The 57,671-nt window shown below is 66.8% G+C and carries 49 protein-coding genes (1 of these 49 running past the window's edge); 30 read left to right on the top strand and 19 right to left on the bottom strand.

The window, feature by feature from the left end:
- A protein-coding gene (locus WC815_18065) for a hypothetical protein (GenBank protein MFA5910690.1) crosses the window boundary here: on the top strand, positions 1-2,169 show its 3' portion. The gene continues 1,110 nt to the left of window position 1, outside the view; only the last 2,169 of its 3,279 coding nucleotides appear in the window; the start codon falls outside the window, past its left edge; its stop codon occupies positions 2,167-2,169.
- Positions 2,170-2,383: 214 nt separating this feature from the next.
- Complete coding sequence (locus WC815_18060; GenBank protein ID MFA5910689.1) at positions 2,384-2,641, top strand: cytochrome c3 family protein; 258 nt, start codon at positions 2,384-2,386, stop codon at positions 2,639-2,641.
- Between the two features lie 9 nt (positions 2,642-2,650).
- On the opposite strand, the gene WC815_18055 is transcribed toward WC815_18060, so the two are convergent.
- Genes WC815_18055 through had form a run of 13 tightly spaced genes read right to left on the bottom strand, consistent with a single transcriptional unit; the run spans position 2,651 to position 15,450 of the window.
- The gene (locus tag WC815_18055; protein ID MFA5910688.1) at positions 2,651-4,714 is read right to left on the bottom strand and encodes a M3 family metallopeptidase; all 2,064 of its coding nucleotides are present in this window, start codon (positions 4,712-4,714) and stop codon (positions 2,651-2,653) included.
- Positions 4,715-4,719: 5 nt separating this feature from the next.
- Positions 4,720-5,700, bottom strand: coding sequence for a DUF1028 domain-containing protein (locus WC815_18050; protein ID MFA5910687.1), 981 nt, complete (start codon positions 5,698-5,700; stop codon positions 4,720-4,722).
- Positions 5,701-5,747: 47 nt separating this feature from the next.
- Positions 5,748-6,152 (bottom strand): Rrf2 family transcriptional regulator, encoded by a 405-nt coding sequence (locus WC815_18045; GenBank protein MFA5910686.1) that lies wholly within the window; start codon positions 6,150-6,152, stop codon positions 5,748-5,750.
- Complete coding sequence (locus tag WC815_18040; GenBank protein MFA5910685.1) at positions 6,149-6,622, bottom strand: GNAT family N-acetyltransferase; 474 nt, start codon at positions 6,620-6,622, stop codon at positions 6,149-6,151. Before WC815_18040 ends, WC815_18045 begins: the two co-directional genes overlap by 4 nt.
- 17 nt (positions 6,623-6,639) lie before the next feature.
- A complete protein-coding gene (locus WC815_18035) occupies positions 6,640-7,380 on the bottom strand; it encodes an SDR family NAD(P)-dependent oxidoreductase (protein ID MFA5910684.1) in 741 nt (246 codons plus the stop codon).
- Positions 7,377-8,222: a benzoyl-CoA reductase subunit D gene (bcrD, locus tag WC815_18030; GenBank protein MFA5910683.1), complete on the bottom strand. Its 846-nt coding sequence runs from the start codon at positions 8,220-8,222 to the stop codon at positions 7,377-7,379. Before bcrD ends, WC815_18035 begins: the two co-directional genes overlap by 4 nt.
- On the bottom strand, positions 8,219-9,529 hold the full coding sequence (locus WC815_18025) for a BadF/BadG/BcrA/BcrD ATPase family protein (protein MFA5910682.1): 1,311 nt from the start codon (positions 9,527-9,529) through the stop codon (positions 8,219-8,221). The genes bcrD and WC815_18025 overlap by 4 nt, the downstream gene beginning before the upstream one ends.
- Positions 9,526-10,821: a benzoyl-CoA reductase subunit B gene (gene bcrB, locus WC815_18020; GenBank protein ID MFA5910681.1), complete on the bottom strand. Its 1,296-nt coding sequence runs from the start codon at positions 10,819-10,821 to the stop codon at positions 9,526-9,528. The genes WC815_18025 and bcrB overlap by 4 nt, the downstream gene beginning before the upstream one ends.
- Positions 10,818-11,993 (bottom strand): benzoyl-CoA reductase subunit C, encoded by a 1,176-nt coding sequence (gene bcrC, locus WC815_18015; protein MFA5910680.1) that lies wholly within the window; start codon positions 11,991-11,993, stop codon positions 10,818-10,820. Before bcrC ends, bcrB begins: the two co-directional genes overlap by 4 nt.
- A complete protein-coding gene (locus tag WC815_18010) occupies positions 11,990-12,760 on the bottom strand; it encodes an enoyl-CoA hydratase-related protein (protein MFA5910679.1) in 771 nt (256 codons plus the stop codon). The genes bcrC and WC815_18010 overlap by 4 nt, the downstream gene beginning before the upstream one ends.
- Positions 12,761-12,762: 2 nt before the next feature.
- Positions 12,763-13,263, bottom strand: a complete 501-nt coding sequence (locus tag WC815_18005) for a GNAT family N-acetyltransferase (protein MFA5910678.1) — start codon at positions 13,261-13,263, stop codon at positions 12,763-12,765.
- Between the two features lie 23 nt (positions 13,264-13,286).
- Complete coding sequence (gene oah, locus WC815_18000) at positions 13,287-14,375, bottom strand: 6-oxocyclohex-1-ene-1-carbonyl-CoA hydratase (GenBank protein MFA5910677.1); 1,089 nt, start codon at positions 14,373-14,375, stop codon at positions 13,287-13,289.
- A gap of 1 nt (position 14,376) precedes the next feature.
- The gene (gene had, locus WC815_17995; protein ID MFA5910676.1) at positions 14,377-15,450 is read right to left on the bottom strand and encodes a 6-hydroxycyclohex-1-ene-1-carbonyl-CoA dehydrogenase; all 1,074 of its coding nucleotides are present in this window, start codon (positions 15,448-15,450) and stop codon (positions 14,377-14,379) included.
- Between the two features lie 204 nt (positions 15,451-15,654).
- Between had and WC815_17990 the strand changes: the two genes are divergently transcribed.
- Positions 15,655-16,923: a radical SAM protein gene (locus WC815_17990; GenBank protein MFA5910675.1), complete on the top strand. Its 1,269-nt coding sequence runs from the start codon at positions 15,655-15,657 to the stop codon at positions 16,921-16,923.
- 23 nt (positions 16,924-16,946) lie between these two features.
- Here WC815_17990 and WC815_17985 read toward each other — a convergent pair whose 3' ends face one another.
- Positions 16,947-17,816, bottom strand: a complete 870-nt coding sequence (locus tag WC815_17985) for an amidohydrolase family protein (GenBank protein ID MFA5910674.1) — start codon at positions 17,814-17,816, stop codon at positions 16,947-16,949.
- 200 nt (positions 17,817-18,016) lie between these two features.
- Between WC815_17985 and WC815_17980 the strand changes: the two genes are divergently transcribed.
- The 4 genes from WC815_17980 (at position 18,017) to WC815_17965 (ending at position 21,735) form a co-directional block, all read left to right on the top strand.
- Complete coding sequence (locus tag WC815_17980; protein MFA5910673.1) at positions 18,017-18,349, top strand: cytochrome c; 333 nt, start codon at positions 18,017-18,019, stop codon at positions 18,347-18,349.
- A gap of 98 nt (positions 18,350-18,447) precedes the next feature.
- On the top strand, positions 18,448-19,617 hold the full coding sequence (locus WC815_17975; GenBank protein MFA5910672.1) for a hypothetical protein: 1,170 nt from the start codon (positions 18,448-18,450) through the stop codon (positions 19,615-19,617).
- A 1-nt stretch (position 19,618) separates the two neighbouring features.
- Complete coding sequence (locus WC815_17970) at positions 19,619-20,107, top strand: Rieske (2Fe-2S) protein (GenBank protein ID MFA5910671.1); 489 nt, start codon at positions 19,619-19,621, stop codon at positions 20,105-20,107.
- Complete coding sequence (locus WC815_17965; protein ID MFA5910670.1) at positions 20,107-21,735, top strand: cytochrome b N-terminal domain-containing protein; 1,629 nt, start codon at positions 20,107-20,109, stop codon at positions 21,733-21,735. The genes WC815_17970 and WC815_17965 overlap by 1 nt, the downstream gene beginning before the upstream one ends.
- A gap of 46 nt (positions 21,736-21,781) precedes the next feature.
- On the opposite strand, the gene WC815_17960 is transcribed toward WC815_17965, so the two are convergent.
- The gene (locus tag WC815_17960) at positions 21,782-22,387 is read right to left on the bottom strand and encodes a sulfotransferase (protein ID MFA5910669.1); all 606 of its coding nucleotides are present in this window, start codon (positions 22,385-22,387) and stop codon (positions 21,782-21,784) included.
- Between the two features lie 50 nt (positions 22,388-22,437).
- On the opposite strand from WC815_17960, the gene WC815_17955 reads away from it, so the two are divergent.
- From WC815_17955 to WC815_17925, 7 genes are all read left to right on the top strand, one after another.
- Positions 22,438-24,528, top strand: coding sequence for an alkaline phosphatase family protein (locus WC815_17955; protein MFA5910668.1), 2,091 nt, complete (start codon positions 22,438-22,440; stop codon positions 24,526-24,528).
- A complete protein-coding gene (locus tag WC815_17950; protein ID MFA5910667.1) occupies positions 24,525-26,495 on the top strand; it encodes an alkaline phosphatase family protein in 1,971 nt (656 codons plus the stop codon). Before WC815_17955 ends, WC815_17950 begins: the two co-directional genes overlap by 4 nt.
- 1 nt (position 26,496) lies before the next feature.
- A complete protein-coding gene (locus tag WC815_17945) occupies positions 26,497-26,688 on the top strand; it encodes a hypothetical protein (protein MFA5910666.1) in 192 nt (63 codons plus the stop codon).
- The gene (locus WC815_17940) at positions 26,672-27,529 is read left to right on the top strand and encodes a hypothetical protein (protein MFA5910665.1); all 858 of its coding nucleotides are present in this window, start codon (positions 26,672-26,674) and stop codon (positions 27,527-27,529) included. The genes WC815_17945 and WC815_17940 overlap by 17 nt, the downstream gene beginning before the upstream one ends.
- Before the next feature lie 141 nt (positions 27,530-27,670).
- Positions 27,671-29,425 (top strand): amidohydrolase, encoded by a 1,755-nt coding sequence (locus tag WC815_17935; GenBank protein ID MFA5910664.1) that lies wholly within the window; start codon positions 27,671-27,673, stop codon positions 29,423-29,425.
- Positions 29,371-30,441 (top strand): nitronate monooxygenase, encoded by a 1,071-nt coding sequence (locus tag WC815_17930; GenBank protein MFA5910663.1) that lies wholly within the window; start codon positions 29,371-29,373, stop codon positions 30,439-30,441. Before WC815_17935 ends, WC815_17930 begins: the two co-directional genes overlap by 55 nt.
- The gene (locus WC815_17925) at positions 30,438-31,826 is read left to right on the top strand and encodes an amino acid permease (GenBank protein MFA5910662.1); all 1,389 of its coding nucleotides are present in this window, start codon (positions 30,438-30,440) and stop codon (positions 31,824-31,826) included. The genes WC815_17930 and WC815_17925 overlap by 4 nt, the downstream gene beginning before the upstream one ends.
- A gap of 180 nt (positions 31,827-32,006) precedes the next feature.
- On the opposite strand, the gene WC815_17920 is transcribed toward WC815_17925, so the two are convergent.
- On the bottom strand, positions 32,007-33,716 hold the full coding sequence (locus tag WC815_17920) for an amidohydrolase (GenBank protein ID MFA5910661.1): 1,710 nt from the start codon (positions 33,714-33,716) through the stop codon (positions 32,007-32,009).
- Between the two features lie 39 nt (positions 33,717-33,755).
- Positions 33,756-35,540 carry a CocE/NonD family hydrolase gene (locus WC815_17915; protein MFA5910660.1) on the bottom strand — a complete coding sequence of 595 codons (1,785 nt, stop codon included), beginning with the start codon at positions 35,538-35,540 and terminating at the stop codon, positions 33,756-33,758.
- A 56-nt stretch (positions 35,541-35,596) separates the two neighbouring features.
- Between WC815_17915 and WC815_17910 the strand changes: the two genes are divergently transcribed.
- From WC815_17910 to WC815_17900, 3 genes are read left to right on the top strand one after another with little or no spacing between them, the layout of a single operon-like run.
- A complete protein-coding gene (locus WC815_17910; protein MFA5910659.1) occupies positions 35,597-37,696 on the top strand; it encodes an aminotransferase class III-fold pyridoxal phosphate-dependent enzyme in 2,100 nt (699 codons plus the stop codon).
- Positions 37,697-37,709: 13 nt separating this feature from the next.
- Complete coding sequence (locus tag WC815_17905) at positions 37,710-39,293, top strand: amidohydrolase (GenBank protein MFA5910658.1); 1,584 nt, start codon at positions 37,710-37,712, stop codon at positions 39,291-39,293.
- A 6-nt stretch (positions 39,294-39,299) separates the two neighbouring features.
- A complete protein-coding gene (locus WC815_17900; GenBank protein MFA5910657.1) occupies positions 39,300-40,742 on the top strand; it encodes an NAD-dependent succinate-semialdehyde dehydrogenase in 1,443 nt (480 codons plus the stop codon).
- Positions 40,743-40,769: 27 nt separating this feature from the next.
- Here WC815_17900 and WC815_17895 read toward each other — a convergent pair whose 3' ends face one another.
- Together WC815_17895 and WC815_17890 are read right to left on the bottom strand one after the other, a co-directional pair.
- Entirely contained in the window at positions 40,770-42,101 is a 1,332-nt protein-coding gene (locus tag WC815_17895) for an aspartate aminotransferase family protein (GenBank protein ID MFA5910656.1), read from the bottom strand.
- Complete coding sequence (locus WC815_17890; protein MFA5910655.1) at positions 42,098-43,273, bottom strand: serine hydrolase; 1,176 nt, start codon at positions 43,271-43,273, stop codon at positions 42,098-42,100. Before WC815_17890 ends, WC815_17895 begins: the two co-directional genes overlap by 4 nt.
- A gap of 68 nt (positions 43,274-43,341) precedes the next feature.
- Between WC815_17890 and WC815_17885 the strand changes: the two genes are divergently transcribed.
- From WC815_17885 to WC815_17825, 13 genes are all read left to right on the top strand, one after another.
- Positions 43,342-45,240 carry an NAD(P)-binding protein gene (locus tag WC815_17885; GenBank protein ID MFA5910654.1) on the top strand — a complete coding sequence of 633 codons (1,899 nt, stop codon included), beginning with the start codon at positions 43,342-43,344 and terminating at the stop codon, positions 45,238-45,240.
- Positions 45,240-46,586, top strand: a complete 1,347-nt coding sequence (locus WC815_17880; protein ID MFA5910653.1) for an APC family permease — start codon at positions 45,240-45,242, stop codon at positions 46,584-46,586. The genes WC815_17885 and WC815_17880 overlap by 1 nt, the downstream gene beginning before the upstream one ends.
- Positions 46,587-46,706: 120 nt before the next feature.
- Positions 46,707-47,717 (top strand): integron integrase, encoded by a 1,011-nt coding sequence (locus tag WC815_17875; protein MFA5910652.1) that lies wholly within the window; start codon positions 46,707-46,709, stop codon positions 47,715-47,717.
- A 1,182-nt stretch (positions 47,718-48,899) separates the two neighbouring features.
- Positions 48,900-49,313 (top strand): hypothetical protein, encoded by a 414-nt coding sequence (locus WC815_17870; GenBank protein MFA5910651.1) that lies wholly within the window; start codon positions 48,900-48,902, stop codon positions 49,311-49,313.
- Between the two features lie 633 nt (positions 49,314-49,946).
- Entirely contained in the window at positions 49,947-50,582 is a 636-nt protein-coding gene (locus tag WC815_17865; protein ID MFA5910650.1) for a DUF5343 domain-containing protein, read from the top strand.
- A 209-nt stretch (positions 50,583-50,791) separates the two neighbouring features.
- Complete coding sequence (locus WC815_17860) at positions 50,792-51,094, top strand: hypothetical protein (GenBank protein MFA5910649.1); 303 nt, start codon at positions 50,792-50,794, stop codon at positions 51,092-51,094.
- Positions 51,095-51,210: 116 nt separating this feature from the next.
- A complete protein-coding gene (locus tag WC815_17855; protein ID MFA5910648.1) occupies positions 51,211-51,852 on the top strand; it encodes a GIY-YIG nuclease family protein in 642 nt (213 codons plus the stop codon).
- Positions 51,853-52,707: 855 nt separating this feature from the next.
- Positions 52,708-53,055 (top strand): hypothetical protein, encoded by a 348-nt coding sequence (locus WC815_17850; protein ID MFA5910647.1) that lies wholly within the window; start codon positions 52,708-52,710, stop codon positions 53,053-53,055.
- 133 nt (positions 53,056-53,188) lie between these two features.
- On the top strand, positions 53,189-53,926 hold the full coding sequence (locus WC815_17845; GenBank protein MFA5910646.1) for a hypothetical protein: 738 nt from the start codon (positions 53,189-53,191) through the stop codon (positions 53,924-53,926).
- A gap of 91 nt (positions 53,927-54,017) precedes the next feature.
- Positions 54,018-54,503 (top strand): hypothetical protein, encoded by a 486-nt coding sequence (locus tag WC815_17840; GenBank protein ID MFA5910645.1) that lies wholly within the window; start codon positions 54,018-54,020, stop codon positions 54,501-54,503.
- A gap of 118 nt (positions 54,504-54,621) precedes the next feature.
- Positions 54,622-55,449 carry a class I SAM-dependent methyltransferase gene (locus WC815_17835; protein MFA5910644.1) on the top strand — a complete coding sequence of 276 codons (828 nt, stop codon included), beginning with the start codon at positions 54,622-54,624 and terminating at the stop codon, positions 55,447-55,449.
- Positions 55,450-56,284: 835 nt separating this feature from the next.
- Positions 56,285-56,998 (top strand): 23S rRNA (adenine(2030)-N(6))-methyltransferase RlmJ, encoded by a 714-nt coding sequence (gene rlmJ, locus WC815_17830; protein MFA5910643.1) that lies wholly within the window; start codon positions 56,285-56,287, stop codon positions 56,996-56,998.
- A gap of 19 nt (positions 56,999-57,017) precedes the next feature.
- Positions 57,018-57,506, top strand: coding sequence for a hypothetical protein (locus WC815_17825; GenBank protein ID MFA5910642.1), 489 nt, complete (start codon positions 57,018-57,020; stop codon positions 57,504-57,506).
- Positions 57,507-57,671: the final 165 nt, after the last annotated feature.

The raw sequence follows: 57,671 nt of genomic DNA, 5'->3' as shown, positions 1-57,671 counted from the left end.
TTCCGCGCCGACGGCGCCGAGCGCATCCACGTCGACCATCACGCGCTGTGGGTCGACCCGCACGACCCGCGCCACCTGATCATCGGCAACGACGGCGGCGTCTCGATCTCGCACGATCGCTCGGCGAACTGGGTGTGGCTGCCGAACCTGCTCGGCGCGCAGGCGTATCACGTTGAGTTCGACATGCAGACGCCGTATCACGTGTGCGCCGGCCTCCAGGACAACAACACCTGGTGCGGGCCGAGCGCGGTGCGCACCAACAGCGGCATCATCAACGACCACTGGTACGTCGTCAGCGGCGGCGACGGCTTTCAGCCGCTGATGGATCCCACCGACTCACGTATCGTCTACGCGGAGTCGCAGGACGGCCGCATCAGCCGCACCGACCGGCAGACCAACGAGCGGCAGGCGGTGCGGCCCGAGCCGGCGGAGTCGAAGCCCGGCCAGCCCTCGCCGTATCGCTTCAACTGGGACACCGCCATGCAGCTGTCGCCGTTCGACCCCGCCACCATCTACGTCGGCGCCAACCTGGTGTTGAAGTCGTCGGATCGCGGCCGGTCGTATCAGCCGATCAGCCCGGACCTCACCACCAACACCGAACGCGATGCGCTGTCGATCATGGGCGTGGCGGGCAAGGACATCACCCTCGCCAAGCACGACGGCGTCGGTTCCTTCGGCAACATCGTCACGCTCGAAGAATCCGCGGCGCGCCAGGGCGTGGTGTGGGTCGGCAGTGACGACGGCGTGGTCAGCGTCACCCAGGACGCCGGCAAGACCTGGACCAACGTGACCGCGAAGATCCCGGGCGTGCCCAAGTGGACCTACGTCGCCGACGTGCTGCCGTCGCGCGTGGCGGCGGGCACCGCCTACGTGGCCTTCGATGGCCATCGCGGCGGCGACTACAACACGTATGTCTTCGTGACCGGCGACTACGGCGCGACGTGGCGCTCGCTCGCCGGCAACCTGCCCAAGGGCGAAGTTGCGCGCGGCCTGGCGGAGGATCGCAAGAACCCCGACGTGCTCTACCTCGGCACCGAAACCGGCCTGTGGGTGTCGCTCAATCGCGGCGCCGCGTGGACGCGGATCAAGGCCAACCTGCCGACCATGCCGATCTACGAGATCAAGCAGCATCCGCGCGACAACGACCTGATCCTGGCGAGCCACGCACGCGGCGTCTGGATCCTGGACGACGTGTCGCCGATCCAACAGTGGGCGAAGTCGGAAGGCGCGGACGCGTTTGTGTTCGACAGCGAGCCGGCCACGATCATGAACGTGGCCAACGACCAGATGAAGGGCTTCGAGGGTGATCGGCTGTTCCTCGGCCAGAATCCCGTGGCCGGCGCGACGCTGGCGTATCGCCTGAAGGCGGACGCGAAAGACGTGAAGTTGGTCATCAAGGATGCGCGCGGCGCCGTGGTCCGCGAGCTCACCGGAACCGACACACGCGATCGCAGCAAGGCGGGCCTCAACCTGCTGAAGTGGGATCTCCGCGTCCAGCCCCTGCGTCCGCTGCCCCCGCCTCCGGGCGCGCCCGCGGCCGGCCCAGGCGGCGGTGGTGGCGGTGGCGGATTTGGCGGCGGCGGTGTGAACGGTCCGTACGTGCTGCCGGGCACCTACAAGGCGACGCTGAACGTGAACGGCCGCGACGCGCAGACCATTGACGTGAGCGTGAAGGGCGATCCGCAGATCCAGATCACCGACGCGGATCGCAAGATGTGGTTCGACACCGCCAAGGACCTCCACGACCTGCAGGCCAAGGCGAACGACGTCGCCGAGATGGTGCAGAACGCGTTCGCGCAGGTGGGCGTGTTGCAGCAGCAGACCCGCGGCGCCACGCTGTCGCCCAACGTGAAGCAGCAGCTCGACGCGGTGGTGAAAGAGTTCGAGGCGGTGCGCCGCCGGCTGGGCCTCGGCCAGCAAGGCGGCGGTGGCGGTGGTGGCAACACCGAGAACGTGCGCGGCCGCATCGGCCAGTTGAAGGGTGGCGTGATGGCGGCGACTGCGATGCCGACCAATACGCAGCTGATGCAAATCCGCGAGGTGAAGGCGCAGTTGCCGGGCCTGATCGATCAGGCCAACGCGGCGGTGGCGAAGGTGCCGGGCCTGGTGAAAGACATGGTGGGCGCCGGTGCGCTGTTCCCGGCGATCAAGCCGGTACCGAAGGGCTAGGGCGGGGTCGGTTCCGACTTGACGCAAACCGCGAACAGGCATGAAGTGGAATAGAAAGGGGTGAGGTATGCGAATGCCCTCAGCGTTCCTGTTCATACTGGCGATCGGCCTTTTCGGTTCGACCTCGCTTGCCGCACAAACCAAGGGAGGTGTTGCCACACCAATCAAGGGGAGTGTTTCCGCACCAACCAAGGTGGGTGCGGAGAAGTGCAAGGTGTGTCACAAGGTCCAATACGATTCGTGGCTCAAGTCCGAGCACGCGGAGGACAAGAGGGCCGAGTGCGAGACCTGCCACGGTCCCGGGTCGGGGTACATAACCTTGGCCGTGATGAAGGATCCGGCGAAGGCGAAGGCGGCGGGCCTCATTGCCAAACCGGACAAGGCGACGTGCGTGACCTGCCACAAGAAGGGCGTCAAGGACGAGGACCTGATCAAGGTGCACGCCCACAAGGTGGTCAAGCCAACGAAGTGACGCCGCGCCTCAGGGCGCCGCAGGCGCCGGGGTGGCCTGGTTCAACCAGGCCACCCACGCCGCCGGGCTGAACGGCCGCCCCAGGAAGTCGCGCACGAGGTCTGCCGCCGGCTTGGCGCCGCCCTGCGCGAGCACGGTGTCGCGGAAGCGGCGGGCCGGCCCCGCCGCCAGCAGGTCGCGCTGGTCGAAGCCACTGAACAGGTCTTTTGCAATCACCAGCGACCACATGTAGGTGTAGTACGACGCCGTGTAGTTCGGGTTCGACAACTGCGTGAACGTTCCCGGAAAGTGACTGCCCTCGGGGTAGGTCGTCGGCAGGTACTTCTCCATCAGGTCCTTGTAGATCGCCATCGCGTCGGCGCTCTTCGGATCGCGACTGTGCAGCGACAGGCTCAGCCCTGCGAACACCATCTGCTGGCGCGTGTCGTAACCGCGTCCCAGTTCGTTGGCGCGGCGCATCTGGCTCACCAGCGTGGCGGGAATCGGCGCGTTGGTCTGGTAGTGCGTCGCAAACGTGGCGAGCGTCGCGGGATCCGAGACCCACTCTTCCATCATCTGTGACGGCGCCTCGATGAAGTCGCGCTCGACCACTCGCGTGAGGCCGATCCACCGCTGCCGTCCAGATGACACCGCGTGGATCAGATGGCCGAACTCGTGGAAGAACGTCGTCACCTGGTCGTAGGTCATCAAGCCGGGATCGCCGGGTTCGCCACCGGGGAAGCGGCAGATCAACACCACCTCGGGAAGCTGCTGGCCGCGGATGCCCGCGCGCGCCGTGGCGGCAGTGGCGCCGCCGCCGCCCTTGCCGGGCCGCGGGTGCATGTCGAGGTAGATGCGGGCGACGAGGCGGCCGCCGTCGAAGACCTCGTACGGCTCAACCGATGGATGCCACACGGGAAGCCCAGGAGCCGGCCGGAACTCGAGGCCGAACAGCTTGCCACTGACGGCGAACACGCCGGCCCGCACGCGTTCGTAAGAGAAGTACGGGCGCATGGCCTGCGAGTCGAAGTTGAAGCTCGATTGCCGCACCAGCTCGGTGTAGTAACGGCGCTGCCAGGCGTCGACGGTCGTCGCGCCCGGCTGATCCTGTTTCTTGCGATCGAGAATCAGCTGGTAGTCGGCGTTCGCCTTCGTCGCCGAGGCGGAGACAATGCGATCGATGAACGCGGCGGCGTTCTGCGGCGTGGCCGCCATGCGGTTGGAGAGGTCGAACGACGCCCAGTCCTTGAAGCCGAGCGTGCGGGCCAGCTCGGCCCTGGTCTCGACCATGCGCTGCAGCACGGCCAGGTTGGCCGGGTAGGCGATGTTGTTTGATTCGATCAGCATGCGGCGGCGCAGGTCGTCGCTTTTCGCATACAGCATTACCGGCTGCAGATCCGATGCGCTCGTCGTCAACTTGATCGTGCCGTCCGGCGCCGGCTTGTGAGCGGCAATGAAATCCGGCGGCAGCCCCGCCAGTTCGGCGGCACTCGCCACGGTCAGCGTGCGACCGCCTTCGCGCACGTTGCGATCGAACTCCTGCCGCAGCGTGACCAGCAGGTCGCGCAGCTCGTTGATCTTCGCGCGCGTGGCCGCGTCCTTGTCCACGCCCTCACGGCGGTAGTCGTCCAACTCGAGCGTGAGGTAACGCTTCAGGTCGGCCGGTGCGCCCGTGGTCCGAATGCCCGCCAGTGCGCCATAGGCAGCCGGGTTCAGCGCCAGTTCGGTTTCGAAGCCCTCGGCCGCCTGGTTCAGCGTCTCGGCCGCCGTGCGCATCGCCGCCTCGGGGTGGAGCTGCCGGACGATGGACGCCAGCTCCCTGGCGGCGCCGATGTGCACCTGGATGTCGTCGTACATCCGGAGCGTCTGTTCCGCGCTGCGCTTGCCTGTTGCCGCTGTCAGTCGATCGAGCCCTTCGCGCGCGGCCGCGAGCCGGCCATTCACCAGTCGTGCGAGCGACTCCGGGTCGGTGACGCCCGTGTAGAACGGGGCGTTGCTGGCGGGGTCGATGGCCGCCGTCTGGGCGTGCGTGCCCTGGCCAGCGGTGGCGATCAAGCCGAACAGGACGAGCGCAACAGACGAAGGGAGCTTCATGGCGTCTACTGCGGGGTCAAGACGGCGGCGACGAATGCCTTGTCTTCGAGGATCTTCGCGAACGCGGGCGTCCGCGAGGCCTGTCCTTCCCACAGCGTCTTGAACTGCGCCGGCAGCGTCAGCTGCCTGGCGCGCGTGAAGGCCGCGGTCGCGCGCTCGCGCTGGCCGGCGAGATAGGCGATGAATCCCGCCCTCACGTGGGTGGCCGGATCGAGCGGCTGATAGCCCACGAGTTTGTCGGCCGAGGCCAGGGCCTTCGCGAAGTCGCTGGCGGCCATCGCCCGCGTCACGGCGCCGCCGTGGTTGATGGTCATCTGCAGGTTCATCAGCCGTCGCAGTTCGCCCAGGGGATCCTGGTGGTCGTCCACGTTCACGAACACGTAGCGATCGTTGTTGGTGTTGCGGCCGCCGGCCTTGCGCACCACCAGGATCGACGCCGACTGGCGTCCGCGGCTGTCGCCGCCGGCCGCATCGCCGGCCTTAAGTGCGGCATACAACTTTTCCGCGAGCTCGTCGTTGGTCGCATCGAACGCGCGTCCCATGGCTTCCACCACGTGCGGGCCGACCAGGATGTTGCCCTGCGCCGACCAGGTCTTGCCCTTGACGTGGCCCCGCCACTGTTGCGCGGCGTCGCCGGTGAACACGGCGATGTTGCCCTTGGCGTCAACGATGGCGATCTGCCGGCCGTCTTTGCCGGGGAACGTGTCTTCGGTGAACAGCCGATCCATCACCTGCTGCGCGGTGAGGCCCTGCTTGAGGAGCTCCAACGCGCGCGGACCGTAGCCGACGTTGACGCTGGCCTGGGTGGCCACGGCGCCGACGCCGGCATCCGCCCACGGCACGACCGCGCCGACGGCGAAGTAGCGCGAGGCCACCGCGATGCCGAGATCGCCGGTGACCGGATCGATGGCGACAATCGAGAAGGTCGCGCTGGCCGGCAGGGCCGGAACGAGGAGCAGGGCGACGAAGAGGATGAGGGTGCGCATGGCTGCCGCCATTGTATACAGCAGCCCGGCACCCGCGCCTCAGCCGGCTACTTCACGAGCGTGTCGAGGGTGACCGACGCCAGCGTGGCGCGCGTCCCCTCGTCCACTTCGTCAAAGAGGCGCCGCAAGGTGACGGTGTGGGGCGCGCCCGACCCGTCGTCGGCGCGCGCGTGCAACAAATCGTGACCGGGTGGGCGCAACGGCTCGAACACCGTCACGACATCGAGGACCGTGATCTCGGACCGCGGCCGCGCGAGGCGGTAGCCGCCACCGATGCCACGCGTGCCCACGGCCAGGCCCGCCCGCACCAGCTGCTGAAAGACCTTGGCGAGCGCCGTGGGCGGAATGTGGTGCGGCCCGGCGACCTGCCCGACGGTGACCGGCTGGTCGTCGGCCCGTGCCATCTCGAGCGTGGCGTACAGCGCGTAGCGCGAGAACTTGCTCAGCGTCATCGGGTGGCCGCGACCTCGAGATCGAGGCAGACCCGCTGGGCCATCACGAAGCCTTCGCGGCGGAAGAAGCCGAGCAGCTCCGTGTTCTCCCAACCCACCTCGGTCCTCAGCACGCCGATGCCCAGCCCGACGAGGTTCGTGCGCAGCTGGTCCAGCAGCGCCGTGGCCACGTGCAGGCCGCGGAAGGCGGGGTGGACGTCGATGACGTCCATCACCGCGACGCGCTCGGTGACGCCGAATTCGCCGTAGAAGACGCGCGCCAGCAGGAAGCCGACGAACGCGCCTTTCACTTCGGCGGCGAGGGACACCGTGATGCCGGTGTCGGACAGCGCCTGCTTGAGTTTCAGCTTGAAGAACTCCTCGCGGCGCCGGCCAACGTTCTTGGCATCGAGCAGGATGACGGCGTCCAGATCCGCTGAGTTCAGGTTGCGAACGACGACGTCGAGGGCCAGGGGATCGAGCGTGTCCATGAGGAGTCTCCTGAAGGTTAGCCGATGAGCTGTCCACCGTCGACGCGCAGCACCTGGCCGGTGATGTGCCGGCTGAGCGGCGAGCACAGGAACAGCACGGGTCCCGCCACGTCGCCGGGCGTGCCGACCCGCCCGAGCACGGTCTCGTCGAGCGCCCGCTGGCGGAACTCGGGTCCGAGCGCGGCCGTCATCGCCGAGTCGATCCAGCCTGGCGCCACCACGTTGACGCGGATGCCGTGCCGGCCCAGCTCCCGTGCCGCCGTCTTGGCGAGCCCGATCAGCCCGGCCTTGCTGGCGGTGTAGTTGGCCTGTCCGGCCTTGCCGCGTTCCGCGTTGATCGAGGCGACCAGCACGATGGCCCCGCCTCCGGCCTCGCGAAGCGGCGCGATCGCCCCGCGGACGAGATGAAAGGCCGAACCGAGATTGGTCTCGATCACCTCGGACCATTCCACGTCGGTCATGCGCGCAAGCGAGCGGTCGCGCGTGATGCCCGCGCAGTGCACCACGATGTCGAGACGGCCCTCGGTGTTCACCACCTGCTCCAGGGCGGCGGCGACCTCGGCGCCGTTGGTCATGTCGCACGGGATCGAATCGGTGCCCGGCGGGCCGGGCCGGTCGGCGCGATCGAAGGTGATCACGCGGGCCCCCGCCTCGTCAAGCTGCGCGGCGACGGCGGTGCCAATGCCGCCGCCACCGCCGGTGACGATCGCGACCCGTCCCTCGAGGGACAGGGCGACGTGGTGCGCCAGCTGGTTCATGCGGCGCTCCTGCCCAGCAGGCCGCCGCGCTCGGCCAGGCGGCGCGCGCGGAAGGCGCCCCACAGCGCCGCGCCGATGGCGCCGGCCAGCATCGACTGCGGATGGCTGCGGATGTCAACGGCCGCCTTCTGGGTGGACGCGGCGTCGGCGAGCGCGGCCAGCAGCCCTTCGTCCGCGGCGAGGCCGCCGGTGATCAGCACCACGTCCTGGATCCCGGCCGACACGACCAGCTTCAAGTAGCGGCCGGCCATCGACTGGTGGATGCCGCGCAGGATGTTGGGAATGGTGATGCCGCGCGACACCATGTTGATGACGTCGGTCTCCGCCAGCACGGCGCAGATCGAGGAGCATGGCTCAGGCTGGTCGCCGGTCTTCGACAACCGTCCGATCTCTTCGAGCGTGACGCCGAGATAGCGCGCGATGTTCTCGAGAAACTGCCCGGACCCCGACGCGCATTGGCTGGTCATCCGGTAGCCAAGCACCTTGGCCCGCTCGTCCATGCGCACCGCCCGGGCGTGCAGCGCGCCGATGTCAACGACGCCGCGCGCGGCCGGCTCCAGGAACAGGCCGCCCCGGGCATGGGTGGTCATGCCGTAGAAGTGGCCGGTGCGAAAGGGCACCGACTCGCCCTCACCCGTGGTGGCCACGTACTCGACGGCCTCGCGCGCCACGCCCGCGCCGGCCAGGGCCGACTCGTAGGCGGTCTCGACCACGGCCAGCGAGTCGCGTTTGCGCACGCGCTCGGTGACGGCGCCAAGCAGGCGCTCCGCGCCCTGGCCATCGCTGTCCATGACGGCGACCTTGATGGCGGCCGATCCGACGTCGATTCCGGTGGTGATCATGCGGTTCTCCGGCACTCCCGGCTCCCGGCACTGCGCAGCGCGAACAGCGCCGCGCCGAGCGCGCCGGTGTAGATCGAGTCGTCCGAGATGTTCACCGTGCGGGCACCGTAGTTTTCATTTACCAGCTTGACCAGGGCCGCCACCGCCGCCTGGTTCCGGGCGACGCCCCCGGTGAAGGTGAATTCGTCCTTGACGCCGCCCGAGCGCGCCAGCAGCGACATCGCCCGCAGCACGATCGCCCGGTGCAGTCCGGCGAGAATGTCCTCGCGTTTCTCGCCAAGCGAGAGCCGCTCGCGCAGTTCCGCACCCGCAAAGACCGTGCACGTGGAGTTGATCCGCACCGGCGCCGACGACTGGATCGCGATCGGCCCCAGCTCGTGCAGGCCGAGGCTCATCTCGTCGGCGATGTAGCCGAGATAGCGGCCGCACCCGGCGGCGCAGCGATCGTTCATCTGGAACGACGTGACGATGCCCTGCTCGTCCACCTGGATGGCCTTGGTGTCTTGTCCGCCGATGTCCAGCACGGTCCTGGTGTGCGGGAACATCGCGTGGGCGCCCAGCCCATGGCACAGGATCTCGGAGCGGATGCGGCCCTCGGGGAACGGCAGGCGCTGGCGGCCGTAGCCGGTGCCGACGCTGCCGATCTGCTCGAGCGTGAGCGCCGACACGCGCGCGACCGCGGTCGTCAGCGCCGGGTCCGCGCCGGGCAGGCCGGCGAGGGCCACTGCCGCGTGCTGATCGAAATGCCCCGCCGCCTCGGCGGAGTTCTCGACGTCGAGAATGGCCTTGTCGAACAGGCCGGCCAGCAGGTCGAAGCTGACGCCGGTGGCGCGCGCCTCGTCCTCCGCCAGGGCGAGGTAGCGGCTGCCCGCCAGGTCGCGGAAGAAGTCGCTCTTGCGCCGCGCGCCTTCCGCGTAGAGCGCGTCGATCTCGCCGTGCATCCGCTCGACGATGCGATCGACGATGGCGGCGGCCGCCGGCGGCCTGGTGAGCAGGCGCGAGAGGAACCGGCGCAGCTCGGTGTCGAGCACGCGCAGCTGCGAGCGGTACTGCTCGGCGCGGAACTTCCGCTCGAGCGCGCCGATCAGTGTGGTCGCCTGCGAGGGATCACGCGCGATGCCGCGGAACTCGCCCGCGATCAGCGAGAAGCGGGTGTTGATCAGGGCTTCGCTGAGGGCGACCTGGCAGGCGACGTCGTAGTTGCTGCGCGAATTGGTGATGCCGCGGCCCAGCACCGTGCCGTCTTCGCCGAGCACCACCGCCTTGGTGGTGGTCGAGCCGAGGTCGATGCCGACGGTGTAGTTCACGACGCCACCCCGGGCCGCTTCTGCTCGATCATCTGGAAGTACGACTCGAGCCGGTTCTTGATGTTGGCCGCCGAGAAGTAGCGCGGGTCCACCAGGTCGCTCTCGATGAAGCCGCCCGGGCGGCCCGACCGCGCCTCCACCTCGCGCAGGATGTGCAGCTGCCCGGCGCTGAAGGAGTTGCAGCTCTTGACCGAGTTGATCAGGAAGCCGTCGGCGCGGTACTCCGACACGTATCGCGTCAGCAGGTCGATGCGGGTGGGCAGGCTCAGGTTGGTGTAGCAGCCCAGGCAGTAGTCGGCCAGCGTCTCGAGCGGGTGATCGGGATCGTGGCGGAACCCGAGGTCGTAGACGCCGCCCACCTTCGAATAGGTGGACGCCACCGCCACCGCGCCCTCATCGGCGAACATCTTCCAGAACTGCCGGAAGCTGGTCCAGTTGGGCGGGCCCTCGACGACCACGCGGAAGCGCTCGCGCTCCACCTCGCCCTCGGGCGTCACCGGTCCCTTGCCCTGGCGAATGCGCTCGGCGATTTCCTCCCGCAGCTCCCGGTAGTAGTCCACCGCGTCGGTGGTGCCTCGGAACGCGCTGAAGATGGGCCCCACGTAGTAGACCGCACCGAAATAGGCGTCGATGGGTGACGGCACGTTCTTCGCCGACTGCAGCACCCACACGAGATCATCCTCGGCCTGCGCCGATCGGGCCAAATGCTCGCGGAGGCGGTCCTCGTCGTACTTGCGGCCGGTCACCTCCTCCAGCTTCGGAATCACCACCTGCTTGAGCTGATCGACGACGTAGGTGCGCATGGCGTCGGTGATGCGGCCGTCGGCCTGGTAGGGTACGTGCAGCATGGCCACCGGGCAGTGATACTCCTCGCGCAGCAGCTCGAACCACTTCATGAACGTGAAGCAGCCGGTATAGGAGAGCAGCAGCAGGTCCGGACTCGGCAGGCGCTGGCCGGTGGGGCCGATGTTGCCCGACTTCATCATCCCGATGTCGCTCTTCACGTATGTGCAGACGTCCTCGGAGTGGCCGTGCTTCTCGGCGATGGCGATGTACTCCGCGGTCTTGCCGCGCATGGCCGATTGCAGGGCGTTGATCTCGGGCAGCACCGGCAGCACGTCGAAGCTGAGGAGGAGCTCGGTGAGGTTGCCCGGCACGAAGGTATAGGCCGTGCGCGCGCCGGTCTCGGGCGCGGCGGCCAGGCGGTCGAAGTGCCTGGCGATCATCGCCTTCTGCCGGACCTGGCTGTCGTCCTTCCGCGCGGGCGCCGCGGCCGTTGGTGCGGGGCTCATGCATTGCTCCAGAGCTTGATCGAATCCGCAAAGGTGCCCGCCTGCTCGCGGATCACCTGGAACTGGCCGCTGTTCTCGGCGTACTTGAACGCGGTCCAGGGCGCGCCGGCGCGCTCGGCCGCGCGCACCGCCATCGGCTGGTCGAGCAACGCGGGGTCGCAGAAGCTGGGTGCGCAGAAGAGCACACCCTCGGCGCTGCTCTCGGCGAGGCGCTGCTCGAGGTCGGCGCCCTTCACGCCGCCGGCGATGTAGCGCGTGGGACTGGCCACGGCGTCGGTCAGCAGGGCGTCGACCAGTCGCTGCAGCGGATCGCCGTCCACCGGGATGTCCGACCGGATGAAGCGGTGCACCTGCACGAAGTCGTCGTCCACGATGTAGCAGCCGGACCGCTCGAGCGTCTTGATCAGCGCCAGCGGCGGCTGCTCGCAGAACGAGCCGGCCACCAGCACGCGCGCCTGGTCCTGCGGCCGCCGCGACTCGTCGGCCGAGGTCAGCGCGAGGTAGCCGGCGAACATCGGCGTCGATTCCTCCACCGGCATCAGCAGGGCGGCGCGCAGCACCACGTAGAGCTCGTGAGTCGGCACCTTCCACGGCTCGCGCCGGCGCAGGGCATAGAGCTCGCGCACCAGCCGCCGGTTTTCGTTGTAGAGCGCGATCGACTCCCGCAACGCTTCGGCGGTGAGCGGGCGCGCACCGCGCTCCGCGAGCGCCGTGGCGAGGGCCTCGAGGTCGCGACGATAGAAGGCGCCGCCGATCCCGGGGTCGAAATTCTGCGGCACGTCGAAGTAGTGGACCAGCACGTGCGGGAAGAGCATCTGCCACATCCCCGAGAGGTTGCGGATGACGTCGCAGATGGCTGGAAAGATCAGGCCATCGAGGGCAGCGTAGCTGCCGTTGAGGCCGAGCTCGATCGTGCTGCGCGGCAGGTGGCAGATGTACGACTGGTAATAGGCGTCGCCCTTGATGATCTCGAGGTCGGGACGGCCGCCCATCAGGCCCACCGGGAGCACGCCCTGCGCGTGCAGCAGCTCGCGCGGCACGTAGATGGGGAGGAAGCCGACGGCGAGGCCGCCGGTGCGCGCCTTCCACGCGCGCACCGCATCGAGCGCCTGGTCGCGAAACAGCGTGCCGGCTGCCGAGACGAGGGCGGTGAGGCGGGGATCTTCGCTCATGCGTCCCTCCATGCCGCCGGCCGCCGCTCCATGAACGCCTTGAGGCCCTCGACCGCGTCGGCCGTGGACATCAGGCCGTCAAGGTAGAGGCGCTCGATGGCCGGCAGTTCGGTGGCGAGCCGGTTGCGGAGCGCCGCTCGCGATGCCCGCACCGCGTAGCGCAGGCTCGAGGCCGATTTCGGCAGCAGGTGCGTGCGGGCCCAGGCGATCGCGGCCTCGGCGGGGTCGGCGGCGATCTGGTCGACCAGCCGCATTGCCAGGGCCTCGTCGGCGGTGACCGAGCGGCCCGACAGGCAAAGGTCTTCGGCGGCGCCACGGCCGACGCGGTCGGCCAGCACCAGCGACGCCACCGGCGCGAACACGCCCAGCATGATCTCGGGCTGGCCCATCCGGGCATCGTGTGCGGCGACGATGTGATGGCACAACGAGACCAGCTCGAGGCCGCCGCCGAGGCACTGGCCGCGGACCGCGGCCAGCACCGGGACGCCGCTGTCGATCATCGCGAGCAGCGCGCCATGGAACGCCTCCAGCATCGCTTCGGCGAGCGGGGGCAGGTGCTCCGGCACGCTGGCGCCGAACGAGAAATGCGCGCCCTGCCCCTCGAGGCAGATGGCCTTGAGATGCGCGGCGGCCTTCGCGTCCCGGAAGACCTCGGTGAGCGCCTGCATCACCGCGGCATCGAGGATGTTGCCTTTCGAGCCGCCGATGGCGACACGCCAGATCGCGCCGTCGTCCAGCCGCGTCACCGCCAGTGGACCGCTCTCCATCGTCATCTCCCCTTCGCTGCCGGCAGGGCGAGCTCCAGTTGCGTGAAGCTGCCGCCGACGAAGCCGTTCGATCGGAAGAACGCGAGCATGGACACGTCGTGGCGCCGCACCATCGTGCGGACCGTGGCCACGCCCGCACGTTTGAAGCGGCGTCCGGCCTCGGCGACCAGCGCCGAGCCGATGCCGTGGTGGGCCTGCGCGGGGTCCACGCCGACGGCAAAAATCCAACCGCACGGCGCCGAGCCGAACTCGAAGGCCCTGACCTCGCCGAGCAGGTAGCCCGAGAGCCGCTTGCCCTCGCGGGCGGCCAGTCCAACGCGCGCCGATCCGCGGGCCGGTGAGACGAACTCGCCGAACACCGTCTTCCAGTACGCCGGCTTGCGGCGGCCGGTGAGCTGCGCATCGAGCTGGACGACCGCGCGGAGGTCCTCCGCCTGCAGGGGACCAATGGCCGGCCTGAGGGCCTGAGCACCTGAAGTCTTGATCTGTGTAATCTGCGTCATCTGCGGCCCTGGTTTGCCCCGCGTCATCTGCGGCACTTCTCGAGGATCTCTTCCGTGAGCGCATCGCCCCACGTGGCCCCTTCGGCCAATCGGCGTCGCAGCAACAGCATGTCGGCCTCGCGGCAGGTCTTGCTGCCTTCGTTGAACGCGCGGAAGCCGGCCCGCGCCTCGGTCATCATGTTGAGGCCGAGCCACGCGCGGTTACTTTCCTTGTTGCGGTCCCAGTGTTCGAGCTTGTGCTTGCGCACGCTTTCGATGGTCTTCGACAGGCAGCCCGGGAACGTGTTGGCCAGCTTGAACACCAGCGCGTCGACCTCGGCGTCGAGGCGCGAGAGGTCGATCTCGCCGCGGGCGACGACGGCCTTGGCCTGGTCGCGATGCGCACCGGTCTTCATCTCGCCGAAGACGATGCGCCCCTCCTCCACCCAACGGTCGGTGACGGCAAACGGGTTGGGGACGAAGCGGCCGTCAACCTTTAGAGCCGGCACCACGGCGGTGAGCAGCCCGAGCCGGTACGCCTTGTGGGCGCTCCAGTGCTCGCAAACGGTGCAGCTTTCCATCGCCGCCTCGATGCCGGTGAACAGCGGCAGAAAGTCGGTGCTGCCGCCGTCGGGCGCCGAGCCGTGCCGCGGACCCGCCTGGCCGAACATGGCCATGTCCTGCGCGACCGAGAAGTCACAGGCCATGCCGATCTCCTGCCCGCCGCCGATGCGCATGCCGTTGACGCGGCAAATCACCGGCTTGTCGCACATCAGGATGGCGCTCACCATGTCGTTGAACAGCCGCATGTATTGCCGGTACTCCTCGGGCCGGCCCGCGTAGTACTCCGCGTACTCGGCGGTGTTGCCGCCGGTGCAGAACGCGCGCGTGCCGCCCCCGGTGAAGACCACCGCCACCGCCGCGCGATCGTTCGACGCGCGCCGCATGCCGAGGATCACGCCCTTGACCATTTCCGTCGTGTACGAGTTCAGCTGCGACGGGTTGTCGAGCGTGAGGCGGACGACATGCAGCCCGGGAACGGCGTCGCCCGCCGGGTCGATCAGGGGAAGTTCTTCATAGCGGATGCCCGGCGCCGTTTGTGGCGCGGTGAGGTCGTGGTCCTTGTGGATCATGTCAGCTCTCGGGGATGAGGACGAGGCGCCGCAGCACGCCACCCGCGTGCAGCTCGGCAAAGACGTCGTTGATGGTGGCGAGCGGACGACGCTCGATGAACGGCGCCAGGGCGATGCTGCCCTTCAGCACCAGGCCGACGATGGCGGGGTAGTGCTCGGGGAGGCAGCCCCAATTGCCCTGCGCGGTGGCGTCGAAGGCCATCAGGTTGGAGAAGCGCAACTCGACGGTCTGCGGCGTGTAGCCGACCACCGACAAGTACCCGCCGTGGCCCAACAGGGCGAAGGCGGTGGCCTGCCCCTTGGTGCTGCCGGAGGTTTCGAAGATCTTCACGCGCCAGGAGGGTACGCCGCGCGAGTCGGCAAAGGCCCGCACATGCTTGCGGAGGTCCTTCAGCTCGATCGCGGCCGGGTCAATAGTGAGTGATGCGCCGTGTTCCGCCATCTGCGCCAGCCGGTCCCGGTTTACGTCGATGGCCACTACCGCGGCGCCGAGCGCGGCGGCCACCTGGATGCCGAAGCCGCCCACCCCACCGGCGCCGACGAAGACGGCGACGTCGCCCGCGCCGAGGCCGCTCCGCACGATGGCCTGGTAGGGCGTGGAGATGGCGTCGGCCACCACCGAGAGATCGGCGAGCTCGATGCCGCCCGGGTTAATGGCCCGATCGCGCAGGTCGGGCACGGGACAGAGCCCGCGCGCGGGCAGCCGGACGTGGCTGGCAAAGCCGCCGTGCACGTCGCTGCCCGGGAAGATCTGTTTCGGGCAGATCTGGCCGCGGCCCGCCCGGCATGCCGGGCACTCGCCGCAGGGCAGCACGGCGGGGACGACGACGCCGCGGCCGAGCCACGCCTCGGCGCCGGCGCCGGCCTCGACGACGGTGCCGCTGATCTCGTGTCCGAGTGTCAGGGGGAAGGGATGCCGCGTCGGCACCCCGTCGTAGAAGAACCCGAGGTCGGTGTGGCACACGCCGCACCCGGCAACCTGGACGATCACCTCACCCGGGCCGGCCGACTCGGCGCGCAGTTCCGGCGTCATCGGCGTAGCCACCTGCTGGACGACCCACGAGGAGACCTGCATGGCCCACCCTCTCGGGTCCGCGCCGCCGGCGCGGGCCTAAATAGGTAATTAAGTTCCTATTTACCTATATACGCCCGTCCGCGTCCAGCCGTCAAGCACCCGGAGGCGCGCCCACGGGCCGGGAGACTTCGATACAATGAACGGCACTGCCCCGCGCGCCCGGCCGCGATGGCCGGCGCCGCGAGACGAGAAAGGCGTTAGCTCATGCCTGCGCTCGAAGACCTGGCGGCCGCGTTCCCTGAAATCCCTCCTTCGGTGATGTTGAAGATCGACCTGTTGCGCCGCGGCGTGCGCATGGGGGCCGCCCCGGTTGGGACGCGGCACTACCACCACCACGATGAGCCGGGACAGAAGCCGATGGACGCCCAGGCGCATCTGCAGGGCAGCGTGATGCTGCCCGACGGCACCACGGTGTTCGTGGCGCACAACGCGGCCAGTCCCTACGTGATCGCGGCGGACCCGGACACCGGCGGGCTGTCGCTGCGCGAAGAGGGGCGCGACCACGTCATCACGGCACTACGGCCCGGCCCGCGCTTCGGCTGGACCGCGGCCCGCACGTCGCGGCAAACGCCGCTGGGCGCGGTGTTCAGCCAGAGCCTCGGTGGCACCTGCGGCCCGCTGGCGATCTTCCTGCTGCGCTATTGCGAATTCATCAAGAACGAGGAGCAGTGCCGCTTCTGCTCGTGGGTGCGAATGGGAAAGTCGCATGAGGTGCGGCCCAATGCCGCCGACCTGCGCGAGGCGCTGGCCACGATCTGGGCCGAGCAGCAATCGATCGGCTACCTGGCGTTCAGCGGCGGCAGCCTCTTCAACCGCACCAGGGAAGCCGATGCGTTCCTTCTCTACATGGACGCCGCCAGGGAAACCGGGCTGCCGCTGCCGACGACGGTCGCCGCCATCCAGGCGCTCGATCGGGCCGACTCAGCGCGACTGCGCGACGCCGGGTTCGACTACGCCTGCTACTCGATGGAAGTGTGGGACGCCGCGGCCTGGGAGGCCGTGCTGCCGGGCAAGGCCCACTCGGTCGGGCGCGAGCGCTGGATGCGGTGCCTGAGCGAGGCCGCCGAGGAGTTCGGCCCGGGTCGGGTGCTGTGCAACTTCGTGGCGGGCGTCGAGACCGCCGTGCCAGGGCTCTATCGGACGCCGCAGGCGGCAGCCGATGCGACGCTTGCCGGCATGCGGTGGTGCTACGAGCACGGCGTGTATCCGAAGTGGGCCACCTGGATCGTGTCGGGCGGAGCGGTGTTCTCGACACACGAACCGGCGCCGCTCGAGTACTACGCGCATCTCATCCAGGGCCGCCAGCAGCTGTACGCCGAATACGACCTGCCGGTGCCGGCCACCGACTGCCGGCACTGCCTCACCCAGTCGTGCGAGGCCGATTTGGCGGTGCTCGATCCGGCGCGTTACGCGGTCGGTGCCGCGGCCCTGCCCGAGTGGGACCGCCATCCGGTGGCGCACGTGCGCCACTAGGTCCGGCGGCAGGCCCGTTGGCCTCAGGCCGCCCGGAACAGCCGCGTGAAGTTACCCGAGAAGATGCGCCGCTGGTCCTCGGGGTTGACGCCGATGGTGTCGAGGATAGCCTCCTGCTGGTCGTAAACCTCGCGGTTCCAGCCTCGCGGAAAGAACGACGAGTCGGTCCCGAACACCAGCCGATCGGGACCGACGACCTTCAAGGCGGTTTCGAACACGTGCTCGAGCGTGAGCCCGGGCGTGTACTTGATCCACGAGTTGGAGCTCGAGGTGTCGAGGTGGACGTTGGGGCAGAGGTCCGCCACCATCAGCGCTTCGCGCAACATCCCCGCGCCGAAATGCGGAATCACGATCGGCACCGCCGGGAACCTCAGCGCCATCCCGTGGAGATCCAGCGGATTGCCGAAGCGGAGGTCGAACGGGCTCGTCAACCCGAGCTTCTTGCGGATGCCCACCGACAGCACGCCGCAGTGCGCGAACACCGCGGTGCCCGGCCGCGCCGCGGCCAGCTCGAACAGGCGGGCGACCCGCTCGTCGTGAAGCGCCACCCGATGCATGGCGGGGAACAGGCAGATGGTGCGGAGTCCCCGATCCAGCGCCCTCGTCGCATAGGCGACCGCATCGTCGCGCGTGGGATCGACCATGAAGAACCCGACGAAGCGGGACGGGTGGAGCGCCACCGCTGTCGCCACGGAGTCGGCGTCGCCAGGCAGGCTGGCGATCAACGCGACCGTGTCGACACCGTGGCGATCCAGATCGACCACCCACCGCGCCGCCAGCGCCTCCGTCGATTCCGGATTGTCCCAGCCAATCCCTGCAAGCTTCTCGGGTGTGGCCCCGAGTCCAGTAAAAAAGCCAGGTGAGAAGAAATGCACGTGCGCGTCACAGATCATGGTTTTTGGAGCCTTCCCACAGACGAGCTGCCCGCGCCACGCGTTGCGCAGTGATTCGCGCTCCCCTCCGCCAAAGTGTACGTCCGTCTGCGGCTGTCCCCACTTAGTCAGTTGAGAATCGCTACCACCTGCGCCGGTCGGTGGCACCTCACAAGCAAACGCTACGACAGACCCTCGAGGGTTCCCAAGGGGAGAGGTGTATGAGCGATGTACTTGTGCGGTTGGCCCTGATCGGCGTTGTCATCGCGCCGCTTCCCGGGCAGTCCGCCTCGGCCCAGACCAACGACGCCCCAAAACTCTATCTCTCGCAGTGCGCCAAGTGCCACGGTCCCGATGGAGTGCCGCGGCCGATTGCGAAGGGAGCGAGACGATTCACCGACCCGGACTGGTCGCCACCCGTGGAAAAAGTCGCGGAGGTGATCACCATGGGCAAGGGCGAGGTCATGCCGAAGTTCAAAGGGCGCTTCACGCCGGAACAGATCCTCAGCCTCGCGGAATACGTGCTGACGTTCAAAGGCCGCGGCACGAAGTAGACGCGTCAGGCGGAACACGGCAAGAACACAGTCAAGACGCCAGGCAAGAACCGACAAATAAATAGAGTTGTGCCCATCGACTGGGAGGTCGATATCGAATGGGGTCCCACACCATCACTACCATCGTGCTGCTCGCCGGATTCCTGCTGGTCGCAACGAAGCTCGAGGCCACGCCGGCCTACGCCCGCAAGCATCAACTGGCGTGCTCGATGTGCCACTCGGCGTGGCCGCTGATCAACAAGTTCGGCCGCACGTTCAAGGAGAACGGCTACCGCCTGGACCGGGAACCCGCGGTGGTGGACCCGGCCAGCACCGATCCCGCGGACGACATCACGATTGACGAGAACCTGGGGTTGAATCGAGTGTTGCCGCTGTCATTCCGGATCCAGGGGCGGCCCGTGGCCAAGCGGAACACCGACTCGCGCTTCGACATGCAGGTGGCTCACGAGTTCGAGTTGCAGGTGACCGGCTCCGCCCCGGGCAACCTCTCGTACTACGCCAACATCGAGGCGGCCGACGACGCGGATTGGGCGGCTGAACTCGCCGATCTGGTGGCCGGGTGGCATCCGAAAGCACAGGCGAACATCGTCGGCGGGTTCGGCCCGATGACGTTTGTGGACCCCTACAACACGTTCTCGAGCCGGCGCCTCACGCAGGACCGTCCGTCGCCCAACGGCTCGGGATTCCAGTCCGCCTACCGGATCCGCGATCCCGGGCAGTTCGTGTCGTTCTACGGCCGCGCCGGTGGTCTCTTCTACAGCGCGACCGTGGGCACCGGCAACAACGACTTCCTCGGCGCCGACCTGAAGGATTACGTCGTGCGGGCCGCGTACGACCTGCCGGGCGGCGCCAGCATCGGCGCCTTCTCGTTCATCGGCGAGCGGGAACTCACGGCACCCGTCCGCGTGCAGGACTACACACGTTCGGGAGTTGACGTCCAGATCGACACCAACGGCTTCACGGCCAACGCGGTCTGGTATCGCGCGAAAGAGGATCTGGCGGCGACGCTGGTCGAACAGGAAAACGACGCGTGGTACGTCCAAGCCCTCTACACGACGCCCACCAAGATCCCGATCGTGCCGGTGGTGCGCCTGGAATCAGTCGAGTCCGGCAACGGCCAGGCCCGGACCACGCAACTGGCGCTGGCGCTCGTGGGCTACGTTCGGGGCAACATCAACGTGTCGCTCGACTACACCAAGCAGCTGAAGGTGCCGGGGACGGCGGCGAAGACGAACCGCTTCTCGATTCTGTGCATCGTCGGGATGTGACGTGTCTGCGACTCCCAGCGAGGCGGTGGGCGGTGACACGGGGCGGCGTCGATTCCTGGTCCGGGTCATCGCCGGCATTCATGCCCTGATCGGCACGAGCCTGGGCGTGGTGCTCGGCGGCACGGTGCTGGCACCAAGCCTGGCTCGGCGGGAGGGACGGTGGCTGGCCGCGGCAAGTCTCCTCGACTTGATCGACGACGAGCCGATGCCCGTCACCCTCCGGTTGGCCCGTGACGACGGCTACAGCCAGGTGGTGGATCGTCACGTGGTCTTTCTCGTCAAGTCCGGCGACGAGGTGAAGGCCTTGTCATCGGTATGCACGCACCTGGGCTGCCGGGTCAGTTGGCACGCCAGCGAGCGGGTGTTGAAGTGCCCGTGTCATGGCGGCGTCTTCGACGCGTCCGGCGCCGTTGTCGGGGGCCCGCCGCCGGCGCCGCTGGCCGCCCACGCGGCCAGGCTCGACGGTGACATGGTCATGGTGCAGCTCTGATGCCACGGCTACCGAACCTCGGCGACTGGTTGGACGAGCGGACCGGATATCGCGCGGGCAAGAAGCACCTGCTCGATGAAGCCATCCCGCGCGGCACCGGATGGTGGTTCGTCACCGGCAGCGTCCTCATGCTGCTGCTCGGCGTCCAGTTCCTCACCGGCATCGTGCTGACGACGTTCTACGTGCCGGCCCCGCTCCTGGCCTACGACAGCGTGCGCCACATCATGGACGGCCCGGCCCTCGGCCACGTCGTGCGCGGTCTGCACGTGTTCGGCGCCAGCTTTCTCGTCGTGGCCGCCGCCGTGCACATGCTTCGCGTGGTGCTGTTCGGCTCCTACAAGGGCAAGCGCGAGACCACCTGGATCACCGGCGTCGTCCTGCTCCTGGTGATCTTCGCGTTTGCGTTGACCGGGTATTTGTTGCCGTGGGACCAGAAGGCCTACTGGGCCACCACGGTCACCATCAACATCGCGGCAGGCACACCGGTCGCGGGCGACTTCATCGCGTCGCTCATGCGCGGCGGCGCCGAGCTGGGCGCGTTGACGCTGTTGCGGTGGTACTCGGTGCATGCCTTCGTGCTGCCGGGCGTCCTGGTGGCCTTCGTCGTGGCGCACCTGTTCCTGCTCCGGCGGCACGGCGTCTCGGGTCCCATTCGTCCCGTGACGGGGCCGCCCCACAGTTTCTTTCCGTATCACGTGATCAAGGACACCGTCGTCATGGCGGTGGTGTTCGCCGCGCTCCTCACCCTGGCCGTGATGAGGCCGGCCGGGTTGGAGGGGATGGCCGATCCCACCGATGCCTCGTACATACCGCGCCCGGAGTGGTACTTCCTGTGGCTGTTCCAACTGCTCAAGTACTTTCCAGGCCCGTTCGAGCCGGTGGCGACCATGGTGATCCCAGGGTTGATCGTGGGCCTCATGCTGCTGCTGCCCTTCCTCGACCGGGGACCGGAGCGGCGCCCGTGGAGACGCCCCGGCACCGTCGGCGCGGTTGGCGCGGTGCTCGCGCTGGTCGGCGCCCTGACCTACCTGGGGCTGAGGGATTTCCCGGAACGGCACCAGCCGTCTGACTGGAGCCTGGTGGCGCTGGCCGGACTCGAGTTCGCGGGCGATGCGCGCTGCACGACCTGTCATCGGCCGGACGGCCCGGCCACGCCGATCAATCGCATCCGGCTCAGCAAGGATCCCGACTGGGTGCAGGCGCACGTCGCCGACCCGGAGGTCATCGCGCCCGGCAGCCGTCCGGCCCCCGATGGCGGCATGAGCGCGGCGCAGGCGATGGCGGTGATCGGCTACGTCCAGACGCTGCGCGCCGGCGCGGCGCCGCCGTCGGGCATCGCCCCGGAAACGCAGGCCGTCGCCCGCGTCTTTGCCCGTTCGTGCTCGCAGTGCCACCGGCACGGGGGCGGCGGCAGCACGTCGGGGAAGGATTTGACGCACGTGGGACGCACGCGCAACGCCGACTGGCTGCGCCAATGGATTAACGATCCCAGCCTGATCGACGAGACGTCGGAGATGCCCGCGTTCGCGGGCCGCATCTCGCCGGAGGATCTGGCGGCGATCTCGCGCTATCTCGCGGGCGAAACGCGCATGCGCATCACACCCGGTGAACGGCGCGGCAGTCCCTGATCCTATGCGTCTATACCCATAGGAAGACGGCGCCGAGGGCCCGGCCCTATGAGGCGCCGCGGCGGTTGCGGTAGAGGGCCGGCTCGGCCACGGCGACCATCCGATCCACGTCGAGGCGGCCGCCGACGAACCGGTTGATGCGCGCCGCCTGTCCGCCGGGGTCGGCAAGGACCTCGGCGTAGTCCACCGTCAAGGTCGAAAAGCACGCCCGTTGCCGCAAGAAGCGCTCGACCTGCTCCAGGTGCTGCGCGTAGAGCGCCATCGTGCGGTCGTCGCCGGCCCCACGATCCTCCTCGCGGGCGTCGAGCATCTTGTTCTGCGATGAGACGACCTCGCCCAGGTCGCGTCGCATGAAGACGACCTGGTAATCGTACGACTCGGGCAGGTAGGTAAGGAGAAACGAGATAATCTTCACGGCCTGGCCGCGCGCATCCGCGAGCCAGGCGGTGTCGCCCGCCTTGTCGAGTTCCTTGACGCGCTCGAACTCGTAATAGCCGTTGGGGTTGCTCGCGTCGGCGCGCCGAAGGCCGTCGGTCAAGATGGGGAGCCCCCCGGCCTCGAGCATCTTCATCGCCATTGATGTTCCCGACCGCGGCAGGCCGGACACCACCACAATCGGACGGCCGCGTCGAAGGCGGCGAAGGAAGGACACTGGAGCCATCGTCGGTTGCCAAACGGGTTCGGCCCGCCTAGAGTGATCGTTTGAAGTTCCTGACCACCCTCACGCTGGCGTTGCTCGTGCTGCTTGGCAGCGCCACGCCGGCCCTAGCATACATCGGCCCCGGCGCCGGCTTCGCGCTGATGTCGTCGGCCTTCGTGCTCGTCACCACGATCCTCGTCGTGTTTGTGACGCTGCTGGCCTGGCCGTTCCGTGCCTTGTGGCGGGCCCTCACCAGTCCGGCGCCGCCCAAGGCATCCATCACCCGGCTGATCGTGGTGGGCCTCGACGGCCAGGATCCGAAGCTGACCGATCAGTTCATGCGCGAAGGCATCTTGCCCAACTTCAGCGCCCTCGCCGCCACCGGCAGCTATCGGCGCCTCAAGACGACTTTTCCCTCGGTGTCGCCGGTGGCGTGGTCGTCGTTCAGCACCGGCTCGCACCCGGCGCGGCACAACATCTTCGATTTTCTCGATCGCGACCGCCGCACCTACCTGCCGATGCTGTCGTCGGCCCGCATCGGCAAGGTCGATCGGTTCCTGAAGATCGGCCGCTACCGGATTCCCCTGCGCAAGCCCGAACTGCGGCTGCTGCGGAAGTCGAAGCCGTTCTGGACGATCCTCGGGGAGTATCGCATCTGGAGCACGGTGCTGCGCGTGCCCATCACGTTCCCCCCCGACCGCTTCTACGGCGCGGAACTGAGCGCGATGTGCGTGCCCGATCTGCTTGGCACCCAGGGCACGTTCCTGCTCTACACGACACGGCCCCAGGGCCAGGCATTCAAGGAGGGCGGGCTGCGCTTTGCGGTCTCGGTCGAAAACGACTGCGTCACGACCACGTTGCACGGGCCGGACAACACCTTTCTGGACGGCACGCCCCCGCTCACCTTGCCCCTGCGGGCGCGGCTGGATCGCGGGTCACGCCAGGTGCACGTGGAACTGGGCGAACACGCGGTCACGCTCCAGGCCGGCACGCTGAGCGACTGGATCCCGCTCGCCTTTTCCGCGATGCCCGGCATCACCGTGAAAGGCCTGACGCGCCTGCTCGTCACCGAGCTGGGCGAGCACTTCTCGCTGTACGTCTCGCCCATCAACCTCGACCCTGACGCGCCGGCGATGCCGATTTCGCATCCCTCCTACTACGCCACCTACCTCGCCAAGCGCGTGGGGTCCTTTGCCACGCTCGGCCTGGCCGAAGACACGTGGGCGCTCAACGAAGGCGTCACCGACGATGGGACGTTCCTGCAGCAGACCTACGACATCGACCGCGAGCGGGAGTCGATGTTCTTTGCGTCGCTCGATCGCCTGCGCCGCGGCTGCCTGGTGTGTGTCTTTGACGCCACCGATCGCATTCAGCACATGTTCTGGCGCGACATCGATCCCGGACACCCCGCCGGTCGCGGCCGCGAGCAGGCGCCGCACCGCGACGCCATTCGCGAGCTCTACCGCCACAACGACGCGCTGGTGGGTCGCGTCCGCGCGCGGATGCGGGATGGCGACGTCCTCATGGTGATCTCGGACCACGGCTTCAGCTCGTTCCGCCGCGGCGTCAACCTCAACCAGTGGCTGCTTCGCGAAGGCTACCTGACGCTCAAGCCCGGCACCGACGGCAGCAGCGAGTGGCTGCGGGATGTGGACTGGAGCGCCACGCGCGCCTACGCGCTTGGCCTGACGGGGATGTTTCTCAACCTGACAGGCCGCGAGGCGAGCGGCATTGTCTCTCCGGGAGCCGAGGCCGCCGCGCTCAAGGCCGAGATCATGGGCAAGCTTCGCAACCTCGCCGACACCGAGAAGGCGGCGGTCGGCGTCAACGAGGCGTTCGACACGACCGCGCTGTACTCGGGCCCGTACCTCGAGAACGCGCCCGACCTCATCATCGGCTACAACGCCGGCTACCGCACGTCGTGGGACTGCGCCACGGGCATGGTGTCGGGACCGGTGTTCGAAGACAATCTGAAACCGTGGAGTGGCGACCATTGCATCGATCCGCGCCTGGTACCCGGAGTGTTCTTCTGCAACCGCAACGTCACGACCGAGGAACCCTCGCTGATCGACATCGCGCCGACGGCGCTCCGCCTGTTTGGCATCGACCCACCGCCCCATATGGATGGCCGCCCCATGGCCGGACTCGCATGAGGCGCGCCGGTTACGGAGTGTTGGTGGCGCTGGTACTCGCCGGCGCGCTCGTGGCCGGCGCGTGCGGGTCGCGCGCGCCGGTGGGGCGCAAGGTGATCGTGCTGGGCTTCGATGGTCTCGACTACGACCTGACCCGCCAGATGATCGCCGCCGGCCGCCTGCCCGGGTTCGCGCGCCTCGCCGCCACCGGCGGCTTCTCGTCGCTCGGCACCACCATTCCCCCGCAAAGCCCGGTGGCGTGGTCCACCTTCATCACCGGTCTCGACCCCGGAGGGCACGGCATTTTCGACTTCGTGCATCGCGATCCCAAGACGATGCTCCCGTACCTGTCGACGACGCGGACGGAGCCGGGCGGCCGGACGCTCGGCGTCGGCCGATGGCAGGTGCCGCTGTCGAGCGGCCGCGTGGAATCACTGCGCCACGGCCAGCCGTTCTGGGAGGTCCTCGAGTCGCGTGGCGTGCCCACCACCATCATCCGCATGCCCGCCAATTTCCCCCCGTCTGGCACGGCCACTCGCGAGCTGAGCGGCATGGGCACGCCGGATCTGACCGGCACCTACGGCACGTTCGCGTTCTACACCTCCGAGCCGTATGCCTACGTTGGCCAGTCACTGTCCGGCGGCGTCGTGCATGCGGTCAAGGTTCGGGACGGCCAGGTACGGGCGTCGCTCGAAGGGCCCGATAATCCGTTCCTGAAGAAACCGGAGAAGGTGCGCGCCGAGTTCACGGCGCAACTCGACCAGGCCAACCGCCACGTCAAGATCACCGTTGGCACCGACGAGCTCCTGCTGGCCGTGGGCGAATGGAGCGACTGGGTGCCGGTCAGCTTTTCGCTCGCGCCGACGCAGTCGATTGGCGGCGAGGTCCGCTTCTACCTGAAGGGCCTCGATCCGTTCTTCGAGCTGTATGCCAGCCCGGTCAATATCGATCCCATGGATCCGGCCATGCCGGTGTCGCATCCAGGCGACTACGCCGCGGAGCTGGCGGAGGCCACCGGGCGTTTCTACACGCAGGGCATGCCCGAAGACACCAAGGGCCTGAAGACCGGCGTGCTCACCGAGGCCGAGTTCCTCGCCCAGGCGCGCCTGGCCGCCGACGAGAACCGGCGGCAATATCGCTACGTGCTCGACCGGTTTTCGGACGGCCTGCTCTTCTACTATTTCGGCAACGTCGATCAGGTGTCGCACATGATGTGGCGCGCGCGGGATCCCAATCACCCCGCCTACAATGCGGTGACCGACAGTCCCAACGCGAGCGTGGTTGACGAACTCTACCGGGGCCTCGACGCCATCGTCAGCGACACGCTCGCGACGCTCGGACCGGACGATCTGCTGGTGGTGATGTCGGACCATGGCTTCACGTCGTGGCGCCGCGCGTTCCACATGAACAGCTGGCTTCGCGACCACGGCTACCTGGCGTTGATCGATCCCAACCGGCGCGACGACCCCGGGTTCTTCGGCAACGTCGACTGGTCCCGCACGCGCGCCTATGCGGTCGGCCTGAACGGTTTGTATGTGAACCTCAAGGGCCGCGAGCGGGACGGCATCGTGGAACCGGCCGCACGCGAGGCACTGGTGAGCGAGATTGCGGCGAAGCTGCTCGGCACGATGGACCCGGCGACCGGGAGCGCGGCCATCACCAAGATGTACCGGCGCGAAGAGGTGTTTCACCTGGCCGGCAACGAGGACGTCGCGCCCGACCTGGTGGTGGGATACGCGAAGGGCACGCGTGGGTCCGACGAGTCGGCGCTGGGCGGCCTGCCGCTGGACGTCTTCATGGACAACACGAGCGCGTGGAGCGGCGATCACTGCATGGATCACGAAACGGTCCCCGGCATCCTGCTGGCCAGCCGGCCGCTGCGGCGTCAGGCGCCGACGATTGAGGACCTGGCGGCGGCGGTTCTCGCGGAATTCGGGATCGACGGGTTTCCCGGCAACGCCGGGGAGCGCCGCGCCAAGGAGCACTGACATGTTTGGATCGAACATCAAGTTGGACAAGGCCCTGCTGGCGAAGGTCAAGCGCTTCGCCGACCTCGCCGGCTACTCGTCGGTGGACGAGTTCGTCACGCACGTGATCGAGAAGGAACTGGCCAAGTTCGAGGGCTCCGACTCCGAGGAAGACATCAAGAAGAAGCTGAAGGGGCTTGGCTACATTTCCTGACCGCGCGCTGGCGTGGGTGAACGGCGCGCTCACGGCCGCGTTCGACGCGGCCCTCGGCCCGCTCATGGGATGGCCGCCCGTGGCGAGCCTGCTGGTCGTGTCGCTGGTCACGGCCGTGGTGATGCTGCTGGTGGTGGCCCGCACGTCCAACCAGAAGGGCCTGGCCACCACCAAGCGGGGCATCCACGCGGCGCTGTTCGAGATCCGCCTCTTCGGCGACGACCCGGTGAACGTGCTGCGGGCGCTCGGCGAGGTGGTGATGTGCAACGCCCACTACCTGCGCCTGTCCCTGGTGCCGCTGCTCTGGATGGCCATCCCGCTGGTGCTGGTGGTCGCGCAGTTACAGGGCTTCTACGGGTACGAAGGACTCACGCCCGGCGTGCCGGCCATCGTCAAGGTGGAGCTGCGGCAGACGGCGTCCTCGGCGGACGTCTCCGCAGACGCGCTGGTCATGGACGCGCCGGACGGCATTCGCATCGACACCGCCGCGGTGCGGTTGCTGGGGTCCAACGAGGTGCTGTGGCGCATCGTGCCCAACGCGGAGGGCACTTACGCACTGACCATTCGCGACGGCGACCGGGCCGTGACCAAATCACTGCAGGTGTCGGCCTCCCGGGCACGACGCTCGCCCAGGCGCCTGCAGGCGGGACTGGCCGGCCAGGTGCTCTACCCGTCCGAGCCGCTCGTGCCCGAGGAGAGCCGCATTGCGGCCATCACGGTGATGTATCCCGAGCCAGGGCTCGAGGTGCTTGGCTGGCGCGCGCACTGGATGATCGTGTACGGCCTGCTCTCGATGGCGTGCGCCCTGATCCTGGCGCGGCGGTTCGGGGTCACGATCTAGGCCGCAGATGTGACGCAGATGACGGAGACAGGCTTCTCCAGCTACAGCGGCCCGGGAAGCGGAGCCGACGGCCAGGAGTTGTGGCACAATCCGCGGCATCGCCCGCCGCGTAAACATTGAAACCTGCGACCCATCATGCACATGCCATTCACGCCCCTCCGCCGCGGCGCCCTGATTGCCGCCTGCTGCGCAATCGTCCTCTCGACGGGCGAGCGAAATACACAGGCCCAGGCCGCCGCCGACCTTGCCCTGATCAACGGGAGCGTCATCACGATTGATGGCCGCGACTCGGTGGCACAGGCGGTGGCCATCACCGGCGGGAAGATCACGGCGGTCGGCACCACCGATCAAATCAAGGCGCGCATCGGCAGCGCCACCGAGGTGATCGACCTGCGCGGCCGGGCGGTCACGCCCGGGCTCATCGACACCCACGTTCACTTCACTGAAGCCGACGCGCTGTTCACGGTCGACCTCGGCGACGCCTCGATCAAGACCATTGCCGATGCGCAGAAGCGCGTGGCGGATTATGTCGCCCGGCTGAAGCCGGGCGAGTGGGTGAGGGGGCGCGGGTGGGACGAAGGGAAGTACGCCGAGCAGCGCTATCTCACCGCCGCCGACCTCGACGCGGTGGCCCCGAACAACCCGGTGTGGCTCACGCACACCACGGGCCACTACGGCGTGGCCAACACTTACGCGCTGAAGATGGCCGAAGTACGGAAGGACACGAAAGACCCGCCGGCCGGCACCATCGATCGCACCGCCGACGGCATGCCGACCGGCGTGATGAAGGAATCGGCGATGGGCCTGGTCAACCGCCTGGTGCCGCCCCTGACGCGCGATCAGCTGAAGCAGGGGCTGGTCAAGATCATCGAAGACTTCAACAAGGAGGGCATGACCGGCGCCAAGGATCCTGGAATCAGCCCTGCGAAGTGGGAGTTGTATCAGGAGCTCCTCCGCGAAGGCCGGCTCACGGTTCGGGTCTTCGCCCTGTGGGCGGGCGCCCGCCGCCTCGAGGACCGCGCGGCGGTACTGGCCCGCGCGCAGGCCAACCCGCGGCAAGCCGGGCTGGCCGGGGATGGCATGCTGATTTCCGGCGGCGTCAAGATGTACATGGATGGCAGCGGCGGCGCCCGCACGGCGTGGCTGCACGACGACTGGAACAAGAACCTCATCGACATCGACAAGGGCAATCCGGGCTATCCCTCGACGCCACCGGATGAATACCGACAGATGGTCACCGAGCTGCACGACGCCGGCATCCACGTGAGCACGCACGCCATCGGTGATCGCGCGATCGACTGGGTGATCGACACCTACGACCGCGCGCTGCAAGCCAGGCCCACGCGGGGCCTGCGCCATGGCCTCATTCACGGCAACATCCCCACCGATCGCGCCATCGACACGATGGCGCGCCTGCAGCGGGACTACGACGCCGCCTACCCCGAAGCGTCGTCGACGTTCATGTGGTGGATTGGCGACAACTACGCGGGCAATTTCGGACGGGCGCGCAATCAACGCCTCAACCCATTCAAGACCTTCACGCGCAAGGGGGTGCAGTGGGGCGGGGGCTCCGACTACCCCGTCACGCCGTTTGCCGGGCGCTACGGACTGTGGGCGGCGGTGGCCCGCGAAACGCTGAACGGCACGTTCGGCGCCACGCCGTTCGGAACGGCGGAGTCGGTGGACATCAGGACGGCGCTGCGCTCGTACACCATCTGGGCGGCCAGGACGATGTTTCTCGAAGACCGCATCGGGTCGATCGAGGTGGGCAAGGACGCCGACCTCGCGGTGTGGGATCGCAACCCGTACGAGGTTCCCACCGCGGCGCTCAAGGACATGCGGTGCGAGCTGACGCTCGTGCGTGGCACGGTTGTGTATCGTGGGGGGGCGCGCTGAGCGCCACGATCCCGACCCGGCTGACCGAGGCACTGGGCTGCCGCCACCCGATCATCTCGGCCGGCATGGGCGGACCGGCGCGGTCGGAACTGGCGGCCGCGGTATCCGAGGCGGGTGGCTTTGGGCTGCTCGGCATGGTGGGCGAATCGCCCGAGCTCATCGCCCGGGAAATCGCCGACGTGAGACGCCGCACCGCCAGGCCCTTCGGCGTCAATCTTGTCCCGTTCGCCACCGCTCCCGCGCTGCTGGCCGGCCAGCTGGCCGCGTGTTTCGACGCGCGCGTCTCGACCATGTGCTTCTTCTGGGATGTGCATCCCGCCATCGTCGAGCAGGCGAAAAACGCGGGATGCCTGGTGCTTTATCAAGTGGGATCGCTCGAGGATGCGGTCCTGGCGCAAGCCGCCGGCGCCGACGTGGTGATCGTGCAGGGCGTCGAGGCGGGCGGCCACGTGCGCGGCCGTCTGCCGCTGTCGGTCCTCCTGCCGCAGGTGGTCGATACGCTCGCGGTCCCGATCGTGGCTTCCGGCGGCATTGCCGATGGGCGCGGCCTGGCCGCGGCCCTGGAGTCGGGCGCCCACGGCGTGCAGTGCGGCACGATCTTCCTGGCGAGCCCTGAGTCGTTCGCCCACGACTACCACAAGCAGCGGATCGTGGCGGCCGGACCTGGCGACACCGTGCACACCGACCTGTTTGCCATCGGCTGGCCGCCGCATGCGCCGGTGCGCGTGTTGAAGAACAGCGTGACCGCGGCTGCGGGAGACACGCTGTGGGGCAATCATCCGGACCAGTTGCCGCGCGACGTGATCGGCGACGACGAAGGCCGGCCGGTCTACCGGTGCGGCACTGATTCGCCCTTGCGATCGACGACTGGAGATTTCGAGCAGATGTGCCTGTACGCCGGCAACAGCTCCGCACACGTTACTGGAATTCACCCGGCCGCGGCCATCATCGACGCCATGATGCGCGATGCCACCGCCGCCGTTCGCGGCGCCGACGCGCGAGCGGCAAGGCTGTGAGTCCCGCCCTTCGTCCGGCACCCGACGCTGATGCCCAGCTGGTTCGCGCCATTGGTCCCTGGGGCGCCACGCTGCTGGTGATTGGCAGCGTCATCGGATCCGGCATTTTCCTGACCACCGGCCTCATGGTGCAGGAGTTACCGTCTACGCCGCTCGTGCTGTCGGCCTGGGTGGCTGGTGGCATGCTGGCCATGGCCGGTGGCCTCACCTATGCCGAGTTGGGATCGATGTTCCCGCGATCGGGCGGGCTCTACGTGTTCCTGAGCGAGGCCTACGGGGCGGTGTGGGGATTCCTGTTCGGCTGGGCCTGCCTCCTGGTCATCCTCACGGGCAGCGTCGCGGGTGTGGCCGTGGGGTTTGCCGAATACTTCAGTTACTTCTTCCCGTCGCTCGGCACCGACCGGGTGCTCGTCACGTTCGCCATGCCGTGGGGCGCCTGGAGCATCAGCGCCGGGCAGCTCGTGGCCGCCGGATCGATCGCCATCATCACCACGATCAACTACGTCGGCGTGCGCAGCGGCAACCTCGCGAACACGCTGCTCACGGTGGCCAAGGTCGTCGGCCTCGTCGTGATACCGCTGCTGGCCATTGCCTACATGCGCGTGGAACCGGTGTGGACGCCAGTCGTGCCGCCTGGCGCGTTGCGCCCGCTCGCGTCGTTCGGCGTGATCATGATCGCCGTGATGTGGACCTACGAGGGGTGGTACTACGTGGCCTTTGCCGCCGGCGAGATCAAGGACGCCGCGCGAAACGTCCCGCGCGCCTTGATCTACGGCACGCTGGCACTGACCGCCATCTACGTCGGCGTCAATCTCGCCTACTTCTACTCGCTCACTTTGGAAGAGATGTCGGGCGTCACCCGCGTCGCCGAGAAGGCGATGACCGTACTGGTGGGACCGGCCGGCGCGGCGATCGTCGCCGCGACCGTGGTGGTGTCGACGTTCGGATGCAACGTGGCCGGTGTCATCGCTTCATCGCGGACCTGTTTTGCCATGGCGGCCGATGGCCGTTTCTTCCCGGCGGCGGCGCGTGTGCATCCGGCGTATCGCACGCCCCATGTCGCGCTGCTCGTCACCAGCGGGTGGTCGGCCTTCCTCACGCTCACGGGCGGCTACGAGGCCCTGTTCACGTATGTGACGTTTGCGTCCGTGCTCTTCGGCACGCTCGGCGGCGTGGCGATTTTCGTGCTGCGGGCACGGCGGCCTGATGCGCCGCGGCCGTATCGCGCGCTCGGGTATCCGGTGGTCCCGGCACTCTACGTGCTGGGTTCCTTCGCGCTCGTCTGGAACACGTTGATGGAGCGGCCCACCGCGTCGATCGCCGGCCTCGGGCTGGTGGCCCTGGGCCTGCCGTTCTACCTGTATTGGTCGCGGACCGCCCGCTAGTGGTCCGAATCCGAATTAGCTCGGCATTCGGCTGGCGCTGCATCCCGACTGGCGGCGTTGCTCCTCCCTTACATATGCTCAATATGCTCGGTCGTCGCGCCTTGCCATTCGGGCGCATCGCCACCCTCGATGCACGAGCTAATTCGAATCCGGACCACTAGCACCCGCCAGGCCGCGTCGTTACTTCGGCTTCTGGTACACGATCTTGCCGTCGAAGATCGTCGCCTCCACCACGACGTCGGTGGCCGTCGCCGGCGGCCGGGCCAGGAGATCCGCGGATAGCACGACCAGGTCCGCCAGCATCCCCGGGGCCAGCGTGCCCTTGCGCTGCTCCTCGAATGACGCGTACGCCGGCCAGCGCGTATAGCCGCTGATCACGTCACGCATCGGCAGCTTCTGATCGGCGGCGTTGGGCGGACCCGTTCTCGCCGCCGCCACCCAGATGCCCTGTCCCGGCGACAGCGGCGCCACCGGCCAGTCGCTGCCGAACGTCACCCGGCCGCCGGCGTCGTGAATGCTCTTCCAGGCCCACGCCCGCGAGGCACGGTCGGGACCGATGTTGTCTGGCCACGGGCCGGACGGGTGCGCGGAATTCATGTCGCCCAGCGGCACGTGCATCGGCTGCTGAGAGGCGATGACCCCCAGTCGCGCAAACCGCGGAATGTCGGCGGCATCGATGGTCTCGATGTGTTCGATCCGATGGCGCCGGCCGCCGGCCGGGGCGGGATTCTCCGCCGCCGCCCGCTCGAACGCGTCGAGCGACATGCGGATGGCCCGATCGCCAATCGCGTGGATCCAGATCTGCCAGCCGCGCTTGTCGACCATCGCGACGAGGCGATTCAGTTCGTCGGCTGAGAGGTTGGGCGAGCCCGCGCTGGAACTGTTCGTGTACGGCGCCAGCAGGGCCGCGGTCCGGCTCTCGATGACGCCGTCCGCGTAGATCTTGACCGCACCCGTCTTCAACGCCGGGTCGTCGCCGAACTGTTTCCGGACGGCCTCCATGCGATCGAGGTCGGCCTCGGTCGTGCCCGCCTGCGCCGAGAAGGCCAGATACGTCCTGACCTGCAGTTCGCCGGCCCGCCGCGCCTCGTCATACAGCGCCATCTCGTCAGGATCGCCGCCCGCGTTCTGCACGCTCGTAACGCCAAACCGGTGCGCGTGCGCCACCGCGGTGCGCAGCGCCGCGCGTCGATCCGCGGCGGTGGGCTTCGGCATGATCCCGCGGACGAGGCCGGTGGCCGATTCCTTCAAGTGACCCGTGGGCTCGCCGGTCTTCGGGTCTTTGACGACCACGCCATTGGCGGGATTCGGTGTGTCTTTCGTGATGCCGGCCATGGCCAGCGCCTTTGAGTTCACCCAGATACTGTGGCCGTCGTAGCAGGTCATCACCGCGGGTCGATCGGCGACGACGGCATCCAGCTGCGCTTTCGTGGGAGTGCCGCCCGGGAAGGGCGAATAGAGCCAGCCACGGCCCTTCACCCATGCGACCTCGGTCTTGGCGGCGGCGAAGTCACGGATCGCGGCCTGGACTTGCGCCAGCGTGGTCAGGCCCGCGAGGTTGACGTCGCCCAGTGTCTCGCCGCCGCTGAGAAAGTGAACGTGCGAGTCGTTGAACCCCGGCGTGACCGTGGCGCCGTGCGCGTCGATGACCTGGGTCTGAGGCCCGCGAAGGGCCGCGAGCTCCTGGTCGGTTCCGACGCGGAGGACCTTGTTGCCGGCGACGGCCACCGCTTGCGCGATCGTGCCCTGCTCGTCTGCCGTGAGCACCCGGCCGTTCACGATCATCAGGTCGGCGACGTCTCCCGCGGCCGGCGATGGTGTGGTGTTGCATGCCGCGGTCGCGAACGCCAGCGATGCGAGGCAGACCCAGGACGCCGCACGAACCCTCATAGACAATCTCCTTCTGTGACTCATTGCGGTCGTCACGCTTCAGCGGTCCACGACAGGCAGAACCACTTGGGACAGGTGCGCGCCGCCGTGATGGACGCGAATGGTGGCGCGTTGCCGCCGCGCCGACACGGTCTCGAGATCTCCCGTGTGCAGGTTGCGGGAAAAGTTGGGAAAGAAACTCGCCGAGACCTGGGCGCGGACGCGATGCCCGCGCTTGAACAGGTTGCTGGTGACCAGGTGGTCGAGACGCAGCTCGTAGATCTCGCCGGGCTCCAGGAGCTGACGCCCCTTCTCCAGATCCCGATAACTGGCCCGCACGACGTCGAGTCCGGGGCTCATGAGGTTGTAGGCGGTGCCGTCAGGCGCGACGTCGAGCAGGCGGACCCACAGGTCAGTGTCGCGGCAATCGCACGACACGTAGATGCGGGCACGGATCGGGCCGGTGACCTCGGTATCGCGGTCGAGAGGGGCCGAATCGAAGGTGAGCACGTCGCTTCGATCGGCGAGCCGCCGATAGTCGTGCGCGCCGGCCCCGCCGTACGGATTGGTCACGGGGCCGTCAGGGTCGGCAATGAACACGCTGGGCGGCGTGGCGCCGGTTGGCGGTTCCGCCGTGAGCGCCCCGTGCCGGGGGGCCGGGCCTGGCGGCGCGGACAGGTAATAGGCGACGGCACGTGCCGGAGGCGGCCAGGCGCCGGCTGTCTTCCACCGGTTGTCCCCCATCACGAAGTAGCGGACGGCGGGATCCGGCGGCGCGGCCTGGCGATCACCGCGCAGGTGACGGTCCATCCAGTCCAGGACCACCTCGTCGTAGGCAATCGCGGCAGCGGTGCCGAACTCGCGTTCGCCCGATTTGGTGCGGGCGGTGGCGTCCACGCCGTGCACCCAGGGGCCGATCAGCAAGGCCGTGCGCGTGGGTTGCCCGCCACGCGAGCTCACCAGGCCGGCGAAGTTGGTCGTGGCTCCCTCCGGCCCGTAGTTGTCGTCGTGCCATCCAGACAAGTTGAGCACGGCGGCTTGCGTGCGCGAGTACTTGCCGCGCAGTTCGGCAAAATTCCAGAAGGGGTCGTCCGGCGGATGGTGCAGCCAATCGAAATAATAGGGCGCGACGTCGCGAAACTCCTCGAGTTGATCGAGCGGCAGCGTGCCCTCCATCTTCCGCTCGAACGCCGCCCAGCCCTTGCGCGCGTCGGCTGCAGTTCTTGGCCCGGGCAGGCCCTTCCTGACGCGAACGTCGGGCGCGATGTTCTGCCAGATCCAGTAGGTCCAGGACATGTCCCAGACGCCCCAAGTGTAGAAAAAATTCTGAGGGGTCGAGAAGGTCATGGCCGGGACCATGGCCTTCAAGTGCGGCGGCGCCTCGACGGCGGCGAGCCATTGCACGGCGCCTGGATACGACAACCCGAACGTGCCGACGCTGCCGTCTGACCACGGCTGGCGGGCGGCCCATTCGATGGTGTCGAAGCCGTCGCGCCCTTCATTCTCGTAGGGCCGGAACTCCCCGTCCGACCGGTAACGGCCGCGCACGTCCTGAACGACGACGGCGTAGCCCCGCTCGACCGCGCGGCTGAAGATCGTCTCGTCGTCAAGCGCCGCATGCTTGCCGTACGGCGTGCGATAGACCAACGTCGGGAACCGTCCCTGAGCGGGCGGACGCAAGACATCAGCGCGAAGGACGACGGCATCCCGCATCGGCACCGCCACATCGACTTCGCGCAGCATCGTCTGGCCGGCGGGCGTCGGCGCCTGGGCCGACAGCGTCAGCGCGAAGAGGGTGGCGAACGCCACCTGGTAGCGGGCGATCGCGTTGTGGGTGAGGCGCATTTGACCTTTGAGCGGCAGCACGCCCACGGCGTGTCACCGCGCAGTATACTCCCGCGATGCACGCCAGCATGGGCGCCTATCGCCGTGTGCTGCCGGACGGTCTTGTCGTCGCCTCGGCACAGCCCGAACACGCCGGCCAACTCGAAGCGCTTCAGCGCGTGGTGTTTCCGACCCTGGCTGACGATCAGCGCTTCAAGGCCGCCCACTACCGCAAGCACCTCGAGCTGTTTCCGGCCGGGCAGTTGGTCGGGCTTGACGGCGATCGCGTGGTGGCGGCCACGGTGACCATCCGGCTGCATTTCGATTTCAACGACCGCACGCATACCTTTGCCGACGTCATCCAGGGCGGATGGCTGACGTCGCACGAGCCGGACGGCGACTGGCTGTACGGCGCCGATATTGGTGTGCACCCGGACTATCGCGGACGGGGCCTGGCGCAGGCGCTCTACGCCGCGCGCCAGGAGCTGGTCTGGGCGCTGGGCCTCAAGGGGCAGGTGACGGCGGGCATGATGAGCGGCTTCGGCGCCGTCAAACACCAGATGAGCGCCGAGTCGTACTACGAGGGGCTGGTGAGCGGCCGGCTCAACGACCCGACGCTCTCCATGCAGCAGAAGGTGGGTTTCGAGTTCCGGGCGCTGCTCAAGGACTACTTGAGCGACCCGATCTGCGACAATTACAGTGTACTGATCGTGCTCGATGCGGCCAGGGACGTGCAGGGCGCAGTCCGGCCGGGAGAGCCCGCCGGCCAAGTGAAGGAGTCAGAGATGTCATCGATTCAGCTGAAGACGGAAGTGCCCGGCCCCCGCAGCAAGGCGCTGCTCGCCCGGCGGGTGGCGGCGGTTCCCACGGGCCTCGGGAAGGCGACCGACGTCGTCGTCGATCGCGCCGAGGGCGCGCTCGTGCACGACGTCGACGGCAACACCTTCATCGATTTTGTCGGTGGCATCGGCGCGCTGGCCGTCGGCCACTGCCCGCCTCCGGTGGTCCAGGCGATCCAGGCCGAGGCGCAGAAGCTGATTCACATGGGCTCGCTCGTGGCGACCTACGAGTCCTACGTCCGGCTCTGCGAACTGCTCAACGAGGTGACGCCCGGGGCGTTCGCCAAGAAGACGCTGCTCTCCAACAGCGGCGCGGAAGCGGTGGAGAACGCCGTGAAGGCCGCGCGGGCGTACACCAGGCGGCCCGGCGTCATCTGCTTCGAGGGCGCGTACCACGGCCGCACGCTGCTGGCGGTGAGCCTCACGAGCAAGTACGGACTGTTCAAGAAGAGCATGGGCCCGTTCGCGGGCGAGATCGTCCGCCTGCCGATGCCCAATGCTTACCGCGCTCCAGAAGGCATGACCGCGGACGACTGCGTCACCTGGACCATCCATCAGCTCGAGCACGCCTTCACGGCACAGGTCGATCCGTCCGAAGTTGCCGCGATCATCATCGAGCCGGTCCAGGGCGAGGGCGGCTTCATCCCGGTGCCGCCGCGCGTCATGCGCCGCATCCGTGAGCTGTGCGATCAGCACGGCATCGTGATGATTGCCGACGAGGTGCAGTGCGGCTTCGCCCGCACGGGCAAGCTGTTTGCGCTGGAGCACTACGGCATTGCCGCCGACATCATCGTGACCGCCAAGTCGCTGGGCGCCGGCATGCCGGTGAGCGCCATCACGGGTCGCGCCGAGATCATGGACGCGACGCACGTGGGCGGCATGGGCGGCACCTACGGCGGCAATCCCCTGACCTGTGTCGCCGCGATCACCGCGATCGAGATGATGCGCCAGCCGGCCTTCCTCGCGCGGGCGGAGCGCATCGGCGTGATGCTGCGAGAGACGCTCGAGGGGTGGAAGGGCCGTCATCCCCTGATTGGCGACGTGCGGGGACTTGGCTCGATGATGTTGATCGAACTGGTGAAGGACCGTGCCACGAAGCAGCCGGCGCCGGATGAAACGCTGGCCATCATCAGGGCGGCGTGCCAGAAGGGCGTCATCGCCATGCGGGCCGGGCTCTTCACCAACGGCATCCGGTTCCTGCCGCCGCTGGTGATTACCGACGACCAGTTGCACGAAGGCCTCGGCGTGATCGAACAGGCCCTCACCGAGGTCGAGGCGCGTCTCGTCCCGGCTCCGGCCGCGAGCGCCGATCGGCTTCAGCCCGCCGGCCGATCCTGACGCGCGTCCGGTGATGCGCGCGGACACGGCCGAGACGATCTTCCACAACGGCGTCCTGTGGACGGGGCGCGGCGGGCCCCCGGCCGCGACGGCGCTCGCGGTGTCGGGCGGCCGCATCGCGGCCGTCGGCGCCGGCCACGATGTGCTGGCGCTGCGGGGGCCCGGCACGCGCATGGTGGATCTGGACGGGCAGACCCTGATCCCGGGGTTGGTCGACGCCCACGCGCACATCTGGAAGATCGGGCATCTGCTGACGACGCTGCTCGACGTGCGCGGCGTCGAAAGCCTCGCCGGCCTGGCGGCGCGGTTGCGCGATCAGGCCGGCCGGCTCCCGCCCGGCGCCTGGCTGCAGGGCCGCGGCTACAACGAGGCCCGGTTCCCCGATCGCCGCCCGCCGACGCGCGTCGATCTGGACGCCGTCGTCTCCGATCGGCCCGTCGTCCTGATGCGGACGTGCGCGCATATCGTCGTGTGCAACAGCGTGGCCCTGGCGCGGGCCGGCATTACGCGGAACACGGCGCCGCCCCCGGGCGGCGAGATCGACCGCGGCGAAGACGGCGAGCCGACCGGGGTGCTGCGCGAAACGGCCATGGGCCTGGTCCTGCGTCAGGTCCCGCCGCCCACTGCGGACGACTACGCCGCCATGATCACCGCGGCGATGCGGCACCAGTTGTCGCTGGGCATCACGAGCACCAACGATGCGGGCGTCGGGCCGGAGCTGATCGAGACCTACTTGCGGATGGACGAGGACGGGCGGCTGCCGGGCCGCATCAACGTGATGGCGTTGCGCCTGGTCGATGGCGTGGGCGCGGTGCCGCTGCCCGCGCGCCGCCACGGGTCGGATCGCCTGCGCATTGACACGGTGAAGTTCTTCGCCGACGGCGGCCTGAGTGGCGCCACGGCGGCGTTGAGCGTGCCCTACCGCCATGCCGACACGCGCGGCGTGCTGCGTTTCGAGCATGACGAACTGCTGGCGTTGGCGCGCGACGCGCACGAGTCGGGCTGGCGCGTGGCCACCCACGCCATTGGTGACCTCGCCATCGATCAGGTGCTGCGCGTGTACGAGGCCCTTGGCCGGGGGCCCCTGCGTCACCGCATCGAGCACTTCGGGCTGCCAGGCGCCGGGCACCTGGCGCGAGCGGCGCGGCTTGGCGTGATCGCGGTGCCGCAGACGGTGTTCGTCCACGCGCTCGGCCGCAACTTCCGGCAGTATCTGCCGGATGCGCTGTTGGCGCGGGCGTATCCGGTCCGCGAGATGCTGGACGCGGGCGTGACGGTGGCGCTGTCGTCGGATGCGCCGGTGGTCGAGAACGATTCGCCGCTGCTTGGCATCCAGGCGGCGATGCTCCGTCGCGACGAGGATGGCCACGCGATTGCGCCGGGCCAGGCGATTTCCCTGGACGAGGCGCTTGACGCCTACACCCGGGGCGCTGCGGTCGCGTCGGGCGACGACGGGAATCGCGGCCGCTTGCACGAGGGAATGTGGGCGGACCTGGCCGTGCTGTCGGGCAACTTGAGTGAGACGCCGCCCGAGGCCCTGACGGCGCTCCGGGTGACACAGACGTGGGTGGGCGGCCATCAGGCGTACTCGGGATAACTGACCATGACATTCACCTATCAGCAACACATCGACGGCGCCTGGACCGGTGCGGCCGGTGGCGGCACCTGGGACGTGATCAATCCCGCCACCGAAGAGGCGATCTGTTCGGTTCCGTTCGGCGGACGTGACGACTGTCACGCCGCCATCGAGGCGGCGGCGCGGGCCTTCCCGGAGTGGGCCCGCCGCACGGCGTACGAGCGCGGCGCCATCCTGCAGCGCGCGGCGGCGCGCATGCGTGAGGTGGCCGACCAGGCCGCGCATGCGATGGTGCTCGAATGCGGAAAGCCGTTGGCGCAGGCTCGCGGGGAGTGGCTGGTCGGTGCGGATCTCTTCGACTGGTTCGCCGAAGAAGGGAAGCGCGCCTACGGGCGGACGATTCCGTCGCGGGTCGCCACCAAGCGGATGACCGTGTTGCGGCAGCCGCTTGGCGTGGTCGGCGTGATCACGGCCTGGAATTTCCCCGCCTACAACCCGGCGCGGGCCTGGGCGGCGGCGCTGGCCGCCGGCTGCACCGTGGTTGCCCGCCCGTCGGAGTTCACGCCGCTGACCGCGATGGCGATGACGCAGGTGCTGGTCGAGGCCGGACTGCCGGCCGGCGTGCTCAATCTCGTCAACGGCGATCCCGAGGCGATGGGGCAGGAGATGCTGGACCATCCGGCGTGCCGCAAGATCAGCTTCACCGGGAGCGTGCGCGTCGGCAAGATCCTGATGGACGGCGCGTCGCGAACGGTGACGCGCCTGTCGCTCGAGCTCGGCGGCAACGCGCCCGTGATCGTGCTGCCCGACGTCGATCTCGAGCAGGTCGCCGCCGGCGCGGTTACCAGCAAGTTCCGCAACAACGGCCAGGTGTGCGTGGCGCCGCAGCGGTTCCTCGTGCATCGGAGCGTCGCCGACGCGTTTGCCGCCGGCGTCGCGCGCCGGGCCGCCGGGTTGCGCCTTGGCAGCGGGCTCGATGCGGCCGTGCAGGTGGGGCCGCTGATCAATGCCCGGCAGCGCGACCGGGTGGCCGCGCTGGTTGCCGGTGCGGCCGGCCAGGGTGCCGAGGTTCGTTCAGGGGGCCGCGTCCCCGCCGCGCTGTCGCACGGATATTTTTTCGAGCCGACCGTGCTGTCCGGTGTGGCGCCGGACCTGCCGGTGTTCCGCGAGGAGATCTTCGGGCCGGTGATGCCCATCGTGCCGTTCGACGAGGTGGACGAAGCCATTGCGCTGGCGAATCGGACGCCGTACGGCCTGGCCGCCTACGTCTGGACCAACGACCTCCGCGCGTCGGTGAAGATATCGGAGGCCCTGGAGTTCGGCATGGTCGGCATCAACGAATGGGCGCCGCACGCGACCGAGGCGCCGTTCGGCGGCTGGAAGCAGAGCGGACTCGGACACGAGAGCGGCAGCGAGGGGCTGTCGGAATATCTCGAAACCAAGCTCGTGGCGGTCGGCGGCCTGAGCTGACGATGTGGAGTCCGGCCTGGGCCGGACTCAACCGACTGACGCGATCGCGGCGTCGATGGCCTGGTGCAGCCGTTCAACGATGATCTCGAGGTGGGCTTCCTCGACGATGAACGGCGGCGCGAGCAGGACGTGGTCTCCGGCGTGGCCGTCGATGGTGCCGCCCATCGGATAGGTCATCAACCCCCGGGCCATGCATTCGCGTTTGACCTGCGCGTGCAGCCTGGCGGCCGGGTCGAAGGGCGCCTTGGTGCCGCGGTCGCGAACCAGTTCGACCGCGTAAAACAGACCGCGGCCCCGGATGTCTCCCACGAACGGATGATCGGCGAAGCGGCTGGCCAGGCGCGCCGCGAACGACTGGCCGCGGGCGCGAACGTTGGCGAGCAACCCGTCGCGCTCGATCACCTGCTGCACGGCGAGCGCCGCCGCGCAGGCGACCGGGTGGCCGAGGTAGGTGTGGCCGTGCTGGAAGAAGCCGCTGCCGGCCGACATGGCGTCGACGATTCTCTTGTGGGTCAGCACGGCGCCGATCGGCTGGTAGCCGCCGCCGAGACCCTTCGCGATCGTCATCAAATCGGGGACGACGCCCTCCTGCTCGCACGCGTGCAGCGTGCCCGTGCGGCCCATGCCGCACATCACCTCATCGAGGATCAGCAGGACGCCATGACGGTCGCACACCTCGCGGATCGCCTCGAAGTAGCCCGGCACCGGCATCACCGCGCCGCCGGTCGCGCCGCCCACCGTCTCGGCGACGAAGGCGATGACCCGCTGGCCGCCACATGCCGAGATCGTCTCGTCGAGCTCGGCGGCGAGCCGCGCGCCGTACGCCTCCGGCGCTTCGCCGGCACGCTGGTCGCGGTAGGCGTAACACGGGGCGACGTGCTTGACGTCGATCAGCAGAGGCGCGAACTGCCGGCGCCGCGCCTCGTTGCCGCCAACCGCCAGCGCGCCGAGCGTGTTGCCGTGATAGCTCTGGCGGCGGGCGACGAAGACGCTGCGCTGAGGCTGGCCAATCTCGACGAAGTACTGGCGGGCCATCTTGAGCGCCGCCTCGACCGCCTCGGAGCCGCCGCTCACGAAGTACACGTGATCCATCCCGGCCGGTGCGGTACGGGCCAACTGATCGGCGAGCGCCTCCGCCGGCTCCGAGGTGAAGAAGCTGGTATGCGCGTAGGCCAGGCGATCGATCTGCGCGTGCATGGCCGCCGACACCGCGGGATGGCCGTGGCCGAGACACGACACGGCGGCGCCGCCGCAAGCATCGAGGTACTGCCGGCCGGACGCATCCGTAAGGTAGACGCCCTGTCCGGTGACGGCCACCGGCGGCGTGACACGAAGGTGGCGATGGAGGATGTGTGTCACGGCTTGACGGTTGCCAGGACGCGGTCGAGTGCGTCGTAGGGCGCGAACTCCGCGTGCTCGTAGATGTTCCATCCCGTGAAGACGGCGATCAGCTGGTGCTCCGGCACGACGATCAAGCGCTGGCCGCCGTAGCCGAGCGCGGCGTAGGCGTACTGCGAGCCGCCCCCGTACGGGAGCACCCACCACTGATAGCCGTACTTGCGCGACCGGGCCTGGCCCGGCCGCGTGTCGACCAGCGGCGTCGTTGAGGCCTTGACCCATCCCTCGGGCAGCAGGCGGCGGCCGTCCCACACGCCGTCGTTCAGGTAGAGATAACCGATCTTGGCGAGGTCGCGCGCGGTCAGGTAGAGCCCGCCCTCGGTATCGGACAACCCCTTGGGCGTCCGCTTCCAGTAGGTGTCGGTGATGCCGAGTGGCGTGAAGAGGTGCTCGGCCGCGTACTCGTCGGCCTGCTTGCCGGTGACCTTCTTGAGCAGCTGCGACAACAGCTCGGTGGCGCCGCTGCTGTAGACGAACGACGCTCCGGGCGCGCCGGCCATGGGCTGATCGAGCACGAACTGGATCCAGTCGTCGCTCTTCTCCATGCCGGCGCAGCTGTTGGCCGGGTCGGTATAGGCCACGGTGCTCTCGTCCCACTTGATGCCGGACGTCATGGTGAGCAAGTGCTTGAGCGTGAGCTCGCTGCGGCGCGGGTCGGTGCCGGTGCCGCGGAAATCGCCGGCGAAGTACGGCATCATCTTCGCGTCGACGCCGGGCAGCTCGCCGCGGCCGATGGCAATCCCAATCAGCGCGGAGGTTACGCTCTTGCTGACCGACTGCATCGTGTGCAGGTGGCCGTGCTGATAGAGCGGGTACCAGTCCGGATCGTAGTAGTTATACGGACCGCGCACCGGATCGCGGCCCGCAAACAGGCCATCGAAGTCGTGACGGTACGATTTGTCGAACACCACCTTGCCGTTGCGCACGACGAGCATGCCGGTGATCTGACCGCGAGCGCTGGAGGCGAATTCGGCGTCGAGCGCGGCGAGCGCGGCGCCATCAAGGCCCTCGGCCTCGGGCGAGGAGGTCGCCCATGCCTGCGTCGGCCAGGGCGCACCCGGCGGCGTCTCTGGCGTCCCCGCGCACCCGGCCAAACCAACCACGATGTTCGCCACGATAATCCACTTCAACATGTCAGCACTCCCGCGCCTCCGCCGGACCGGGGAACGGTACCATGAACGCGGCTACAATGCGGCTCACCATGACCAATGACGACCGGCAGCTGGGGATGGGCTCTTCGATCACCCGCCGTGACTTCCTGAACGGCGTGGCGGTCGGCGTCGGCGGCGCGATGGCCGGATCGATGTCCCTGGATTTCGAGACCCTGCTTGCCCAAGGGCCGGCCGGCGCCTATCCGCCGGCGTTGACCGGCCTGCGCGGGTCGCACGCCGGCTCGTTCGAGGCCTTCCATTCGATGAAAGACGGCGCCTACTGGAAGTCGGCGCCAACACCACAAGCCACCGGCGAGGAGTACGACCTCGTGGTGGTCGGCGCGGGCATCAGCGGCCTGGCGGCGGCGCACTACTTCCGGACGGCCCGGCCGGACGCCCGCGTCCTGCTGCTCGACAATCACGACGACTTCGGCGGCCACGCCAAGCGCAATGAGTTCACGCATAACGGCCGCACCTACATCGGCTACGGCGGCACGCAGTCGATCGACAGCCCGGCGCCGTACAGTGCCGTGTCCAAGGCGCTCATCACCGAGCTGGGCATCGACATGGCACGCTACGACAAGGTGCTCGACTCGGGCCTCTATAAGTCGTTGGGTCTGCGGCCGGCGGTCTTCTTCGACAAGGAAACCTACGGCGCCGATCGCCTCGTCACCGGCGACCTGCGTGAGGATGCATTCCAGGCGGCCGCGCCGCTCAGCGACAGCGTGCGCCGCGATCTCAAGCGGTTGCTCACCGAGCGCTTCGATCCGATGCCGGGCCTCAGCTCGGCAGAGAAGAAGGCGCGTCTGGCGCGGATGAGTTACACCGACTTCCTCACCAGGCTGTGGAAGCTCGATGCCGGCGTCGCCCGGCTCTACCAGACGCGCACTCACGGGCTCTTCGGCGTTGGCGTTGACGCCGTGCCGGCGCAGGACGCGTTCGGCCTGGGCCTTCCGGGCTTCGACGGCATGGGGCTCGACGATCGGCCGGGGCCCGGCCAGAACTACGACTCGATCCGGAGCGAGGAAGCGGCGAACTACTATTTCCACTTCCCCGACGGCAACGCCACCGTCGCGCGGCTGCTCGCGCGCCGGCTCGTGCCCAACGCGATCCCCGGATCGACGGCAGACGACGTGGTGACGGCGAGGGCGGACTATTCGAAGCTGGATGCCGCCGGGTCGCCGGTGAGAATTCGCCTGAGCAGTCCCGCGATGCGCGTGCGTCACCTGGGCGCGGCGGGTCGCGGCCAGCGGGTCGAGGTCGCCTACCTGCAGGGTGGTGCCCTCAAGACGGTCACGTCGGGCGCGGTGGTGCTGGCGTGCTGGCACTCCGTGATCCCGTCGTTGTGCCCCGAACTGCCGGCCGCGCAGAAGGCGGCGCTCGATTACGCGATCAAGGTGCCGCTCGTTTATACCAACGTGTTCATCCGGAACTGGACCGCGTTTCAGAAGCTCGGCGTGCAGCGCATCTCGACGCCCGGGATGTGGCACACCTCGGTCGGCCTGGATTTCCCGGTCAGCCTCGGGGGCTACAAGCATCAGACTAATCCCGCCGAGCCCGTTGTGCTGCACCTGTCGAAGTCGGCGTGCCGGCCGGGCTTGCCGGTGCGCGACCAGCACCGCGCCGGCCGCGTGGAGTTGCTGTCGACCTCGTTCCCGACCATCGAACGCAGCATTCGCGATCAGCTGGGCCGGTCGCTCGGTGGTGGCGGATTCGACCCGGCGGCCGACATCCTCGGCATCACCGTGAACCGCTGGCCGCACGGCTACGCCTACCAGTACAACTCGCTGGCCGACGACTTCTGGGTGAACGGCGGCGAGCAGCCCTGCGTGGTCGCGCGCCGGCCGCACGGGCGCATCGCCATCGCCAACGCCGATGCCGGCGCCTACTCCTATACCGACGCCGCCATCGACCATGCGCACCGGGCGGTGCGGGAACTGCTCGCCTAGTGCCGGAGTCGCCGCGGATCCCGCGCACGCTGGGGCTGACGGACCTCGTGCTGCTCGGCACCGTCGCGATCGTCAACGTCAACACGGTGCCGCCGGTGGCGGGCTTTGGACGGGCGACGCTGCTGTTGTGGGTGGTGGCCTTTGCGGCGTTCTTCATCCCCGAAGCGATTGCCGTGACCGTGCTGTCGCGCCGCTATCCGGGAGAAGGCGGCGTGTATCTCTGGGCCCGCCGCCACTTCGGCGACATTCACGGGTTCGTCTCCGGCTGGTGTTACTGGACCAACAACCTCTTCTACGTGCCCGTCCTGCTGGTCTACCTGGCAGGCGTGGTCGCCTTCGCCGGCGGTGCGGGCAGCGCCGGACTGGTCGACAACAAGTGGTTCGTGGCGACGGTCGCGTTCGGGTGGCTGGCGGTCATCACCGCCGCGAATGTGCGGGGGATGGGCGTCGGCAAGTGGATCAACAACATCGGCGGCGTCGGCAGCGGCGTCACGGTGGTGCTGCTGGTGGTGGCGGCCACGGTGGCGCGGTGGCAGGGCGTGGCCGCGACGCCGGCCGCCGTCGAGGGCTCGGTGCTCGAGATGGCGAGCGGGCTGGGCGTGATGTGCTTTGCCTTCATCGGCATCGAGCTGGCGTCGACCATGTCGGATGAGATCCGGCATCCGGAGCGCGACATTCCGCGCGCCATCGTGATCGTCGGGACCATCGCCATCGTGTCGTACCTGCTGGTCACCGACGCGTTGCTGGCGCTGGTGCCGTCGGGAGAGCTCGGCTCGATCCAGGGCGTGATGCAGGCGGTGGCCCGCGGCGCCGACGCGGCCGGCGCGGAATGGCTGGTCGCGCCGATTGCCATCGTGATGGCGCTGTCGATTGGCGGCGCGACGTCGGCGTGGTTCGCGGGTCCCGCGCGCATCCCGTTCGTGGCCGGACTCGACAGCGCCTTGCCGGCGGCACTCGGCCGCGTGCATCCACGCTGGGGATCACCGCACGTTGCGTTGATCACCTGCGCGCTGCTGTCGGCCGGGCTCACCGCGTTGTCGCTGACCGGGTCGAGCGTCGCCGAGGCCTACCAGGTGCTGCTGCGGGCCTCGGTGGTCATCAACCTGGTGCCGTTCGTGTATACCTTCCTGGTTCTGCTGACGCTCGACACCGCCCGCCCGTTCGAGCGCGTGGCCGGGGCGGTCGGCGCGCTGGTCACCAGCGCCGGCATGGTCACGGCGTTCGTGCCGACCGGCGACGTGACGAGCGTGGCAGTGTTCGAGCTGAAGATGATGGCGGGAGTGGGCGGCCCGATTACGATTGGGCTGTGGCTGTACTGGCGATCGCGCGGACGGCTGCGTTCCTGAGCCTCGCCGTTTCTGCGACACCCTCGGTCGCGCAGCATCGCAGTTTCTGCGACATCTGACCGGACGCAGTGCGGATTCGCGCCTGATTCAGGCGGCATGCCGTTAGCAGTTGTACGGCCCATGCCGACCGAACGAACTTCCCCGCCGCCCGCACCGCCTCCCAAGCTGTTCGATCAGATCAGGACAGCCATTCACCTGCGCCACTACAGTCCGCGGACCGCGGAGGCCTATGTGGCGTGGGCCCGCCGCTACATCGTGTTTCATGGCAAGCGTCATCCTCGTGAACTGGGCGTGGCTGAGGTGACCGCATTTCTCTCGGACCTGGCCGTCAAGGGCGCGAGTGCCTCGACGCAGAATCAGGCGCTGAGCGCGATCCTGTTTCTCTACGAGGCCGTCCTGAGCCAGCGGCTACCCCGAATGGAGACGCTTGTGCGAGCGCAGCGGCCGGTTCGTCTTCCGGTGGTGTTGTCGCGTGACGAGGTTGGCCTGTTGCTCGCCCAGATCCGTGGCGTGGTGTGGCTGATGGCCGCGTTGTTGTACGGATCGGGGTTACGGCTGCTCGAATGCGCGGAGCTGCGGGTCAAGGACATCAACTTCGACCGTGGCGAGTTGATGGTGCGGGACGGTAAGGGTGGCAAGGATCGGGTGACGATGTTGCCAGCGGCCCTGCACTCTCCGCTTCGGGATCATTTGACGTGGGTCAAGGGGCAGCACGAGGCAGACCTGGCTGGCGGCCTGGGCGCGGTGGCCCTGCCGGGCAATCTCCGGGCGAAGTATCCGTCGGCGCCGTTCGAGTGGGCGTGGCAGTGGGTGTTTCCTGCGACCCGGTTCTACCAGGATGCGGGGACGGGCGAGCGGCGGCGGCATCACCTGCACGAATCGGTGCTGCAGCGCGCGGTGAAGGACGCCGTGCGGACGGCCGGTATTCCTCGACCGGCCACGTGTCACTCCCTGCGCCATTCATTTGCCACCCATCTCCTGGAGTCTGGGTATGACATCCGAACGATTCAGGAGTTGTTGGGCCATCGCGATGTCAGTACGACCATGATCTACACGCACGTGCTCAATCAGGGTGGGCGTGGCGTGCGGAGCCCCTTTGACCAACTGGCGCAGGGACCGTGGCGGCGGTGAGCTGGGCTATGCCGACCGCGAGCCGCGGGAATATCGAACTATGCTGATCGGCCTATCCCCGTCTTCAGCGAGGTGATCGCATTGGCAGAGTAGCTCAGGTTCATGAAGTTCCAGTGCCGTGTTCCAGTGCCGTTGACCGGCATGAACCCGGGGGCTACACTGCGCCTATCGTTTGAATAACGAAGTAGGCGGTTGAGCCGACTTCTTGTTAGCCCGACTAGACACGATGACTACGTCCGCACAGCGGTGTCCCAATTGCGGGATCTTCAACGTGCCAGATGCCCCTCGGTGCGACTGCGGCTATAACTTTGTTGACGGCAGGTACCCGCAGGCCGGGCGTCCACCCGGTGTCACGCCCGGACGCTTAGCGCGATTCGCGGCCGGGAGCATTCTATTGCCCTACATTCTGCTGCGATTCGAGTTTGCTATGTCAGGTGGCTCGCTCTCGGGTTGGAGCCTACTGGTCGGCGTGGCCCTTGGGGCGCTGAACCTGCGAGCATGTAGGTTTCGTCTATGGTCACGCACGAGCGCAATCATCGCCTACTGTGTGGTTGCTGGTGCCATGGGGTTCTTCCTGGCGTTCGGAATTGCCTGCGGCCGTTACGGGAACTGTCTTTGAGGCGCTGCAGGGCTCGGCAGCGCAAGGGACGTCATTCTCGCGTCCTTCTTGGTGGCGGCATTACTCCCACGAGCGGGCTAACCCCCGCTTGCAGCCGGCGGCGCGCGGTGTGATCATTGGCGCGCGCCGCGGCTGAAGCGGCAACGTTAGACGTCACAAAGAGAGGTCGAGCCTGACCAAAAAGGATCGGATCCCGATACCGCGACAGATCGCAGCGGATGTGATGTTCGCCGCTGATCGGACCTGTTGCGTCTGTCGCGATAGAGGCCGACCGACTCAGATACATCACATAGACGAGGACCCATCGAACAACGACCCCGCCAACCTCGCGATCATGTGCCTGCTGTGCCACAACGACACGCAGGTCACTGGTGGGTTCGGTAGGAAGTTGGACGCCGCCCAGGTTCTCCACTATCGATCGGATTGGCTTGAACGCGTTCGACGTCGCCGGGATGAGGCAGACGCTCTCGCCGTTTCAGTCATGGGAGGTACCGTGTCAGGGGGCCGCACATCACGGCCGACGGTCACGCCGGCACTGTCGCTGCAAGACTATGTTTTCAACATTGCCGGCCCTTCGACGACGCGCCTACCAGATTGCCCAGAGGGGCTTCGACACCGGCGTGACCGCAGAGATGTTGCAGGCTGGCTATTCGGTTGTCGAGGTGCTTGAAGATGTTCTCGTATCGCTCGCGACCTTCTATCCACCCGGACATTTCGACGCAGAGAACCCTCGCGACTACTTCTCCGAATTGATCGCGTCTCGCTTCCGTTGGCACAGGTACCACATTGAGACCGCGGGGCAGGGGCTCGGCGGAACGATAGTAGGCCCAATGGTTGTGGGTTCAGTACTGACAGATCTCGAAGGCATGGTCGTTGACCTTGTTACGTCTCTCACGCTGAACTGGGAGGCGAGCACGGACGTCGCCCTTGAGGAATGGAAGAAGGACTGGTCGCGACTGGACGACAGTGACGTCTAACACGCGTTGCACCGGACGGCGGCCGGTGCCATGATGAGCCGCCGCCGGTGAACGCTGGCGTTAGCCAGACGAAACGAGTTCCGCAGCAATGACAGGGCAACAACTTCGCGAAACAATTCGGCAACACAGGGCCAATTGCGAAGCCAAGATGGCTGGCAGGACGGCTTTGGTCAACGAGGCTATTCGGCAAGAGTTGCTACAAGGGCCGTTGGTAGATCTTGGTCTCGAAGTCGAGAATGTCAGCCGCCAACAGATTCGACACGTCGAGCACTCACCGCCAATTAGTGGGCCTGTCATCTTCCTGTACGGCAAGCTGGGGAACGCAGACGATCGTTCCTGGTTGGGCAAGCAGCTTGGAGATCCCCTGTTCCCTTCGACCGTAATTGCGATCTTTGACACTCCCGAGCAGGACACCATACTTGAATCGTTGCAACCGGGACAGCGAGTCGCCGTTCGAGGTTACGCGACCGGTGGCTACCTTAGCGGTTCCCGAGTGGAGCCATTTTTCCTGACAACTGCCCAAATCAGGTGAGCCGTGGCGCGAAGCGCACCGGGATTTTGGGGACCGGCGCAAGCTTGCACGACCTTGCAAGATCCCCGTCTAACGCAACAAGAAAAGTGGAGAATACGTGAATGGCCGATTTCACCTATACGACGGTACCAGGCAAGCTGAAACAGCTGTTCGCGAAGCTGCGGGAGGTTGGAGTGCCGTCGAAGGCGACCGTGCAGTGGCTGAAGTCCATCGGCTTCACGTCCAGCAACGACGCATCCATGCTCGGTGTGCTGAAGACGATCGGTTTCGTTGACGCAACCGGAGTGCCGACACCGAAATGGTCGAGTTTTCGCGGAGCCAATTCCAAGAGAGTGCTCGGCGACGCCATCCGCGACGGCTACGCCGAACTGTTTGCGGTCTATCCAAACGCACCACAACGAAGTCAGACTGACCTTGAGCACGTCTTCAGCACAAGCTCCACAGGTGGACGACAGGTAATTTCCAAGCTGGTCAGCACCTTCAAGAGCCTGGCGGAACTCGCGGAATTCACCCCGGTATCGGCACAGACAGACCTGCACCTGGCCTCTGAGCCGCTTCACGTGCCCATATCGGCTCCAGCAGCAGGTGCCACGGGAGCTCGCGGCTCGCACTCAGGCGGTCCGTCCGTTCACATCGACATTCAAGTTCACATTGCGCCCGAGTCATCGGCTGATCAGATCGATCAGATCTTTGCAAGCATGGCGAAGCATCTCTATGGTGGGCGGGACCGTGAATGAGCACAGTTGGTCGAAACGCGTTTAACGCTGCCAGGGCGATTCAGACGGCCGTAGACCTCCAGCTAGGTCCTCCCGAAGACGGGCGACGCTCTGAGAAGCAGCTCGTTCTGCCATTTTCGATTGTGCGAGGGACGCGAGGCTATATCGAGAGGGTCACGAACCAGATCAATGGTTGTTACGAAAACGGTTGGTACGATTCGTCGGCTGTAATGATTCGGCGTTTGCTGGAAACCTTGATAATCGAATCGTTCGAACATCACGGGATCGCCGCCAAGATCCAAAACGCCAGCGGTGATTTCCTATACCTGAAGGACCTAATCGACGCGTGCCTCCGGGAGGACGCCTGGAACCTGAGCCGTAACTGCAAGCAAGCGATGCCCAAGCTCAAAGATATCGGCGACAAGTCCGCGCACAGTAGAAGGTACAACGCTCAGCGTGGTGATATCGCGCCTCTGGCTGGAGATATTCGCTTCGTTGTGCAGGAGCTGATCTACTTGGCGGCGTTGAAATGAGCTGGCTAACAAACGTTTGCAGCCGTCGGCGGCTGCTCCGATCGTAGGCCGCCGCCGCGGCTGAAACGTAGCGTTAGCCAGACGGAGTTTCACCGGTTCGAATTCGGAACGACCTTATGTCGAAGAAACGAAGACCCAGACGGTCGGCGGGCTCGCTCATCTCCGGGCATTTGGGCGGCATTCGGCGGGCCCTCCTTGAGGGTGAGAAGCGTCCTGCCTTCCTTGCCTTTCTCGAAAGCAATGCGGTCACGCACGGGATCTACGCCCTCTACGACAAGAAAGGGCGGCTGTACTACTCGGGAAAAGCGTCGGACTTGGCCACTCGGTTGAACCAGCATCTCAAAGATCGTCATGGAGAAAGCTGGGAACTCATGACTCTCTTTCTAGTCGCCAAAGCTGCGAACGTCGCCCAACTTGAAGGGCTCGTTGTCGCAGCAGCGCGTCCACCCGGAAACAAACAGAAGCCAAAAATTGGACAGGACCTTCGGAAGAGCCTGAAGCGATACTTGCGACAGGACGCCATTCAGGAGATCGACGAAGTTGTTTATCCGGATCGCGAGCCCCGCGAAGGCACGTTGGCCAAGCGCATCACCACAAAGAAGCTTCGCAGGGTCAGTCAGGCGAGACTTGCCCGAACGCTTGGAATCACCCAACCACGCGTTAGTGTTCTTTTCAAGAAGAACGCGATTCGCCGGTACATCCGAGAAGCCGGGAAGCGCGATGCTGTTCTCTTGCTCTTGCAGAAATCCGTAAAATGACGCCTGCCTAACATCCAAATGGAGCCGACGCGCCTGACCGTCCGTGCGATCATGGGGCTGCGGCGCGCGGCTCATTTGGCGCGTTAGCCTGACAGATGTCGAAACCAACAGCGTGGAATGCGGAATGGATCTATCTTGCAGTTGCTCCTGTATGCGCGCTGCTTCCGTTTGTGGTGCCTAGAGGTTCTGAGGCCAGACCTTGGCCGTTAGTTCTGGCGGCCGGTATACCGCTGTGTGTAATCGCGATTCTGTTGGCGACGGTTCACCGACAGCATAGCCTGCGAGGGGCGGGATACGGCATTGCGGCAGTGAGTTATTCGCTTGCGGCAACACTGGCCGTGGCACCAGTCGCGTACTGGACCGAGGCCCTTGTGGTTCACCGCGTGCTCGCCGTCCTGTACATGGTCCTGCCCGTTCTTGCAGCGTCGGCGTTGGTGTGGCTCACTACTCGGATTTGGCGGGTCCCGTCTAGACTCCGTGTCGTGCTAACAGTTGGCGTAGGCTTGGTGGCGCTGCGTTTCGCCTGGTCAGCGTACGAGGTGGCCAACAGTGAGCGAATCGGTACGATCGAGCAGATATCAGCGTCACTCGCTGCCTTCGCGATCGATTGCGCGTTCGCCATCATAGTGCTCATGATTGGCATAGTCAGTGAGTGGCTGCTAAGGCTCCGGCAGGCTAACCAGCCGCTGCAGCCGACGAGCGGCAGTGAGTTCTGACACACTAGAGTAATGAACCCCGCCGCTCGCGGCTGAGCGGCAGGTCGTTAGCCGGACAGCTAGATATTCAGTCTTCGATTGAAAGGCCAGTCACCTGCCTTCTGCGCTAAAGACCGTCGCCGCGGGCACTTCGCTTGGATTGGTTGCAGCCGTCGCAACTGCCAAGATAGTCGTTGCTCTCGTTCCAGAACTCGAAGGCGAGTCGACGTGGGCCGTTGCCGCCAGTGTTCCATTCGGGCTGTTCGTCGGTGCTTTGATGGCGGCCTTCTTGGTGCGGCGGGGACGAGAGGTCCCTACATTCGGGCGATTGATGGTCGAGACCGTCGCACTTGCAGCGGTCTTGACAGTGGGTATGAGTCAACTCGTGATCCCGGTTGCTTGGGATCTGCCCAGGTTCAAGATAACGATCCTCATCGTCGTGAGTGCAGTCGTGCTGGCGGGCATCGCGTCTTTGCTGCTTAAGCGGTTGTATTGGCACGCCAAATAGCCCATCACGCCCTTCGGGCCGGCTAACCAGCCGCTGCAGCCGACGAGCGGCCGATGGCTTAGACTCCTTCGCATGACCGCGACCGCCGCTCGCGGCTGAGCGGCAGGTCGTTAGGCTCCTGGACGACAGTTCAATGCCAGATCGACAAGCCAAGAGGGAACTCGCGATCTTTCAGGCCTTCGCGAAGACCGCGGGCATGGCGATCGAAGCAGCGCATTGGGAAAAGCGCGGCCCTCCAGAGCCGGACATTCTCTATCACGCCGAAGGTGCCGAGCCTGTCGCATTCGAGATGGTGGAGATCATCGACGAAGAGTTCGCCGGGCGCGTCTGGAGCCAACTCAAGCTGAAGTCTCGATTCGAGCACTCATTCTTGGCTCTACCGCCGGATCGAAGGGCACGGATCGAGGAAAGAGTTGGGGACGCCCTCGTTCACGTCGTCTTTGAACCGGGCGCGACTCTGAAGGCCAAACAGAACTCAATCGATCTCGTACTCCATTGGCTTGGCGACCTCGACCGCGCCTTCGAAGGCGAATGTCGGAAGGTCGCCGGGCAGTCGTTCCCGCCAGCGGTATCGTCCGTGCGAATCGCCAGACTCAATTTGTCGGGTCCGTGTTTCGATGTCGACGCGGTCGGATCTCTGTCCAATCCCGCAGTCGACGCGGTGCGGGATAAATGGGCCAAGTCGTACACAACCCAGCACCAGATACAGCTCTTGGCTTATTACGAGCTCCAACCCGAGGGCCACGAGGCGATGTGGCTACCTGACTTGAGGGCTTTCTTAGCAGAACAATCGTCGTCCCCTTTTCGGCGAGTGTGGGTATACGATTGCGCCACCGCGGCCGTTCGATACGCATCGGGACAACTCGAATGAACCGCGCGGAGCCTAACAAACGAATGGAGCCGTCGCGCGCTGGCTCCGGTTCGCGCGCGGCTCATTCGTAGGCGTTAGGCGGACAAACCAGATGCGCTACTTCACACTTTTGGTGCTCGTCCTCCATTTGTCATCGATGCCCTCAGGGCAGGAGCCAGCATTCGACCTTTCGGATCGCGACTGCCAAGACGAAGTGCTCATTTCCTCTATCGAAGGGGCTCGGATTTACGCGTCATGCGTCCAGGCAGGCTCCGAGCGCATCATGCGGGTCTCGGTCAGTAACTTGGCTAACGCTAAAGTCGGCCGCCTGCGAAGCCTTTCAATCGGGTTTTGTGGTCCGAGTGTCGTCGGCGCTTCTGCACAGAGCGGTTGGATTGCGAAGATCGAAGGTGACGACCGCCACAATGTCACCTGGTCGTTATCCGATGATTTGGTCGAGAGTCTCGGGATCCCATCGCGAGCCAGGGTGGGCGGGTTTGTCGTGCGCCTCAAGCCGGGCTGGAAAAGATCTCGATCAGATTCCGCTTGGTGGGGAGAGTCGAACATCGTCGCGCACGTCACAACTCATGATTGCTAGTGTGTGGCCGCCTAACAAGCCGCTGCAGCCGACGAGCGGCGGATGGTTTAGACTCCTTCGCATGACCGCGCCGGCCGCTCGCGGCTGAGCGGCAGGTCGGTCGTTGGGCGGACAGAGAATGAGTGACGCACGCACGATAGAACTGGATCGAGTCCTCTCGACAAATCGAGCCGGTTGGAATCACGTTGCGCCATCGTTCCACGGAGCCACAGCGCTGCCGGAGTACGGGCCTCTGGCCCCGACCGAGGACACACTTCGACTGCTGGACGAGACGGACGGGGTGTGCGCCCTGGAGCTGGGATGCGGGAGCGGGCACTCACTTCGGTACCTCGCCGAGCGAGGCGCACGGGAACTCTGGGGCCTCGACCTCTCTCCCGTCCAAATCGCGTTCGCGACGGAGACGCTACGTCCGTTCGCGCCAAGGATTCACCTTGTGGAATCGCCAATGGAGGTGGATCCAGGGATCCCGCCTGCCCACTTCGATCTGGTGTTTTCGATTTATGGCTTGGGTTGGACGGTCGACCTTCCGGCCACGATGGGGCTTGTGGCTCGCTACTTGCGGCCGGGCGGGTACGTCCTTCTGAGCGGAGAGCACCCGGTGTACAGCTGCATGGAGTGGAACGGAGCGCAGTACGCCATCTCGGATCCCTATTTCCCTGAAGGTCCTCGCGAACACGCGTCGTGGAAGGGGGTGCCGATCGTGATCCAACGTCGAACGCTCGGTACATTCGTCGGACAGATCATCGAAGCGGGCCTGCAGATCGAGGCGCTGGTGGAAACACCGCTGAATTCATCGCTGGCAACGGAGACGAACGCTGACCCTGCACGCTGGTATTCTGTTCCTCGCGCAAGCGTCATGCCGACCACGTTCATCATCAAGGCTCGAAAGCCATCTCTAGCGCACAGTGCCGCCCAACAACCGCTTGCAGCCGACGGCGGGCAGTGAAATGGTGGGCCGCCGCGGCTGAAGCGGCACGGTTGGGCCGGACGAAGACGGTAGGATTTGTTCAATCGACATGTGGACGTGGCTGTGGATCGTCTCGGAAGGAGGAGATCATGCTGAAGTCATCATCACGAGCCATCGGGACGACAGCGTTGATATTGCCAGTTGTCCTGTTCGCTTTCCCCCCGCAAGCAAGGCCCTCAGCCACGCAGTCAGCCCCTGCAGCGGTTCAGAACGTTTGTCAAGTCACCGTTCCGAACGGGTTGACGCCGCCGGGTGAGAAACCTTCACGAACGCACCACGGCAATAAAGGTCTATGGACTGCGCTGTGGCCCGAGGGAACTGTTGTGTTTCGGCCGGGAGGATCGGGATTCGTCCTCAGAGACGGTTCGCTTCAAATGAAGTTTCCGTGGTGGCGGGGAGTTGAAGGTCCGTTGATCATCGAAGGACGTCGGTTGGATGAAGCTGCACCGCCTTTGCGAACTCACATCCCAGCTGGGTACAGTCCGAGTGCGCCTGGATTTCAGGCGACTAGTTTGATCTTTCCAACTCCCGGGTGCTGGGAAGTTACCGGACACGCCGGCGAAGCGACGCTTAGCTTCGTCGTCAACGTCGTCAAGATTGGCGAAGGGCCAGTGCAAAACGGGTCGCCTAACACGCCGCCCAACAAGCCGCTGCAACCGACGAGCGGCGGGGAGTTCTGACACCACAGATTGCTGAAACCGCCCGCTCGCGGTTGAGCGGCAAGGCGTTAGGCGGGCAATCTTCGGATCCAAACGGAATGCGATACAGCCACTCTCGTAAGGCGGGCAACCAAGGAGACGTTTGGAAGCACGCTGTGTTGCTTGCCGTTGCCGGTGCGATCCAGGTCGACGGTAGCGTGCTCTACGTTGAATCACATTCAGGTGCACCGGTGCACAAGCTGGAAGATGGCGGCGAGTGGCAACGAGGCGCCGGTCGCGTAGTCGCGTCATCAGCCTGCCAGTCGGAATACCGAGCCGCAGTTACGCCGTGGCTAGGGCGACAGGAGTATCCGGCGAGTTGGGTGCTTGTCGCCAAGCGATTTGCCGAGCGCGGCAAGACCGTCGGCGTGGAACTAGCGGACACGTCGGATGCGGTAGCGAAGGCCCACGAGCAGTGGAAGTCTTCTCCTCTCGGGGAGAACGTTCAGGTGAATTTCCGCAGGTCCGACGGGTTTGACCTAGCCATTAATACCGCTGCCCCGACGCTGGTGTTTCTCGATCCCCCGTTTGAGGATCGGGAACGAGAATGGCAGCTGCTCGCAGGCACATGCATGTTTCTCAGAGAACACAACATTCCCTTCCTGGCGTGGTATCCGTACTCGTGGCACACGTTTCCGAATTGGATCGTCGAAACCACTCAGTGCTTAACATGGGAAGTCTTGTGGGCCAAATGCGGGGCCAAGCCGAGCCAGAATCTGAAGGGCTGCGGCATGCTCGTCTCAGATTGCGTGGCAGATGTTCTGCAGGAGAATCGCTCGACACTTGAGCCTTTGCCGGCCTGTCTTGGCTGGGAGCTCCGCGTGCGATAACTTGGCCTTGAGTGGTTTCATGATCCAGCAATTTGTCGTGGCGGCGCTTGTCTCCTTCGGCACACTTCAGGCGACGAAGCCTCCATCAGATTTTGGATTTCAACTTCTGTCTGGAGTGTGTAGCTTCGAAGAGGTTGACACCACTCAGAGCCGTTACACTCGGGTTGCTCCTGACGGCCGCAAATCGGCCAAGGTCAAGTTGTCGCACTCTGAGCGGCAGACGCTCTTCGACCTAGTGATGGCCGCTAAGTTCTTCGATATGCCAGTGGAAATACGTCCCCCAGTAGTTGACGGCATGATTACTGTCACCTCACCCTCGGCTGAGTATCGACTGCAGGTGCGGCTCGGTGGAAAGACTCATACAGTCTCGTTCCACCATTCCAGCCCGTCGATGACCGATGAGGGCCGTCGCTTCTTTCAGCTGGTTCAAGACATCTTGTCTGTGTACCGACAACGTCGTGAGGTCCAGCGCCTTCCAAAAACAGCATTCGAAGTCTATTGCCTCTGAGTTGCACTGCCTAACCAGCCGCTGCAGCCGACGAGCGGCAGTTGGATTAGACTCCTTCGCGTGAACGTACCCGCCGCTCGCGGCTGAGCGGCAGGGCGTTAGCCGGACAGCTAGATATTCAGTCTTCGATTGAAAGGCCAGTCACCTGCCTTCTGCGCTAAAGAC

It is taken from the genome of Vicinamibacterales bacterium (assembly GCA_041659285.1).
Classification (GTDB): domain Bacteria; phylum Acidobacteriota; class Vicinamibacteria; order Vicinamibacterales; family UBA2999; genus 12-FULL-67-14b.
The sequence above is the reverse complement of the archived record's forward strand: the minus strand, read 5'-3'. Positions and strand labels throughout refer to the sequence as shown.

What these genes read in the sequence shown, in the direction of transcription:
- WC815_18055 (MFA5910688.1), bottom strand. Translation starts at nt 4,714, where the DNA reads ATGAAGCTCCCTTCGTCTGTTGCGCTCGTCCTGTTCGGCTTGATCGCC.
- WC815_18050 (MFA5910687.1), bottom strand. Translation starts at nt 5,700, where the DNA reads ATGCGCACCCTCATCCTCTTCGTCGCCCTGCTCCTCGTTCCGGCCCTG.
- WC815_18045 (MFA5910686.1), bottom strand. Translation starts at nt 6,152, where the DNA reads ATGACGCTGAGCAAGTTCTCGCGCTACGCGCTGTACGCCACGCTCGAG.
- WC815_18040 (MFA5910685.1), bottom strand. Translation starts at nt 6,622, where the DNA reads ATGGACACGCTCGATCCCCTGGCCCTCGACGTCGTCGTTCGCAACCTG.
- WC815_18035 (MFA5910684.1), bottom strand. Translation starts at nt 7,380, where the DNA reads ATGAACCAGCTGGCGCACCACGTCGCCCTGTCCCTCGAGGGACGGGTC.
- bcrD (MFA5910683.1), bottom strand. Translation starts at nt 8,222, where the DNA reads ATGATCACCACCGGAATCGACGTCGGATCGGCCGCCATCAAGGTCGCC.
- bcrB (MFA5910681.1), bottom strand. Translation starts at nt 10,821, where the DNA reads ATGAGCCCCGCACCAACGGCCGCGGCGCCCGCGCGGAAGGACGACAGC.
- bcrC (MFA5910680.1), bottom strand. Translation starts at nt 11,993, where the DNA reads ATGAGCGAAGATCCCCGCCTCACCGCCCTCGTCTCGGCAGCCGGCACG.
- WC815_18010 (MFA5910679.1), bottom strand. Translation starts at nt 12,760, where the DNA reads ATGGAGAGCGGTCCACTGGCGGTGACGCGGCTGGACGACGGCGCGATC.
- WC815_18005 (MFA5910678.1), bottom strand. Translation starts at nt 13,263, where the DNA reads ATGACGCAGATTACACAGATCAAGACTTCAGGTGCTCAGGCCCTCAGG.
- oah (MFA5910677.1), bottom strand. Translation starts at nt 14,375, where the DNA reads ATGATCCACAAGGACCACGACCTCACCGCGCCACAAACGGCGCCGGGC.
- had (MFA5910676.1), bottom strand. Translation starts at nt 15,450, where the DNA reads ATGCAGGTCTCCTCGTGGGTCGTCCAGCAGGTGGCTACGCCGATGACG.
- WC815_17990 (MFA5910675.1), top strand. Translation starts at nt 15,655, where the DNA reads ATGCCTGCGCTCGAAGACCTGGCGGCCGCGTTCCCTGAAATCCCTCCT.
- WC815_17985 (MFA5910674.1), bottom strand. Translation starts at nt 17,816, where the DNA reads ATGATCTGTGACGCGCACGTGCATTTCTTCTCACCTGGCTTTTTTACT.
- WC815_17980 (MFA5910673.1), top strand. Translation starts at nt 18,017, where the DNA reads ATGAGCGATGTACTTGTGCGGTTGGCCCTGATCGGCGTTGTCATCGCG.
- WC815_17975 (MFA5910672.1), top strand. Translation starts at nt 18,448, where the DNA reads ATGGGGTCCCACACCATCACTACCATCGTGCTGCTCGCCGGATTCCTG.
- WC815_17965 (MFA5910670.1), top strand. Translation starts at nt 20,107, where the DNA reads ATGCCACGGCTACCGAACCTCGGCGACTGGTTGGACGAGCGGACCGGA.
- WC815_17950 (MFA5910667.1), top strand. Translation starts at nt 24,525, where the DNA reads ATGAGGCGCGCCGGTTACGGAGTGTTGGTGGCGCTGGTACTCGCCGGC.
- WC815_17945 (MFA5910666.1), top strand. Translation starts at nt 26,497, where the DNA reads ATGTTTGGATCGAACATCAAGTTGGACAAGGCCCTGCTGGCGAAGGTC.
- WC815_17935 (MFA5910664.1), top strand. Translation starts at nt 27,671, where the DNA reads ATGCCATTCACGCCCCTCCGCCGCGGCGCCCTGATTGCCGCCTGCTGC.
- WC815_17920 (MFA5910661.1), bottom strand. Translation starts at nt 33,716, where the DNA reads ATGAGGGTTCGTGCGGCGTCCTGGGTCTGCCTCGCATCGCTGGCGTTC.
- WC815_17915 (MFA5910660.1), bottom strand. Translation starts at nt 35,540, where the DNA reads ATGCGCCTCACCCACAACGCGATCGCCCGCTACCAGGTGGCGTTCGCC.
- WC815_17910 (MFA5910659.1), top strand. Translation starts at nt 35,597, where the DNA reads ATGCACGCCAGCATGGGCGCCTATCGCCGTGTGCTGCCGGACGGTCTT.
- WC815_17905 (MFA5910658.1), top strand. Translation starts at nt 37,710, where the DNA reads ATGCGCGCGGACACGGCCGAGACGATCTTCCACAACGGCGTCCTGTGG.
- WC815_17900 (MFA5910657.1), top strand. Translation starts at nt 39,300, where the DNA reads ATGACATTCACCTATCAGCAACACATCGACGGCGCCTGGACCGGTGCG.
- WC815_17890 (MFA5910655.1), bottom strand. Translation starts at nt 43,273, where the DNA reads ATGTTGAAGTGGATTATCGTGGCGAACATCGTGGTTGGTTTGGCCGGG.
- WC815_17885 (MFA5910654.1), top strand. Translation starts at nt 43,342, where the DNA reads ATGACCAATGACGACCGGCAGCTGGGGATGGGCTCTTCGATCACCCGC.
- WC815_17875 (MFA5910652.1), top strand. Translation starts at nt 46,707, where the DNA reads ATGCCGACCGAACGAACTTCCCCGCCGCCCGCACCGCCTCCCAAGCTG.
- WC815_17865 (MFA5910650.1), top strand. Translation starts at nt 49,947, where the DNA reads ATGGCCGATTTCACCTATACGACGGTACCAGGCAAGCTGAAACAGCTG.
- WC815_17860 (MFA5910649.1), top strand. Translation starts at nt 50,792, where the DNA reads ATGATTCGGCGTTTGCTGGAAACCTTGATAATCGAATCGTTCGAACAT.
- WC815_17855 (MFA5910648.1), top strand. Translation starts at nt 51,211, where the DNA reads ATGTCGAAGAAACGAAGACCCAGACGGTCGGCGGGCTCGCTCATCTCC.
- WC815_17845 (MFA5910646.1), top strand. Translation starts at nt 53,189, where the DNA reads ATGCCAGATCGACAAGCCAAGAGGGAACTCGCGATCTTTCAGGCCTTC.
- WC815_17840 (MFA5910645.1), top strand. Translation starts at nt 54,018, where the DNA reads ATGCGCTACTTCACACTTTTGGTGCTCGTCCTCCATTTGTCATCGATG.
- WC815_17835 (MFA5910644.1), top strand. Translation starts at nt 54,622, where the DNA reads ATGAGTGACGCACGCACGATAGAACTGGATCGAGTCCTCTCGACAAAT.
- WC815_17825 (MFA5910642.1), top strand. Translation starts at nt 57,018, where the DNA reads ATGATCCAGCAATTTGTCGTGGCGGCGCTTGTCTCCTTCGGCACACTT.